Consider the following 44,127-nt stretch of genomic DNA (forward strand, 5'->3'; position numbering starts at 1 on the left):
TATTCAATTGCAGCAGGTTAAAAAGGCGATTTCCGATCGTAAATATGGAAATCGCCTTTTTAGAGAGTTATAGTGTCCGTTAAATAATCCGGAGATTGCTTCACTTTATCGTTTTCCTGAGTTGTCATCCCAAATACTGAACCCCCAACCCCGCCAATCATCCCAACTGAAAATACCCCTGCCAGGAAGCACCCGATTAACTTTTTTTTATTCATTGTATCATCCCCCTTTTATCATATTCGATCCATTCCACTTGTTTAAATCTATTTAGTAAAGGAATTACCTAGTAAAAAATAATCACAAAGTGCCTGTAAATAAAGTTATCACCAACTTTTTTTTCATTCACGTTTCTAAACAGGAAATAGATATTCAGGATTCAATACGAGTGAAGAGGTAATCTATCTGATGTTCTTAATAAAGAATATTAGTGAAACTTTAACGGTTTTTCTCTTAAAATACAACCATTCTCTATCAAGTATTTGATTGATAACTGGAAACATGGCTGCTCGTTGATGCGATATTTTTATTACTAAAAAAGAGGAACTCCGGAAAAAATATACATTTCCTCCAATCAACTACTCTATTGTTCTTAATTAAGAAAAAAACATTCGTTTTATTGTTTTTATTTTCGGAATATTGTAGTATAATTCAATTAAATGAAACGAATTAACTTTCATTTCATTTTTTTTGGCCAAAACGTTCTTTATGAAGAACAAAAAGGAAGGTGTGAGAAGAATAGTGACTAGCAAATTAAAAACGGAGGGAGGAGAATACTTTTACAACAAATTTCTTCACTAAAACAGAAAGATCAGCAGTAAACCATCATTCATTCTTTAACTTTAGAGAATGAAATTGATTTTAATACTTAAGTAAGAAAATAGAATAATAGTGTCCATTATGAAGGACAGAAGAGGAGAAGGGGGAAGTGAATTGAGGAAAAGGAAGTTTACAAAGCTATTTAGTAGTATTCTAGCCTTTATAATGGTGCTCTCGCTAGTATTGCCTGTTTCGGCGACAGCAACTGAAACAACTGACTTAAAAGCATTTAAGAAGCAACAAAGTGAGAGAAATATGCTGCTAAAGGCAGCAATTGCAGAGCAGCTAGAGGCAATTGAAGGTTTACCAAAGCTGCATAAAGATTTAGAGGATAAATCAGGTACTGAAAAGATTCCAGTTATCATTCACCTATCAGAAAAGCCGGTAGCATTAGAAAAAGGAATGGAAGAGCTAAAAGGAAAAATACTATCAAACTCCCAGATCTCACAAATCCGCAGTAAAATAAAAAGACAGCAGGCATCTGTCGATAAAGAAATGAGAGTTAAGGGTATCTCATTTGATAAAGGGTTTGCCTATGATACGGTTCTTAACGGCTTTGCAGCCAAAGTAAAAGCGGATGACCTCAAAAAGCTTCTCGAAGTTTCAGGTATCACATTGGTGGAACCAGATGCAATTGTTCATGTATTAGATGATAAAAAGCCAGCTGATTCATCATCAGACCTTGAAAAGGTTGTAGATTACGAGACAAAGATGAATACTAGTATCTCCTTTTTAGGCATTGAAAAGCTTTGGGATAAAGGGTACAAAGGAAAGGGAGTCAAGGTAGCTGTACTTGATACTGGGATTGATCCAGATCACCCAGAATTCCAAGGAATCTACAAGGGCGGAAAAAACTTTATTCCAAACAGCTCTACCTATACTCGCGAACGGGCAGATGATGATGCTCGTGAAACATCACCGAAAGAGCGCCCGGCTAGCCAGCCAGAATTCAATGCACAGGGACGCGCCTTCTATACGGATCACGGCACACACGTTGCAGGAACAATTGCTGCCATTGGTGCCAATGAATACGGAATTAAAGGAATTGCCCCAGAAATTGATCTATATGCTTACCGCGTACTTGGAGCATATGGAAGCGGATCGACGTCAGGAATTATTGCTGCTATCGAGCATGCGGTTAATGAAAAAATGAATGTTATTAATCTTTCACTTGGTGGAGAGTCAAACTCAGAAACAGATGGAGCATCATTTGCGATTAACAACGCCATGATGGCAGGAGTGATCTCGGTTATTTCATCCGGTAACTCAGGTCCAAATCGTGGAACAGTAACAACTCCTGGAACATCACGACTTGGAATTGTAGTTGGTAACACGACTAATCCAGAAACACAGCATAACGGATTAGTAACAATCAAGGTTGGTGAAGATTACAACTACACGAAACAATTAAAATTTATGGGAACAACTTTTGGACAAGATCTTGCACAGCAGCTGAATGGCGAGTATGAGCTTGTTGCTGTACCAAATGTTGGTGCTGTATCCGACTATGATGGAATTGATGTAGATGGGAAAGTTGCCCTTATCGCACGGGGAAGCCTTGCATTCGTTGATAAAATTGCCAATGCGAAGGCAAACGGTGCTATTGCAGCAATTATCCACAACTTCTCAGGCGGAACAAATGCACCTGATGTATCAAACGTGTTCTTAGGTGATTCATTTGCCTTCATTCCAACGATAGATATGTCAGTAACGGACGGAACAGCAATCCGTAATGCTTTGAAAAATGGACAAGGAACGGTTACATTTGGAAACTATGGCTCGGAAAAGTCGCTAGGTGACGATGTGAATGACTCTAGTTCACGTGGTCCATCTACACCGAACTTCGATATAAAACCAGATGTAACAGCTCCAGGAACAAACATCATGTCCTCTGTGCCAGCTTATAAATGGGACTTCCCTGAAGCAAGCTACGAAGAATCCTATGACCGTTTCACAGGAACATCTATGGCAGCACCTCATATCGCTGGAATTGCCGCACTCGTCAAACAAGCAAATCCAGATTGGAATGCCTTTGATGTAAAGGTTGCGATCTCAAATACAGCTAAACTCCTTAACACTAGTAATTATGATGTCTTCACTCAAGGAGCGGGCCGTGTAGATGCATATGCAGCTGCATTTCCAAGCGTGCTTGCTTATGCTGAAGATGAAGCATTACTTGATTCTTCCGGTGAAATTGTACCGAATATTAAAGGAACTGTTACATTCGGTCCACAAAAACTGGACAAGGACATTTCTGTTACAAAGCAAATTCGTGTGAAAGATCTTAAAGGAGCAGGTGGAAGCTTTAATGTGCAAGTAGACGTAACAAAGTCGTTTGCCGATGCAGCATTATCAATTGACAAGCCATCCTTTACATTAGCTCCAAATGGCGAACAGCTAATAAATGTAACATTAACAGCTTCGAAAAACGCTGCTGCCAAAGCGGGAGATGAAATCCTAGGCTATATTCATATTAATGGTGGCGAAAATCATGTATCCTTGCCATTTGCAGCAGATTTCGGCGGAGAGGCAGCGGTTCAAATCAAGGATATGCGTATCACCGAAACGGATCTTTCTTTCGACGGTGACGGTGTAAAGGACGAAGCAATGCTTTACTTCACTGTGACTGGTGATTTGAAGACAAACTTTATTGAAATTTGGGATTTTGAAAACCCTGAAGGTGGCGTATATGGAGACGGGTATATCGGCTACTTGCATGCAGCTAATTCCTTAGGCGCTGGCTCCTACCAATTACCGATTAAGGGACAATACCGGCCTTGGGAAAATGCCTCACAATTAACAAAAATTCCTGATGGTCTATATACAATTGACCTTACAGCTGAAACAGCATCAGGTAACCCGCCAACTATCGGGGACTATGTTGGTCCTATTGTTGTAAAATCAACAAAGCCTAAAATTGATGGTGAAGTGGCAGAGAACAAATTGAGGGGACAAATAACAGATAAGTACATTGATTACAATGAAACACTAAAGGATTACGGACTTCATTACGACCTCAACACAAAACTTAAGGCTTCTTACGTACTCACAAAAGATGGGAATGCGGGCACGGCAGTACCATTAACACTTAACCAAGACGGTACATTTGAAATCGAATTAACACAAGAAGCAGATACAGTTACAGTACATGTAGATGATGCTGCTGGAAATAAAGGCAAGGCAGATTTTGCTGTAGAAAATGCAGCTGAAACTAGCCTATCAGTCGATCAATCAGATGTAACAATTGAAGAAGGCAAAAATGCAGCGATTAAGGTAACTCAAACAACGAAGGATGGCGACGAAGTGACAGAAGAAGATGTGACAGCTAAAGCCACTTACAGAGTAGCCGATGAAAGTATCGCAACAGTAGAAGCAGGAGTTATTACGGCGAAGGCTGCAGGGAAAACTACTGTTACAATTACTTACGGCAAAAACTCCGTAACGGTAGCTGTGACAGTGGTTAAAGGAGAACCTGAACCAGATAAGGAAATCAGCTTGAAACTAGAAAATGTAGCCTCAAGTGAGATGGGTCCTTATGTAAACATCGAAAAAGGAAAAACACATCATTTAAAGGTTATGGAAGTAACAACAATCGGTGATAATATAACAGAAGAAGATGTAACGAAAAAAGCTACCTACCATGTAGCAAACGAAAGCATTGCGACAGTTCAGAATGGTGTAATCACTGCTAAGAAAGCAGGATTCACAGAAGTGACAGTCACATACGGCGAGAACACTGTGAAGTTAACAGTTATTGTTGCTGACCCTGATGGCGGGGAGAGACCTCCTAGATTACCAAGAATAAATAGCGCCATGCTCTGGTTTTAATAATATTGGTAAAATAATTTAAATAAAAGAAGAAGAGGCTGGGACATAACTAGCTTCAAATAATGAGAAAGGTGAATTTGAGTATGTTCAAATTCACTTTTCTCTATTTTTTAGTGTAAATTCTACTATTATAATAGTTGTTCGCCTTTCGTTGTGATCTGTTGTGTAAAGGATGTCTTGAAAAGATGTAGCAGACAAACTGGAAATACAAATGTTGATTACACGAAATCATCATGTGATTTCTGCATTTTAGAAGAGGGCGGTTACCAAGCACAAGCAGGGCAGCCGATACACGTGGAGTGAAACTTGTCTTAAAAGATACATTCTAATAAACTTTATCTAAATGAGGGGAAGAGATCCTTCTATCTTGTTAATCAGCCTTTATAGACTTTGCTTCCACGCTTTCGTTCGTAGCGGGAAATCACTATCGTTCGCAACTTGAAATAAAGAAGTATCAATAAAGTTGATAGAATATAATAATAGGAAGGTAGGTTATCTAATATGCCAACTGCTTATCGATCGAATACATATGTTCCTGAATTGGTTCAATAGCAAAGAGATTGGCAAAAGAACAACAGTTTAGAACACTTGTAGTTTTAATTTTAAAAAATATCTTTCTAGAAATAATTAACATTTTTTTCCGTTTATTAAATGTATGTTTATATGATATTATTTTTAAAAAAAGATGAGGTTCAGCAGATGAGTTCAACATTCGTACAGACAGAAACAACTAAAACAAAAACCTTAGTCATTAACGCACTATTCATTGCATTAACGCTAGTAGCCACGATGTTCATTAACATAAAGCTCCCAATCATGGGGAACGGGGGGCTGATCCATTTAGGGAATGTACCTCTATTTATTGCAGCTTTAGTTTACGGCAAAAAAACAGGTGCCATTGCAGGTGCCTTCGGAATGGCCTTTTTTGATCTTCTATCTGGTTGGGCAGTATGGGCGCCATTTACATTTATTATTGTTGGTTTAATGGGCTTTTTGGCGGGCTTTATTTCTGAAAAAGCACCTGGTAAGAGAATCCTTGTTAACTCTCTAGCAGTTGCAGTTGCACTTATAATAAAGGTTGTTGGCTATTATTTTGCCGAAGTAATAATTTACGGAAACTGGATCCTGCCGTTTGGCTCTATTCCAGGCAATATTATGCAGGTTGTAATAGCAGGTATTATTGCAGTTCCTCTTGCAGCACGCTTAAAGAAAAGTGCCTGACTGATGACAAAATAAAATTATATGTTTTTTAAAGCTTCATTTTCTACTAGAAATTCCGTTAAAACATTACAATTAATAATCATTATGAAAAAACACCCTCCTGAAGAACTCAATCCGTTTTTCAGGGGGGTGTCTGTTTTTTTATATAAAGTAGTTATTGATATTAATAACCTCTAACAAGTTTATTACGAATTTTATTAGATATTAATTCGACAATTAAGATTAGGATCATTAATCCAATTAAAATAGAACCAACTTCAGACCACTTATAGCCATTCATTGCAAAAATTAATGGAGCCCCGATACCGCCTGCGCCAACTAATCCAAGGATTGCGGCATCACGCAGGTTCATATCATAGCGGTAAATAACAATGGACATAAACATGGCTGATAATTGTGGAATGATTCCGTAGCGAATTTTTTCAAAAGGTGTACAGCCAATGGATTCAAGGGATTCTAAAATATTCACTTCTAAATCTTCAATGACATCCACAAAAAGTTTGGAAAGCATCCCAATCGAAGTTAATGCCATTGTTAAAACACCGGCAAATGGCCCTGGGCCAGTTACACGAATAAACATTAAACCGTATACAATTGCCGGAATGGTTCGCACAAAAATTAAAAATAAACGAACGAGAAAAGCAACTGGCTTGGGCACAATGTTAGATGCAGATAAAAAGGCAAGAGGGATAGCTAAAATAGCCCCAACAATTGTCCCTAAAAAGGCGATTGCCATTGTTTCTACTAATAAATATGGAACACCATTTGTATTGAATGTGAAAAGCAAATCTGTATTTGGTGTGACAATCCCTAGTAAAATGTTTTTAGCGATGTCTAGACCATTGCTAGTAAAATTGGATAAATCAACGGCAGTTAAAGACCACATGATAAATGCAAATAAAATAACAGCGGTGATCACATTTTGCACAATGCGCTTTGGTTCATTTAATAGTTGTTTCTCGATAGAATTCATTGTGATCACCCCCCTACATTAATTTCTTTCTGAAATATTCACTAATGGATTCGATAATGTATACGGTGACCACGAGCAATAGTAGAATCATGCCTACATTGGCATAATTACGCCAGCCTAGGCTTTCGTTTAGCATCAGTCCGATACCACCCGCGCCAACATAACCTAAAATAGCAGCATAGCGGACATTTCCTTCGAAACAAAAGATCGCATTAGAGAGATAGTTTGGTAATATTTGCGGCATAATCGCACAGCGAAATGCCGAGGTGGTTGTGTGTCCCATCGAATGCATTGCTTCAAACGCCTTTAAGTCAGCATTTTCGATTGCCTCATATAAAAGCTTTCCAACATAAGCAACCGTGAAAATGAAAATAGCAACGGTACCTGCCATTGTCCCTATACCAAATACAAAGGTTGCGATTAGTGCCGCAACTAGCGTAGGCAATGTGCGTAATAAGCTTAAAATAAATTTGAATGCTGCTACAACAGGTTTATTTTTAATCATATTAGATGATGCAAGATAAGCAAGCGGTAAAGCAAAAATAGATCCTAAAATAGAACCTAATAATGACATTTTTATTGTGTCAAAAAGCGGCTGCCAAAGTTTGTTAAGATATTTCCAGTTTGGCGGAATCATATCACCAATGATCACCCAAAACTGCCCGATTCTTTTGGCTAATACTTGCAAGTCAAAACCTGTGATTTGAACAGAATAATAGAAGCAAATGAGCAAGACTAAAATAATCCATGGAGCTTTTGAACGTTTAAAAGTTACGGTTTTGCCATTTGGTAACTCAACTGATTTGGCTTTTAAAATGTTCAATTACCACTCAGCTCCTCTTCAAGCTTCCCATTGTATATGTGCTCTAGGATCTGTTCTGTTACTTCACTTGCTGGTCCATCATAGACAATTTCACCACTGCGAATGCCAACGACACGTGTAGCATACTCAAGTGCTAAATCTACGTGATGAATGTTAATAATAATTGTCATATTCATTTCTTCATTTATTCTTTGAAAGTCAGTCATTACTTGTTTTGCTGTAATTGGGTCTAGTGAAGCAACAGGTTCATCGGCTAAAATAATGCTTGGTTTTTGAGCAAGAGTCCGAGCTAATGCTACACGCTGCTGCTGGCCGCCTGATAGCTGGTCAACACGGGTAAAGGCTTTATCCAATATATTCATTCGATCAAGCGCTTCTAATGCTTCAATCTTTTGCTTTTTTGTATATAAACCTAGAACCTTTCGCCATATGGGCATATCAGGAACAAAGGAGACAAGGACATTTTTTAATGAGGAAATGCGATTAACGAGGTTAAACGATTGGAAAATCATTCCGATTCCCCGGCGAAGCTTGCGAATTTCTTTCCCCTTTAATGTAGAAACCTCCACATCATTAACCAATAAAGAGCCAGATGAAATATCATGCATCCGATTAATACAGCGGATCAGTGTAGATTTTCCTGCACCAGATAGCCCAATGACTGCTACATATTCCCCTTGCTCAATGGTTAAATTAATATCCTTTAATGCTTCGTATCCATTGTCATACTTTTTGTTTACATTTTGAAATTTTATCATGCAGAAATCCTACCTTTGCTTAAAAAAAGGGAACACGCAACATGTCCCCTCTTTATTTCATTGTATTTAGTTAGAACTTAGTTCTTGAACTAGCTTTTGCGCTTTGCGCTCATTATCGTAGTCAGAGTCTTTCGCCTCTTGATAGCCATCGTGGCTATATATTGCAATTACCTCTTTCCCTTCATCGGAATTGCCAATATTGATAAATGCTTTTTGTAATGCAGCTTTTAAATCATCATTCATATTCTCTGAGTTTTTGCTAACACTGACTGTATCGTTGTAAATAGCTGGCATTACGCCAATAACATCTGTTTCATCCCAGATTGTTGCGGAACGGCCAAATTCAGAACCCCATTGATCAGCAAAGTCAATGCGTGCATCAGCATAAGTAACTAGTACATCTGTTTGACCTGAAGCTAGGCGTCCGAAGGCACTTCCGTATGAATCAGCCTGAACAACTTTAGAAAGATCAGTAATTGTTTTTCCGAAGTTTTCATCTAACCATAATGCAGGGTAAATATAACCTGCTGGAGAAGAAGAAGACATTACGTTCCAGTTAACGTTGTCTAAGTCTTCGAAAGTAAGCTTTTCACCGTTATTCACTTTTTCAGCTAGTTCTCTACCTTTTTCGGAAGGACCAGCAATTAGTAGTGCACGATAAGAGTTTGTTTGCTTATCGGACTTTTCGGTAGGCTTGTTCTTATTCCAATCAGCTGGATTGTCAGAATCATTGCTTAGTCCAGCACGAGTTGCAGTTAAAATCACTTCTGCACCATCATCATAAAGCACATATGTACCGCCAGGGATTAAACCAATATCTGTTGTACCAGCTGATAATGCTTCACCAACAGCTTCATAGTTTGTTCCAACTGTAATTTCAACTTCGCCAACATCATAGCCTAAACCTTTTAATTCTGTTTTTAACAGATCTTTAAGTGGTTCAGTTGCAGTAATAATTTCATCAGGGTCACGAGATGGAACGAATGCAATTGAAAGCTTGTCTAGTTTCTTTCCGCTTGCATCGTCGCCTCCCTTGTCAGATTTACTTTCGTTTGAGCCACATGCTGCAAGTGAAACGCTCAATAAAAGTACTAGCATTAATGTGAAAAACTTTTTCATGACTTACCTCCTATATATATGCATACTAGACTAGTATAAATTAAATCTGTTAAAATTGGGGAAATAATTATATAAATTTTATATTTTTTTAATGTAAAGTTTGTAAAAAGCATACATACCGAGGTGTACAATGAAAAAGATTTCAATTTTAGTTACTAGTGATGTCCATGGGTATATAATGCCAACTGATTTTTCAGGTGATGTGGATATGCCATTAGGATTAGGGAAGCTGGCAACGGCAATTGAGGAAGAAAGAAAACGCGGGAATGTCTTATTAATAGAAAATGGCGATTTTATTCAAGGAAGTCCATTAACTTACTATGAACAAAGTTTTAAAGCTGATACGAATAATTCAGTTGTACGCTTGGCGAATGCAATGAAATATGATATGGCGGTATTTGGAAACCACGAATTCAATTTCGGGTTACCTGTGTTAAATAAAGTAGTTGAGGAATCCAATTATCCTTGGCTTGCAGCTAACATAAAACGGGAGGATGGAACCTATTTCACGGCGCCATCTACCATTAAGGAAATAGATGGTGTTAACATTGCGATTGTAGGCGTTACAACACAGTTCGTCCCCATTTGGGAAGAGGCTGAGAGGATACAGGGACTTATTTTTGAGGATGCCTTTGAAGCAGCAAAAAGAGAAGTGGAGCAGCTCCGTGCCAATCATCCAATAGATGTGATGATTATTGCCTATCATGGAGGGTTTGAATCTGATTTAGAAACTGGAGAATTACTTGAAAGTTCCCGGGAAAATGTCGGTTATCAAATCTGTAAAGAAATTGAAGGGGTAGATGCTGTGATTACAGGTCATCAGCATCGTGAAATAGCCCAGCATCTATTCGGGAAGGCAGTTGTGCAGCCTGGTACGAAAGGGGTTTGTCTAGGCAAAATTGAACTGACAATAAATGATAGCGGGAAAGTAGAAAAATCCGAACCATCCCTTATTTATATGGATAACATTCCATTAAATGATACAATAAAAAATTTAATCGCTCCGATTTATAATGAAACGGAGAACTGGCTTGACCAAAGCATTGGAAAGATAGAAGGAGATATGCTTATAGATAGCCCTTTTCATGCGAGACTAAATGGGCATCCATATGTTGAATTTATTAATCGCATTCAGAATGAAGTGGCAGACACGTCCATTTCATGCATGGCTATTTTCAGTGATAGCTGCCGCGGGTTTAATCCGAACGTAACGATGCGGGATATCGTTACGAACTATATTTATCCGAACACATTGAAGGTATTAGAGGTAAAGGGTCAACATATTATTGAGGCACTTGAGCAGTCCGCGACGTATTTTAAATTGGCAGATGGGAAACCAGTTGTTTCAGAAGCCTTCCAATCGCCTAAAGAACAGCCTTATAATTATGATCTTTGGAATGGCATTGACTACACAATTGATTTACGTAATCCAGAAGGAAAACGTGTGGTCGAAGTGACTTTCAATGGTGAACCGCTGCAAGCGGAGGGCATATATAAGGTAGTCATGAACAATTACCGAGCTACAGGCGCAGGGAACTTTGATTATTTTAAGGATTGCCCAGTTATAAAAGATATACAAACTGATATGACAGAAATGATTGCTGATTATCTCATTAACCACGGCACCATTCAGGCTAAGCCAATGAATAATATGAAAATCTTATATTAAAAACAACACGTCTTTAAAAATAGTATATTGCAGCACCGCATATAAATAGGAACGGGTCCAAAATAAGCAAGTTAGCGTATGACTTGTCTGTTTTGGGTCCTTTTCTATTTATGACAAACTGCTTCAATCACTCTAATCATCCGTCCGCTAAAATAACTTGACCATTTCCTTTTAAACAGATTTTAGAGTAAACTAAGTTCCATATCTTTTTAGAAAAGAAGGTTTGACTAGTGCCAAGCGAAAATAACAAGTATCAGAATCAATCATTGTTTAGTATTACGTGGCCGCTCTTTATTGAAATTTCCTTGCATATGAGTGTCGGGATTATTGCGACATTAATTTTAAGCGGCTACTCAGATAAGGCTGTTGCGGGTGTTGGGGTAGCTAATCAGATTATTAATATCTTTATCTTGATTTTTAATGTAACTGTCATTGGAGCAATGATTTTAATCGGTCAAAATTTAGGTGCGAACCAACTGAAACGGGCACGTGAGCTTGCACGTTCTGCTTTTGGGATCAATTTATGGGTTGGTATCGTAATGACTGCAGTTGTCGTACTGTTTGGGAATGTATTTTTACGATTCTATGGGCTAAGCGGGGAGATTCATGTCTTTGCTCATATATTTCTAACCATTACAGGATTCTCGCTTGTACTTGAAGCCATTTCCCTCGCATTAAGTGCTGTTCTGCGAAGCTATGGACATACAAAAGAAGCGATGGTTATGACGGTTATAATGAATATGATTTGTGTTGTCGGTTACTTTATTGCGATCAAAGGCTGGTTTGGCCTGCCGGTAACAGGAGTTGCAGGCGTTTCGTATTCTATCATAATTGCTAGGGTATTTCTCGTTCTCGCTTTGCTTTACTTTGTTAATAAAATATTAGCTTTAAAGTTTTCGATAAAAGATGCCTTTTCTATCCATAAAACAGATATAAAGGAAATTTTCCACATTGGAATTCCATCAGCTGGAGAAAACCTTTCCTACCAGCTTTCACAAATTGTGATTACGAGCTTTGTTGCCATGATTGGAGACGATGCATTAGCAGCCCGTGTGTATATTATTAATCTTTCCATGCTCTGTTATTTATTCACAATGGCAATTGCTCAAGGGACCCAGCTGCTGATCGCGCGTTATATTGGAGCGAAGGACTATGACAGAACGCTAAAACGAGGACTTAAAACATTAAAAATCTCGATGGTTGTTTCATTAGTTGTATCGCTTGCGATTGCCCTTACTGGCGAGCCGGTATTAGCCGTGTTTACAGATGAATCCAGTATCATTTCGATCGGACTCCCTGTTCTCTGGGCAATTGTATTTATTGAACCTGGACGTGCGATGAACATAGTACTGATGGGGTCGTTAAAGTCTGTCGGTGACGTTCGTTTTCCTGTTGTTATAGGTATTATTTGCATGTGGGGTGTTGCGGTCGTATTTAGCTACCTTTTCGGAATTATCTTTGGATTAGGGCTACTGGGAATTTGGATTGCTCAAGGGTTTGATGAATGGATTCGAGGAATCTTTGCATTAAGACGCTGGTTATCTAAGCCGTGGTTGAAGAAAAAGGCAGCCAACTATGAAATGGCAGAAAATAGAGGGTAATAGGCTTCTGGCATTAGAGATGTTGGCGGATATAATTGGGCAGACGGCGAATATAGTAGTTTCTTCGTGCGAATGACAACCTAGTTTGCTTTGTGTGACTAAACTACATATTCAAATAACTCGAAATAATGCTATAATGCTAGTTGAGAATATTGCTTGAACAATTGAATCTTTGATAGCTAGTAGGTGCCTTATCATTGGATAAGGTTAAAAGGGAAGCCGGTGTGAATCCGGCGCGGTCCCGCCACTGTTATTCGGGGATAACCTCGCAGTACCACTGTTCCAGATAAGGAATGGGAAGGAGAGGAAGTCACGTTACCCGTAAGCCAGGAAACCTGCCTATTTAGCTTGCCAACGAAATCCTTCGCGGAAAAGGATAGGCTTAATCAGTATAAATTTATTTTATTTGTCTGGTTTTTGCATGCCTTGTTTCCGAATGGAAGCAAGGCTTTTTTTCGTTGTTTAGTAAAAGACTTCAAGTTATCAAGCTCATCTCGAACCATAGATGAAGGGAAGAGGAATGAGTATGAAAAAGTTTTTGGCATTACTATTGACTATGCTGGTAGCGTTGACTATCAGTGCTTGTGGGACAGGAAATGACGGGGCAGAAAAAGACAGCTCTGCACAAAAGGCGTCCTCAGAAGTGGAAAGTAACGGAAGTCCTGAGACCGAAACAAGTGAGAAAGCAACGGTCTATCCGCTTACAGTGAAAGATGCAACAGGATTGGAATTAACTTTTGAAAAAGCACCCGAGCGTATTGTTTCTACTTCCCCGTCAGAGACGGAAATTCTGTTTGCTTTAGGGCTGGGAGATAAAGTTTTCGGTGTATCAGATTTTGATGATTACCCGAAAGAAGCGCAAACGAAGCCGAAGGTGGGAGGCGTAACAAAGCCGAATGAGGAAGCAATTATCGCAGCTAATCCAGACCTAGTAATCGGCGGCATTTCAATGAAAGATGATATTGTCGAGAAATTTCGCGGGTTAGACCTTCCTTTATATAAAACGGAACCGAAAAAAATGGAAGATATTTTAAGCAATATTATCCAGATTGGCGTCATTACAGATACACAGCAAAAAGCAGAAGAGCTTGTGGCGAAAATGAAGGATGATATTAGCACAGTTACAGAAGCGGCAGCAGCTCTTAAAGAAGAAGATAAGAAAAAAGTATATATCGAATTTTCCCCAGGCTGGACGGTAGGCAAGGGGGAATTTATGGATGAGCTGATTACGATGGCTGGTGGCATTAATGTTGCCGCGGATATGGAGGGCTGGAACGCAATTAATGAAGAGAAGATCATTCAGGATAATCCAGATGTGATTCTGTATACCGCTGGTACTGTTGATGATAAGTCTGGGAAACCGCTAGAAGAACTAATAAAATCACGAAATGGCTGGGAGAAGATTACCGCCATTCAAGACAGCAACTTGACGGGAATAGAAGGGAATATTATGTCTAGACCTGGTCCGAGAATAACAGATGCCCTTAAACAAATGGCTGAAGCCATCTATCCGGATTTGTTTAAGAAATGAAGAGAAGATTAGCATTATGGGGGGGAGCGGGAATCGTTCTCCTTCTTCTTTCAGTGATTGTTAGTTTGTCACTTGGGTCTGCTAATTTGCCTCTTTCGCATGTTTGGGGAATTATTCTACACCAGCTTCCATATCTGGAAAATGTAATAGATCCAAATTGGGCAGCATCATCTGAGCAAATCATCTTGAAAGTTCGTTTGCCACGGGTGTTTCTTGCTATCCTTGTTGGAGCGTGCTTATCACTTGCTGGTGCCGGTTTTCAAGGAGTACTACGCAACCCGTTAGCTGATCCGTATACGCTAGGGGTAGCATCTGGTTCAGCAGTAGGTGCGGCATTCATCATTTTATTTGGCTTTCATACGATTTTATTTGGTGCTTGGACGATTCCCTTGGTTGCATTTGTAACAGGGTTAATTAGCTTACTAATTGTGCTCCGTTTAGCCAATGTACAAGGAAAGTATAAATTAGAAACCATCATTTTATCAGGTGTTGTTGTTTCAGCATTTTTAGGGGCTATTGTTTCCTTTATGGTATCCATGTCCGATCAGGTGGTAAATGAGATTGTCTTTTGGCTGATGGGAAGCTTAGCCCTTAGAGGCTGGTCATTTGCCTTTGTGCTCATGCCTTATTTAGCTATTGGGCTTGTCGTGTTGTTGTCGTATGGGCGAACATTGAATTTATTTGCATTAGGAGAGCGGCAGGCAGCACATTTAGGTGTCAATATTAAACGAACACGGCTGGTTGTTTTGATCGTATCTACCTTAATTACTGCTGCTGCCGTATCAATCGTTGGAACGATTGGCTTTGTAGGGCTTGTTGTCCCGCATTTAGTGAGATTACTAGTTGGACCAGATTACCGGCTATTACTGCCTTTGACAGTGATCTTTGGTGCCATATATGTGCTTTGGGCGGATACGATTGCGCGTACATTACTTAGCCCGACAGAAATTCCGCTCGGGGTTGTGACCGCCGTTCTTGGTGCACCATTCTTTGCATACTTGCTTCGCCGAAACAAGCAAATGTCAGGGGGAAATTGATGAATGATTATTCAAGTCGATAGCTTAAGTAAACGGTTTGATAACCAATCAGTGCTTGAGGAGATTAGTTTTTCAGTTAAACGTGGAGAATGCCTAGGAATTATTGGACCGAATGGAAGCGGAAAGTCTACATTACTAAAGCTATTGTCTGGTGTGGAAAGTAAGTCGGCTGGAAAAATTGAAATAAGTGGGAAACAGATTGAACAATATACACGAAAAGAACTGGCCAAATGGCTGGCTGTTTTGCAGCAGGAATCTCTGCCTCCGATTGGATTTACAGTAAGAGAAGTAATCGAAATGGGACGATTTCCTTTTCAAAATTGGCTCGGAGAAGAAACAACAGACATTGAACGGCTTATCGATTCAATTATCGATAAAATGGGGTTGAATGATTTAAGTGATCGCCATCTAGAAAACTTAAGCGGAGGAGAGCGGCAACGAGTAGCTCTTGGCAAGACAATGGCACAGCAGCCAAAGCTTCTGATGCTTGATGAACCAACTACCTATCTCGATATCGGCCATCAAATCCTGCTTATGGATCGCATTCGAGAATGGCAGCTGGAAGATGACTTGACGGTTATTTCAGTTCTGCATGATTTAAATTTAGCAGCACTCTATTGTGATCGGTTGTTGCTTTTACATAACGGGAGAGTTCTGGCGATTGGATCCCCAGAGGATATTATTCGGACTGATTTAATTGAGGAAGTTTATGGTACCTCTCCCATAGTGATGCAGCATCCGGTTTATGGTTTACCACAAATTATTCTTCAGGGAGAAAGTATTGCTCAGCGGTCGGTACCTGCAAATAGGAGAATTGAACAGATGGAAATCTGCCAATAAGATAATACAAGTTGCATGAGGGAGCAGATGGATCTAATTAACATGAGGAGGAATAAGCAATGAGTAAACCAAGTAAGGAACGGGGATTAACACTTGTTTACACAGGAGATGGCAAAGGAAAAACAACGGCAGCGATAGGGCTTGCTGTAAGGGCATATGGCCGGGGGAAAAGAGTGCTAATGATTCAATTTATTAAATCTCCCCAGCGTACATATGGAGAAAAACTTGTTTTTGACAAGCTAGGAATTGAAATGGTCCAAAAAGGGATTGGATTCACTTGGACAAAAACCCCTGAAGAGCATCGTTCTGCACTAAAAGAAGCCTGGACGTATACGAAGGAGCGAGTGATGGCAGGTGAGCATGATCTTGTCATCCTAGATGAAATCAATAACGCACTGGCAATCAATCGTTTTCCTATTGATGATGTGCTGCCGATTCAAGAAGTACTGGATCTCATTTCCCATCGCCCTCAAGGGATGCATCTTGTTCTAACAGGAAGAAATGCGAATTCAAGGATCGTTGAGACGGCAGATCTTGTTTCAGATGTGAATGTGACTAAGCATTATTATGATGAGGGGATACCAGCTGTTATGGGGATAGAGCTCTAAGAAAAGAGAGGGGAAATTGATGAAAATTGTATCGTTGTGTCCAAGTAATACTGAGCTTCTCGGATTTATGGGGCTGACATCAAGCATCGTAGGCGTGGATAACTACTCTGATTGGCCTGTACAGATTAATGATTTGCCTAGATTAGGTTCTGATTTGAATATTGACATGGCAGCTGTTGAAGCGCTGCAGCCAGATTTAGTTCTTGCATCATTATCGGTGCCTGGCATGGAGAAGAACATCGTTCGTTTACAGGAGAGGGGATTACCTTTTATCACGCTTAATCCAAATAGCTTGTCTGATATCGGAGATAATATCCTTGAGGTCGGGAAAGCAACAGGACAAGAAGCGATTGGGAAAGCTGCATACGATAAATATAATGGATTATTGGAGATGTATAAGGAGTTTGGACGGAAGATTGATGAGCGGCCACGATTGTATTGGGAATGGTGGCCAAAGCCAGTATTTACTCCGGGTGGTACAAATTGGTTAACCGAAATTAGCCATATAGCTGGTGGCAGTAATGTATTCGCAGACGATGAGCGGGCCAGTGTGAAAACAGATTGGGAGGACGTAAGAAAGCGTAATCCCGATTATATATTGATGGCATGGGTTGGTGTGAAGGAAAAACAAATGAAGCCGCAATTGCTTAAACAACGGCCTGATTGGCCAGAAATGAGGGCCATTAAGGATAACCGGATAATTGTAATGGAGGAATCCCTTTATTGCAGACCCTCTCCGCGTTTGTTACTCGGTATACAAAAACTTAGTGTTTTGCTTCATCCGAACCTTTTTCCAGCATATGATGAGCAGAAAGCAGAGGAATGGTTATGTCCATCAAACGAATTGTAGTTGCAGGAACCGGGAGTGGTGTTGGAAAGACTACAGTAGCTATTGGTCTAATGGCAGCTTATCAATCGTTAGGATATACCGTGCAAGGATTTAAATGCGGTCCCGATTATATTGATCCAACGTTTCAGACTGCTGTGACTGGAAGGAAATCTCGAAATTTAGATAGCTGGATGTGCAGTTCTTTAGCAGTAAAGGAAATTTTTTTACGTGGTTGCCAAGAAGCAGATGTGGCTATTATCGAAGGAGTAATGGGGTTATTTGATGGAAAGGATCCACTTTCTGATACAGGGAGTGCTGCAGAAATTGCTATGATCACAAACAGTCCTGTTCTGCTTGTGGTTGATTGCGGTGGGATGGCACGAAGCGCAGCTGCAATCGTAAAGGGGTTTCAAAAATTATCTCCTGCCATTCATCTTTGTGGGGTTGTGGCGAACCGTGTGGGAAGTACAGGCCATTACGAGTTAATCCGAAAAGCGGTAGAAAAAGAATGCGGGATCCCTGTAATCGGCTACTTAGCAAAGGATGATCGCCTTTGCATGCCTGAGCGTCATCTTGGACTTATTCCCTCCATTGAACGTGGAGAACTTAAGCCTTTCTTCAACTTACTCTCAGATACGATTCAAAAGAACTTCGATTTAGATCATCTATATCAAATAATGGGGTCAGAAACAATTGAATCTTCAAATATTTTATTTGGAACACAAAAGCAAGTAAGTAAAATAAGAATGGCGGTTGCATGGGATGAGGCTTTTCACTTCTACTACCCAGAAAATTTAGAGTTGTTAGAGCATTGTGGAGCGGAGCTTATCTTTTTTTCCCCACTTAAAGGGGAACAGGTTCCTTCGAATGTACATGGACTATATATAGGTGGTGGATTTCCAGAAGAGTTTGCGTCTGCTTTATCAGTTCAGAAGGACGTCCTCCTATCTGTTCGGGAAGCTATCCAAAGGGGGATGCCTACGGTTGCAGAATGCGGAGGATTCATGTTCTTGTCCGAATCGATTGAAACGGTTGGCGGAGAGGAATATCCGATGGCTGGCTTGATTCCTGGCAAGGTGAAGATGCATACGAGGCTTGCCGCACTTGGTTATCGGGAAGTAACAGGAATGGACAAGAATTACTTAATTGGACCGAATGACCGAGCAAGAGGACATGAGTTTCATTACTCAACTTTTGAGTCTTCTCAGGAGTTTGCATCAGCATATACTACAACTGGGTTAAGAGGGACAAAGCATGAAGGCTTCTTATTAAACAATCTTGTCGCAGGATATACACATATCCATTTTGGTTCTGCACCTGAACTTGCACAGCGCTGGGTGGAACAGTGTGTGATGTTTAAAAATGGTGAATATAAGGTGGTTCACCATTTGAGTTAGTTGATTAATTCTTTCTAACTCCTTTAGAAATATGCTTGTCATAATCAATTGTAGTATGATTAGGGGGCTAGGTTCTGTCCGCTTATGCAAAGATGAAGCAGTAATAAGAAATACTAGACAGAATTTAGTTGAATTGCTTTCGGTGACAGGTGTTATTGAAAAAAGGAGGTTCGATGATGGATAATAATGATATATTAATTCGATTGAGATATGCGTTAGAAATAAAGAATAAAGAAATGGCAGAAATATTTAAACTTGGTGAGATGGAAGTAACTGTACCAGAGGTAGTAAAAATTCTCACTAAGGTCGAAGATGAATTTGAGGGTGAAAACGACAGTCAAATAAAATGCAGCAACAGTATGTTGGATGCATTTTTAAATGGGCTCATTATTTATAAGAGAGGGAAACAAGATCCGAAACCAGGCCAGCCTGATAAACCAGAACCTTCTTTTAGGCGAAGCCCAAATATGAATAATGTCTTATTAAAAAAAGTCAAAATAGCTCTAGCATTAACGACTGAAGATATGCTGGATATCTTTGCTAAAGCAGGATTAAGGGTAACAAAAGGAGAGCTTGGAGCATTATTAAGAAAAGAAGGACATAAGAATTATAAAGAATGCCTGGATAATTTTGCTAGAAACTTCTTAAAAGGTCTAGCTGTTAAATACAGAGGTTAATGAGTTATCGGATTCTATAGGTGATGAGATGAGACATACTTACTTAGGTAATACTTTATATTATGAGATAAAGTACAAAAACCGTACCTCTATAGGAATAATGATAGATGGGTATGGGGATATTGAAGTCCAGGCTCCAAAAGGAACACCTGATGAAAAAGTAATCAAGGTATTAGAGGCAAACTGGGATCTTATTAGGCAAAAAGTAAGAGAAAAGAGGGAAATGCTGAATGGTCCGCAGGAAAAGGTCTATAAGGATGACGAGAGCTTTCTTTTTTTAGGAAACACATATCCGATAAAGATCATCCACCATATAAATATTTCGAATGACCATATTGTGTTTGAAGAAGATAAGCTAAAAATATATGTTAAACAGCTGGATGAAGAGAAAATTAGACAAACATTGAAACGATTTTATTACCAGAAATGTAAGGCACTAGTAGAAAATAGCATCTCATCTTATCAAAAAAACTTTAAAACAAAACCAAGATCAATCCGTATTTCTGATAGTAAAACTACGTGGGGAACCTGTGACTCAGAACTCCGATTAACATTTAATTGGAGACTAGCAATGGCGCCGCCTGAAGTCATTGACTATGTCGTTGTTCATGAAATGTGTCACATGGTTCATCTAAATCATGACCGTTCCTTCTGGCGTCTTGTTGGGAAAATAATGCCCGACTATAAGGAAAAAGAGAACTGGTTGTCATTATCCAACTGGAAAATGACTGTGTAGCAGGACAAGATGTAAGAGAAATCAAGCATAATAGTGACAATGATGAGCTTAGTTTATTACTAAGTTCATTTTTTTGTTCTGGATTCTTATATTTAAGATTATCTAATGGCTGATATTCATTTAGCATTTACAATTTGACGAGAGTAAAAAAATAAAATATAGGACAATTCCCTTTTACTAATTCTTGTCAGCCCATGCTCTCACTTTTTCGGATAGCTCACTTTTTTGCTGCTGGAATTGCCTGATGCGATGTCCGTTAGCTCCAGATGGATGTGGAAAGCCAGTTAAGTAATAATGATTAGGCAGTTTTTGCTCTTCAGCGTATTAAGGACTACGGCGAATATATTAATGATAACGGCTAATATATCGCCGTTGGCGTCCAGTATACCGAAAGTTTGGCGAATATATCGCTTTTTGCAAACACAATGCATGTAATCTGCAAAATCATTCTCTCTTTGCCTGCTCCGTTCTTGCTAATTTCACATATTTCATTAATTCAGCTATCCCATCAAACTGAATCAGTAGCTGACTGTTCAATTTTTCTTTTGCAAGCTGAAAGGATTGTTCGAGTTGTGTATAATTTTTTGTGTCTAGGTTATCTAAAAGTTTTTTCATATGTTCAATATAATAGATAGTTTTTCTTAAACTGCTAATGACTAATATCTTTCTTAATTCATGAATGGTGAATACTCGATAGCCATTTTCTTTATTTCTTTTTGAGTGAATTAATCCTTCCTTTTCCCAATGTCTGATGGAAGATGTATTAATCCCGGCCATTTCTGCAACTTCTCCAATGCTCATTTTATCCGTCAATGTCACATTTATATATTTACGAAAATCCGTGCTTTTTATCATCAAAAGTATGTCGTCCACTCGCTTTTTTTCTGCTTCAATCTTGAATTGCTGGTTATTTATTAACCAGAGCGCTTGCTTAATATCACCAGTTTTAATTTTTCTCATTGCCTCATAAACAACGGGGATCTCATACCCTTTTAATAATGCACGTATTGTAATGAAAGCTTGGAAATGGATAGACAGATAGTATCTATGATTGCTGGGTGTCCTTGGTACATCCGGAATTAGATTTTGTTCTTCATACCGCCTTAGAGTGGTCGTACTGACATTGAGCTGATTAGCAATTTGCGCTGGTTTATATTTCATTTTTTCCTCCTTATGATTAAAGTAAAACCTTCAAGTGCTACGTTAACTAAAAAACTGTAAAACACGAAGATAACAATAGAAACAAAGGAAAAACTGAAAGATTGCATGAAGGTTATATGATATTAGTATAAACACATGAGGAGTGATTGTATTGAATAAAATAGTTAAATTAAACGACGGTTCAGAAATAGAAGTCGGCTTAACGGGGAACTCCAACAATAAAACAATCATGCTGCCGATAGCAAAAAAAACTGTTATCGGTCAAGCTGCGGAAATGTTGAAGTTATGGGGAGTAGATCCTGAGCTTGGGATTAAATTTGTTGAAGGATTATCTGACACGTTTCAAGTATTATTCTTTGATTATGAAGGGCATCGAATGGAGCACCCAAATGGAGATAACCTCACACCTGAGACCATTGTAAAAGACTTTTTGTTGATCGCCAATGAAATGAAAGTCGAGAAGTTTGGGTACTATGGGTATTCTTGGTTGGCTTTGGCTGGATTACAATTGGCTATTAGAACAAATAGACTAGAATGTTTAATTATGGGTGGCTTTCCGCCAATTGAAGGACCGTATAAAGAAATGATGACAGTCACGAATAAAACCTTTGAACAGGCATTAAAGAATCAAGATCATTCTGAAGCTGATCATTCTGAACAAATTCATCCTGAAGGAATAGATTGGGACAATATTCAAGTACAATTACACCCAGAACAGACGAAACAATTTGTGACGATGTATAAAAGCTTAATGAATTTTCATGATAAAAAAATCCAAGATCGTTTGTATTTTCCTAGACTCACATTTGCAGGAGAAGAGGATACCATTATTTATGGTGAAAACTTTGGAAATGTATCTGTTGATGTAGTCGGTTTAATCAAAAAAAACAAACGAGAATTGGAACAATTGGGATGGGATGTCGAAATAGTAGAAGGCGTCGGTATGGACCATACAAAAGCCATGCAGCCCGCTGCGGTTTTACCCTTGATTAAACCATGGTTAAGTAAAAATCTTTTATCATAGTTTATAGGAACTACGAAGGAGAGAATCCCAATGATCCTCTCCTACATTTTTGACTATATAAATTGGGTTAATAGCTGGTTAAACTTGTCACGTTCTTCCCAAAAAGGACCATGACCGCTGTAGTGGAAAGGAACAAGCTGAGAGTTTCTTATTTTTTGATTGAGCACCTGCGCTTGTGAAAACGGAATCACTTTGTCATGAATCCCATGTATAATTAGAGTAGGCTTATCTATTTTTGGAAGATCTGCATCCAGTTTTTCGTCCCTTAATAATTTAATAATCGCCGCAGTCGACCAGCTTGCCGCCTCTAATCCCATTTGGAAAAACCAGTCTGAAAATGATTTCGTTATATATTGGAAGAAGAAGGTGTCTGTTATTCCTTGCATCATTTGGGGACGGTCATTTAATGTTTCCTTTAATAGGTTTTTTGCTGTTTCTTTTGTAAAGCCAGAGGGAGCTGCAGCGTCTATAAGGACAAGTTTGGCAACTCCGTACCCGTTGTACCGGGACATATATCGAATGGCGATTGCTCCCCCAGTAGAGTGACCAACGAGCGCAAAATTGTCTAGTTGAAGTGCGTGAACAATCATTCGTATATCATCTGCCAGTCTGTTGTATGTGTAGCCGCTTATCGGTTTATCTGATTTTCCAAAGCCCCGCCAATCGATGCCAATGCAGCGATAACCCATTGCTGCAAGAATATTAAACTGATATTCAAATTGTTTATGGCTCAGTGGCCAGCCATGTATAAACACGATCGTCTTGCTGCCCTCTTGATTAATATCTTCCACAAATAAATTTACACCTGGTTCTACAGAAACGAAGTATCCCATCACAATTCCCCGTCCTTCATATCATTTTAAGGCTAAGATATTCATAGGAGGAAACATAGGTGAGTACCTATCGTTATTGAGTAAATATATATATTTGGCGATTCCGTTAGAAAGATGTTATTTTTGGATTATTACAGTTATTTGGACGATGATGTATACATATATTAAGAAATCATTAAATAGAGGGAATGGATCGTATGAAAGAGGATATACAAGGAAATGCAAATGCTTGCTATCGGAAAGCGGAGGAGAAAGCAAATCACTATTTTAAAAAACTGCATGAGCAGGTGAAGCAAAAGACATTTATTCCAATTCTCACAAAGGATATACAATCTTGGAAGCACAGCCATATTCATCATCATTCGTTGCTTTCTTTATTTTCTCGGATAAAGGGAAAGTCTAATTATCGAGGATATAAAAGTTATATCCAATGGCTTGATCACACAGGCAAATTAGATAACTATCTAGATCGCAGCATCTCCTATATTTTCATGCGTGATTTGGGGAAAGCGCTTCGCTCACCTAATACACGGACGAGAATAAGAGATATAGTTGACAATTTAAAAAGACAGCTGACTGATTCTGCTAGTAAAACAGATGAGATTTTTACTATGCAGGGTTTGTACCGTAGGGCTCAGAAGGAAGGGATTGAATCGACCGTAATCTGGGTGATTAACAAACTAAAAACAGTTTCTTCCAACATCCCTAGAGGGATGGATGCAACGCACGCTCAGCGGAAGATTATTAAAATTATCGCAGGAGTAGTAATGAACGAAATGGAGGAGATGGGTGATCAGGTGTCACCTAAAGTGCGTGCACAGAAACTTGACCGTGCAATTAGACTCGGGTATTCCTATGGACTGACCTATCCCTTCATTGATGATCTGCTGGATGCCAAGATTTTATCAGAGAGAGAAGAGAAACAATTTACTGAATGGATCCGTACCACTTTGGTGACGGGAATTGTGCCTAAAATAGGAGAGTGGACAGGAAAGAACAGAGAACTGATCTGCTTCATTTATAAGGAGCTTAGGGATGCCTTTGAATATTTGAAGAGGCATCAGGGAAAGGAGACAAAACAGTATTTTTTCGAACAGGCGTTTATCTTCTATCACTCTCAAGAGGTGGATCGTGCAAAGGACTTGTCTAATGAGCATTACACGAATGAAGATCTTTATATACCGGTCATTTTAAAGTCTTCTTCTTCACGATTAATCGTCCGTTCTTTAATTAATGCTGCTGTAGATAAGGATATTGATAACCGAACATTTTATTATGGAATTTATAACCAGCTGGCAGATGATTTTGCAGATATGTTTAATGATATGGAGGACGGGGCGGTAACTCCGTATACATATTATATAAAATATCATGATAAGCGCTCAGATTTGATTAATCCTTTTGAATTATATTGGACGGTTATCTCTACTTTGATTCATCATGTTTATCACTCTGACAAAAAGTCTCGGGAGGTCATACTGGATCGGGCGATCAACGGATTGAAGCGATTTAAAGAACGGTTGGGAACAAAAAAGTACAATGAAATCATGGACTTATTTGCTTCAGGTAATCGGGAATTTAATCAGCTTATTCAAAAAATGGTTCGAAAAGCGGATGATGTGGATTTCTTTGATAAACTGCTTCGAGATCATATGATAATCCATTTGAAAAATGACCGGATGGAGAAGGAAGATTTTTTAAATACGATTGAAAAAGTACGCGCGCAAATTAATAGCATCTTATCCATTCCAAAAAATGAGAAGGATCCTTTAATGAACGATACAATTATTGAGGCCGCCAATTATAGCTTAGAGGGGGATGGAAAACGACTTCGGCCAATCATGACATGGGTCATGGGCGTAAACGAATATGGATTAGATCAAGCGGCAATGGAGCCGCTTCTTAAATCTTTAGAGTATATGCATACAGCATCTTTAATTTTCGATGATCTGCCATCTCAGGATAATGCGTCCATTCGCAGAGGGCGTCCAACCCTTCATGAGGTATATAATATTGCCATTGCAGAATTAACAGGACTCTTTTTAACACAAAAGGCAACGCAAGAGCAAGCATCGCTTGAAGAATTTGATCCAAAAGCAGTACTGAACATGATTCGCTATTCGTCCAAAATAACGGAGGATATGTGTAAAGGACAGGCAATGGACCTTGATTCAAAAGGGAAGCAATTAACCTTGGAGCAATTAAATACAATGTGCTTTTATAAAACAGGAATCGGATTTGAAGCTGCCCTTATTATGCCTGCACTTCTCGCTCAAGCAGAAGAATTAGAGATGGATGCATTGAAAAAATACGCCTATCATGCGGGAATTGCATTTCAAATTAAGGATGATCTGCTGGATGTGGGAGGAGAATTGAATCTACTTGGAAAGCAAATAGGAAAAGATGCTGAAAACAATAATTCGACCTTTGTAACGATTCTTGGCTTTAAAGGAGCTGAGAAAGCCATGTGGGAGCATTACTGTCTCGCAATGGAAGCGTTGGAAGGGGCACCACGCAAGATTTCCTTTTTGAAGCATGTAATGGATTATATTGTGCATCGCGACCGTTAGTGAACGATCACATCAAAAAGGAAGTTCCTTTTTTAATCCATGGTATGACATGGGAAATGTATAGTTGGGTAGAGAGGGAACGGTTTTTTCGTTCCTTTTTCTCTGTATAAATTTAAGTTGGCGGACTGATTTATTGAGCAAGTCTTTATGTATGCAGTGTTAATTGGAAAATTTATCATCTGAATCTTGTCATACGATGTTGTATGGTGGTACGGTGTACATAGGTATAAATTGATTATGATGGATAAAATCAATGGGAAAATTTAAAGGTGGAACAATTGACTCTTTTCAATGAACAGTTATTAAATAAAGAAGTAATAAGCACAGATAAAATTAAAAAGATAAAAGAACAGTTAAACATACAATATCAAACATTAAGTTCGAAAGAAAAAGCTAGAGTACTAGCAAATACCATTCATCAAATGATTGACCAATCCCTGCCTAATTTTTCGAAGGAAACGAAAAGAAGGATTCGGATGGAGTTGATGAATAAGAAGTTGTCTGCCGACTCCTTTTCTATTTCTGCAAATGACATCATGAAGTTCAGCATAGAGCTAGCATCGCGTGAAGAAATAGAAAAAGAACTGCCGCAATGGGTTTTGAAAGCGGATATTGATTTAAACAAGGCAGAAATAAACATAGATGATCTTTTAACTAGCTATCAAAAGATAAAAAGTGAACATACATATTCTGCTGAGCTTCCAGTGCAGCCAGTTACTCAAATGGATGGCAATGAAGGTATTTTAAAAAAAAGCAATAAACAATTAAAGTTTAGACCGCTGTTTATTGGAGCGACAGCAACCATTAGTCTATTATTCGTCTTATCCCTATCTATCGGGAACCAAGAGAAAGATCTTCCTGATAATGCCAAGGGGCAGAGTGCTGATTATAACAGAGCAGCTTCTCATAAAAAAATGCCAAACGATTTGCCGCCATACCTGCAATATGAACAAGTGGATGATGAGAAATTAAAAGAATGGCTGATTGGAAGGAATTCATTATTAGCAGAGGAACCGTATTATTCGGCAATTATTGGAGCAGCCAATGAATTTAATATTCATCCGTTATTGTTATTTGCTATTACGGGCCAGGAGCAAGGGTTTGTATCAAAAGCGCATGTGAATGCTGAAAAAATCGCGAATAATCCTTTTAATGTATATCATAGCTGGGAAGATTTTAATACGAATATTTCAGAATCAAGTCGAATTGCAGCACGCACAATTGTAAATGTGAGTAACGGCCGTCCAGAGGAAGCAGACCCTATTCAGTGGATAAACCAAAAATATGCAGAGGATCCAAACTGGTGGTTGGGTGTATCATCTATTTATAAGCAGCTACAGGATGTTGTTCAGTAGACTGAATCATAAAGTAATTGCAATCACTCAATCCCTTCTTTTTCTTTATGAAAAAATCCTTCTTATCCCTCAAAAGAAGCTTTTCTAAGTCAAAGCTATACAATAAGAATATAAACATTCATCGAATAGGCAATTGACTCAAACCTAATTCATTCAGTATGCATAATTTGGTGTATAAATAGAAAAGGAGGGGCTTTTATGCATGTTGAAAATGAAATGAATGATTTAAGAAGACCTTTTGGATTTCGCCCTGGTTTTGGATTTGGTAGACCATTTGGATTTGGATTCGGCAGACCGTTTGGATTTGGATTTGGTAGCCCTTTTTTAGGCGGATTCGTAGGAGGACTTGCAACTGGTGCTTTGTTGAGTCCGTATGCTTATCCTAGACCATATCCATTCTATCCACCATATTACCCGTATTATCCATATTATCCATATTACCCATATTACTAATTGATTGGTGATGTTAATATTAATTTAATTTCTAGACAATAAAGAAAGATCAATATTGATTTTAACGAAGATTTATCTTTCCTGTGCCTTGCCATCTTTATGGTAAGTTTTTTTTTGCCTAGGTAGGCCATTCTTGAACAGGTATAGGAGAATATTTAAAATAAGTGTTTGCAAATGAATATTCAAAGTTGATTAATTAAGCTTGAGGTGATTTGGATGGTTCGATTAATAATTTTGGGGATAAATGAAATTGCCAGGCTTCAATTTGAAAATATGTTTGCTCACTACCAATTGCAGGTTGATTTTCTCGAAAAGTTAATTGTTCAACTGGATAAAATGGGTGACCAGCCATCAGATACTCTCTCTGAAGGGTTTCAAAAGTATTTTGAGTAGAATAATATTGATTTGAATTTTGAAAGAGGCTCTTATGTATATGGCATAGAGCCTTTTTGTTTTTCACACAAAATTTAGCTATTAAATCGTTTAATCTACCATGTATAATTTGTTATATGGAACAAATAGGTAATTAAGAAAGGATAGAAACAGATGGAGAATGAGGATTATTTAAAAAGAATAGATAGAGTGATTCAATTTATTGATAAAAATAACTTTCAACCTATTAATCTTGAAGAATTAGCTCGTATCTCTAATTTTTCGAAATACCATTTCTCTCGAATATTTACTTCTATCGTTGGCCTTACTCCAATTGCATTCGTAAACCAAAAACGGCTTCAAAAAGCAGTATATTTCCTATTGGAAACGAATAAAACAATTCTTGAAATTTCTAGTTTATGTGGGTTTGAGTCGATCTCTAACTTTAATGCTGTCTTTAAAAGGCATTTTAATAAAACACCAAGTGAAGTAAGAAAGAAGTTTAGAGAAAATAGCAATTTCTCATTACAAGTTAGCAAAATACAGGAAGAGTTATCCGATCCTCTTAACTACTATAGAAGTAATAAAGATCATTTTCTAAGGAGGATTTGGAATATGAATATTTCAATAAAGGAGCTTCCGGAATATGAAGTTGCTTATATTAGGCATATTGGCAGTTATTTAGATACGCATTACGCCTGGAGTAAATTAGGAAAGTGGGCAGGAGAAAACCACCTTTTTCCAGCTGAACAGTACTTTATCGGTATTTCTTTAGATGATCCAACTATGGTCGATGAATACGCTTGCCGCTACGATGCTTGTGTAACGCTTCCAAGTGATTTCAATAAAGAAGATCAAAGTGAGGTTCAATTTAAACAACTATCTGGCGGGCTTTATGCGTTATATACGTTCTACGATACAATAGATAAGTTTGCGATTGCCTATCAAAGTCTATTTGGGCAGTGGCTGCCAAATAGTGAGTATGATGCAGATGATCGTCCATGTTTAGAATTTTGCATGAATAACCCAATGGATGATCCAGAAGGAAAATGCAAAGTAGATTTATACATTCCAATTAAATCGAAAGCGGTGAAATAAGATGATGAATTCGGCAGCGATTTTTAATGAGTTTCCTGTTTTGAAATCTGACCGGCTTATTATGAAAAAAATAGAAGAGCAAGATATTGAAGGCGTATTTGCTATTTACAGTAATGAAAGCGTATTTGAATATTGTGGGATTATACCTAAGCACAATAAGGATACTGTGAAAAAAATGATTCATCATTTTGAACGTGATTACATAAAAAGAACGAGAATAAAGTGGGGCATTTTTTTTAATGACGAATTAACAGGAATTATCGAAGCTTTTGATTTTAACCAAAAGGTAAATATGTGTACAATTGGCTATTTTTTAGCGGAATCCTATTGGCGGAAGGGAATTGCTACAGAAGCCGTACGCGTTTTGCTGAAATTTCTATTGCAAGAGGCAAATGTGAATAGAATACAAGCCGAAGTCATGCCGCAAAATGAGATGTCAAAGAAGGTCTTGCTGAAAAATGGTTTCGCGTACGAAGGAACATTGCGGCAAGCGACATTATGGTCTGGGAAAGGAGTTGTCGATTTAGATATATACAGTTTGTTAAGTGAGGAATATATGCAATAAGCAGTGTTGTGTAGGAATGATTTCAGCCGCTTGTGCAGATACTATTTTGGAATGTTGATAAAAGGAGCGATTCATATGGCAAAAGCAAAACAATACGTGGATCAAGGGATTTCATCTGTACAAGAAACGGTTCATACATTGCAGCAAGCGCTTAACCATGCAGAGAAGCAGGACAATAAAAATAAAATTCAAGATGCAATCCATTCGCTACATTCTGCACAGCAGCAGCTAACTGGGTATCAGGACTAGAAAGCTATCCGAAATAAATGAACGCCCCTTTTCATTCTAAGTGATGGAAGGGGGTGAATCATTTATTTTTTTCTTTTTAAACGATTTTAGAAAAATCAAAAAAATATATTGAAATAAACTGAGTAGTCGGTTTATTATGTTAATAATCTATTTTAATTCAATGTAAGCTAATTCGTATGGAGGAGATTATTTGCCGCCAATTGTATCTGAAGATTACAAGCAAAAAAGGAAAAAGGAAATTTTAGAAAGTGCATTGGATTGTTTTGCAAAAAAGGGATTTCAAGTGGCAACGATTGATGACATTGTTAAACATTCAGGAATAAGTAAAGGAGCGATATACAATTACTTTAAAAGTAAAGATGAAATTTATTTGGAATTGATGCGTGAACAGACGGAATTAAGCAATGCAAAATTGGTAGAGAAATTAAGTAATTTTAGAACAGCAAAAGATAAACTAAACTGTCTTTTTGAGGTATATAAAAGAATGGATCCTTATGTAGAAGAAAGAAGAAAAATTATTATCGTACATTTGGAATTCACCTTATATTCGTCAAGAAGTGAAGAGATGAATAAGATTCTCAAAGAGAGAGGCCATAAATTCTTTATTCAATTAATAATGGAAATAATTGAAGAGGGTCAGAGATTAGGGGAGTTCAGAAAAAACGTTGAACTTCAGATAATCGCAAATATGTTTTGGGCATTAGTGGACGGGGCTATGCTGCATACGATAATCAATAAAGAATACCCTTATACGGACATATTAGAAAACTATCAAAAGATGATTTTAAGTTTTTTAGAATGTTAACCATTTATCTAGATGTGCTGCTTTTTAAAATAAACCAACTAGTCAGTTTTATGGTCATTTATAGCTGAATATTTATATTACATGATTTTGAGGTGATAAGTGATGGAAAGTTACATTAGAAAGCTGGAAAAGGATGAGATTTCGAGCTTTGTTGAAATTGTCATTAACGCCTATCCAGGAACAACGAGAAATACCGCGGAATTTAAGCAACAATACATAGAAAGTCTAGTATCCATACAAGAGAAAATAAATACGGTTCATTTTTATGGATTATTTCGTAAGGGGAAATTAGTGGGTGGGATGAGAATTCATCATTTTACAATGAATGTACATGGCAATCTAGTTGAAGCCGGTGGAGTGGGTCTTGTCGCAGTTGATTTGCTTCACAAAAAGGAAAAGGCTGCGAAAAATCTTATTGATTATTTCATTTCCTACTTTAAAGAAAAAGGAACCTCAATCGTCATGCTGTATCCATTTAGACCAGACTTTTATAAGAAAATGGGTTTTGGCTATGGGACAAAGATGAATCAATACCAAATTGAACCGGCTAGTTTTCCAATGGCTGACACAAAAGAAGGATTAGTATATTTAGACTCAACATATAAAGAACAAATAAAAAAATGTGCAAATCGATATGCTTGTTTGACACACGGGATGATTCTGAAGACAGATTATGAGCTGGAAGTGATGTTCAAAAACCCAGATCATAAACTTGTTGGATTTATGGAAGATGGGGAATTGAATGGTTATATTGTCTTTACTTTTAAAAATGTAAATAATGATAACTTTTTAATGAATAATTTGATCATCAAAGAGTTTATCTATGAGACACCAAGAGCACTTACTCGGTTAAGCTCGTTTTTAAGCACACAGGCTGACCAAGTGAACCGAGTCATTTTAAACACGCAAGATGATGATATTGAATTTTTAATTAGTGAGTCGAGAAACGGAAGTCATCACTTGATTCCAAGTGTTTATCATGAAACGAAGACATCTGGTATCGGACTAATGTATAAAATAATTGACGTTCCGAAATTTCTATTACAACTTCCAACCGAACATTTCTCAGAAAAAACTTGTCAATTGGGGTTAATTGTAAAAGACTCGTTCCATTCAGATGAACCACAAAAGTGGCTAATTTCTTATCGAAAAGGAATGCTAACGGTGGATGAATATGTGCTAAATCGTACGGATATTGAACTAGAGGTTGATATATCTGATTTATCTTCTATGGCTATGGGGGCAGTTAGTGTAGACAAATTGTATCAGTATGGGCGATTAAACATAAATAAACCAGAAGATTTAGCTGGGATCAAGCGATTATTCGCACATTCACAAAAACCAATTTGTACAACAGCATTTTGATTAAATGAATGTGACAGGAGGGATGAGCAATGATCGAAATTAAGAGATTAAAAGATTGTACGATTGATGAAGGTGTAGAGGCTTGGAATACAGGCTTTGAAGGGTATTATTTCGATGCGACTACGACTGCGGATAAATTCTTAAATAGATTAGTGAATGAGGGACTATCTCCTTATTTATCTATTGTAGCTTTCATGGATAAAAAACCAATAGGCATCGTCAAAAACGGAATTCGTGAGTTTAATGGCAAAAAATTAGCCTGGAATGGTGGCACTGGCGTTGCCAAAGATTTAAGAAAAAAAGGAATCGGGAAAATGTTAATGGAAGCAACCTTATCGATTCTTACAGAAGAGAAGGCTGATTATGCTTCATTAGAGGCGATAAGTGATAATGCTAAAGCCATTTCATTATATAAAATGATGGGTTATGAGATCATTGACCACTTAGAATATTTAGGGTTAAATGGGCAAATCGATAATGGGTATACTACTATTTCTTTAGATAAATACAAAGTAGAAAGAGCTATTCCACAGCAAATAGGGTCTATACCATTCTATAAAGGAATGAATCCATGGCAGACACAGTGGCAAAGCGCAAAAGATGGAGAAGCAATCATTGTAAAAGACCCGGATGGAAATCCAATAGGATATGTTTATTTTCGGCGAACATTTAATTCTGAAGGCAAGCATATAAATACGGTTTTATTTCAATGCGAGGCAGAGCCTGAACATAAGGATCGGGAGGAAATTACTAGATACTTAATTAACGAAGTATTCAACTCGTTTTCCGATGATATCAATCGCATGATTCCAAATGTGCCTGTAGGAAAAAGCAAATTAACCCATTCTATTCTTAAGGAAATTGGCTTTCAATTAAAGACGGAGCAAGTGTATATGATGAAAGAAATGTAAAGATAAAAGCTTAATTGATCATACTGGACTCTAGGTACTTTTAGCTGATGAAACAATTTGTGGGAAAATGGCGATATTTCTGAGACGCTATCTTTTAAATAGGAATGAATCAACCCCTTTGAGCAGATACTATTGTTGATTGATATTAAAAGGAGAAATCGCCACCACTTATTGTTCAATATTCCCAGCATGTAGACCGCTAAGTTGAATTCAAATAATTCACTCATTATATTGTTGCGCTAGTATTCATTTAGTGGTACTATTTAATTTGTAAATTGATATTGGTCACATGTTACTGATACGGTCAGGCATGGTGGTAAATTAGGAAGGGCTATACGCTTTTTCATTTACCTCCATGTCTTTTTTTGTTATATCAGGTCAATCCACATTGGAGTTAGAGAATTGTCTAGCGCAAGCGTCCTATCGCCTATCAAACTTCTGGCCCCCTCCGCAACGATTGCGTCAACATCGGTCCGCTCTCGCTCACCGTGTTTCCTCTATCTCAGTCGGAGACCTTCTGCGTTTGTACGGCGATGCCCAAGGCACTTCCGCTTTTCTTACTATTAGTTAGATATATAAAGGAGATAATTAATATGCTATCAAGATTATTCAATAAACGTAAATTACAAATATTCGCTCCTATTAAAGGGGATATGCTTTCATTAGAACAGGTTCCAGACCCAGTTTTTAGTGAAAAAATGATGGGTGATGGGGTTGCGATTATGCCAGAGGATGGCGGGGTTCACTCACCAGTTGAAGGGCAAGTCATTCTTATAGCAGATACGAAGCATGCAATCGGTATTCGAGCGAATGACGGGACAGAGGTTCTTATTCACATTGGTTTGGAAACGGTATCATTACAGGGGAAAGGGTTCGAAACGTTAGTTGAAGTGGGAGGCTCTGTTTCAATAGGTCAGCCTCTGATCGAAGTTGATTGGAACTTTGTCAAAGAAAATGCTGCCAGCATGATAACACCCATTATCATTACAAATAGTTCAGAGAAGCAAATTAAGCATGAATCTATACAAAAATGCACCCCAGGTGAGACTGTATTAATGACGGTTAGCCCTAAGTAATAGATAGTCCAGTTTGATCGAGAAGGGAGGGATTCAACATTAAAATTAAAAAGGTTCTTAATAATAATGCGGTTCTCGTACTTGATGATGGGAAAGAAAAAGTTGCAGTAGGGGCTGGAATTGCTTTTGATAAAAAACGAAATGATATTGTAAATGTAAATAAAATAGAAAAGATTTTTGTCATGCGGGAGAATGATAAGCTTGAACAATTATTAAGCCGAATTCCTGAAGAACATTTTACGATATCGGAAGAAATTATTACGTATGCTGAAAGACATATGGGTACCAAATTAAATGAGCATATCCATATTGTTCTAACAGATCATCTTTCATTTGCTATTGAGAGGGCTCTAGATGGCATTGAAATAAATAACAAGCTATTGCATGAAATAAAGATACTCTATCAAAAAGAATTCGAAATTGGTCTTTGGGCATTAAAACATATAAAGGAAGTTTGTCAAGTAGACATGCCTATCGATGAAGCTGCTTTTATCGCTCTTCATCTGCATACGATGAAACCGCATGGAGGTGATCTGCATCAGACGGTTCGGCAAACAGCGATTATAAGAGACATGGTTCAATCGATAAAAAATCATTTATCTATTGATGTTGAAGAAGATGATATTTCTTATCATCGCCTTATTACACATCTGCGCTTTACATTAACAAGGCTGAGTCAATATGCACCTCATTCGATGGATGAAGAAATGATTGTTATGATTCAAAAGAAGTTTCCGATTTCATACAATTGTGCAAAAGAAATTGCAAAAGATTTACTAAAGCTACATGGAATTAACCTTCCTGACCAAGAGCTAGGATATATCACACTTCATATTGAACGGTTGAGGAAGCGATAAAGTAACTTGGGAAGCAATTATATATTTTTTATTAAACTAAAAAAGAATAGGGGTTAAATCTATATGAAGAAATATCTGCAAAGGCTAGGGGGCTCATTAATGCTTCCTGTAGCAGTTTTGCCAGCAGCTGCCATCTTGATGGGGATCGGCTATTATATTGACCCAACTGGCTGGGGGTCAGGAAATGTATTGGCAGCTTTTTTAATCAAAGCAGGTGGTGCCATTCTTGATAATATTCCGATTTTATTTGCAGTTGGAGCAGCGTTAGGATTGGCAAAGGAAAAAGATGGATCTGCCGGACTAAGTGGTTTGGTCGCCTTTTTAGTGGTGACGACTATGCTATCAACGAATACAGTTGCCTTATTAACAGGGGCAGAAGTGGATAGCGTAGATCCGGCTTTTGGAAAAATAAATAATGCGTTTATTGGGATCTTGTCAGGTATGATTGCGGCAGCGATGTATAATCGTTTTAGCCATGTGAAGCTGCCAGACTTTTTAGCTTTCTTTAGTGGGAAACGTCTCGTACCGATTATGTCCTCTGTGTCAATGTTAGTGATTTCTGCATTGTTATTTTTTATTTGGCCAATTGTTTATGGAGGATTAGTTTCATTTGGTGAAGGAATCAGCGGATTAGGTGCTGCAGGTGCAGGGCTCTATGGATTTTTTAATCGCTTGTTAATCCCAACTGGCTTACACCATGCTTTAAATGCCGTATTTTGGTTTGATACTGTTGGAATTAATGATATCGGAAACTTCTGGAGCAGTTCTGGTGAAAAAGGAGTCACGGGGATGTATCAGGCTGGATTTTTCCCAATAATGATGTTTGGGTTACCAGCTGCAGCATTAGCAATGTATCACACAGCTAAAACAAAAAGGAAAAAACAAGCTGCTTCATTAATGCTGGCAGCAGGATTTGCATCCTTTTTCACAGGTGTAACAGAACCGCTTGAATTTTCATTCATGTTCTTAGCACCTGCGCTTTATGTTGTTCATGCATTGTTAACAGGCCTGTCATTGTTTATTGCTGCTCTATTCCATTGGACAGCAGGATTCGGGTTTAGTGCAGGGCTTCTTGATTTCTTATTAAGTTTACGTATTCCAATTGCTAATATGCCTTTAATGCTGCTCCTCCAAGGGCTAGTATTTGCTGTTATTTATTATGTGTTATTCCGTTTCTTAATTACAAAATTCAGTCTGAAAACTCCGGGCAGAGAAGATGAAATCGAAGAGGAAACAAAAGAAGGAATGGAGAATACAACAGAAAATAAATTCAGTGCAATGGCTACAAGAATATATGATGGCTTAGGTGGAGACGACAACGTTGTTTCCGTTGACAATTGTGCAACACGCTTACGTGTTGAGGTGAAAAATATGGATGAAGTAGACCAAAATAAAATTAAATCAACAGGGGTACATGGAATTAAAGTGACAGGTTCACAAAGTATTCAAGTTATCGTAGGTACAAATGTTCAATTTGTTGCTGACGAAGTAAATAGAATCCGCAAAAAGTAGATAAATAACACACAAGGATAGAAAGTCTATAAACATATAAAAACTGTTTAATAAGGATCATATCTATATTAAACAGTTTTTATATGGACTTCGTTATCTTCATTACAGACAAAATGCTTGGAGGCTATATCAATGGAAAAATCATTTAAAATTACGGCATCTGAAGGAATTCACGCTCGACCAGCTACATTATTAGTATCTTCGGTTACACCTTATCAAGCGGATGTTCAATTAATCTATAACAATAAGTCGGTAAATTTAAAATCTATTATGGGCGTAATGGCTCAAGGGATACCTGCTGGAGCAGTTGTAACGATTTCTGCAGAAGGTTCAGATGAGGCTGAATTACTTAATAAAGTGGAAGAAGTCATTATAAAGCAAGGGCTTGGCGAAAAATGTTAGAGATTAAAGGAGTTGCTGCTTCAAATGGGATTGCCCTGGCTAATGCCTATTGTCTAGTTGAACCCGATTTGTCTTTTGAAAAAATTGAAATTACGAATATAGAAGCTGAATTGGATCGTTTACAAGCTGCAATTAGTAAAACAAAGCTTGAATTAGAGGATATTCGTGATTCGGCCATGCTTAAGTTCGGAGAAGAAAGAGCAGCTATCTTTTCTGCTCATTTATTAATACTTGAAGATCCTGAAATTTTTTCAGCGCTGGAAGCAAAAATAAATGAAAAGGTGAATGCAGAATTTGCGCTCGATGAGATAGCTGGCATGTATGCCCAAATGTTCGAATCGATGGAAAATGAGTATATGAAGGAACGGGCTGCAGATATTCGGGATGTGTCCAAGCGATTACTAGCTCACTTATTACATATAGAGTTACCAGATTATAGCCGCATATCTTCGGAAGTTATTATTGTTGCCGAGGATTTAACGCCATCTATAACGGCACAGCTTGATAAACAATATGTAAAAGGCTTTGTTACAGATATTGGAGGGAAGACCTCACACTCAGCTATTCTTGCAAGAGCAATGGAAATTCCAGCAATTGTTGGCACAAAGGAAGCGACGAAGACCATAAGCCATGGTTCTCCAATTATTATTGATGGATTGGACGGAAAAGTGGTTGTTCATCCAACAGATGAAATATATAAGTCTTATCGTCTATTAGAAAAGAAACAGACAGAAGAAAAAGAGTTGCTCAAAAAGTACATAAAGCTTCCTAGTATGAGTGCAGATGGTCATACTGTTGAAATTGCTGGTAATATTGGGAAGCCAGAAGATGTTGATGCTGTTTTGGAAAATGGCGGAGAGGGTGTTGGCCTATTCCGTACGGAGTTTTTGTATATGGACCGCGATGAATTACCGTCAGAAGAGGAGCAATTTAATGCCTATAAAATGGTACTAGCAAAGATGGAGGGAAGACCTGCTGTTGTTCGGACACTAGATATTGGCGGTGATAAGGAGCTTCCTTATTTAAATCTCCCACCTGAAATGAATCCTTTTCTAGGCTATCGCGCGATTCGATTATGTTTAGAACAAACTGAAATTTTCCGCACGCAATTGCGAGCCCTTTTACGGGCAAGTGTCTACGGAAACTTAAAAATTATGTTTCCGATGATTGCAACCTTAGATGAGTTTAAAGCCGCAAAGGCTTTATTACTGGAAGAAAAACAGAAGCTAGTGGATGAACAGGTAGCTGTTTCTGAGCAAATCGAAATAGGGATGATGGTTGAAATTCCATCAGCGGCCGTGATTGCCGATTTATTTGCGCAAGAAGCAGATTTTCTTTCTATTGGAACCAATGATTTAATTCAATATACATTAGCAGCAGACCGAATGAATGAAAGAGTTTCTTATTTGTATCAGCCATACCATCCTGCGGTATTAAGATTGATAAAAATGGTAATCGATGCTGCCCATAATAATGGCAAATGGGTAGGCATGTGCGGGGAAATGGCTGGAGATGAAATAGCGGTTCCTATCCTGTTGGGTCTAGGTTTAGATGAATTCTCCATGAGCAGCTCATCCATATTAAAAACACGGAGCTTACTATCCAAACTATCTAAGGAAAAATTAGCTGAACAAGTGAAACATGTATTAATGTTAAAAACTTCTTCAGAAGTAGAGCAGTATGTGAAGAATCTTCAAAATTAAAAGCTGGATCATGCGATGAGGGATAGAGAGATAGTGAAATTTCCCTATCAATAAGAGAGGCTATCGTGGTTGATCATTCATCACGATAGCTTCTTCAATAAATGAGAAATATTTGTTTGATCATATTTAACGTGCACTTCTTAAAAATATGAGGTGAATATTAATGATTTTAGAAGCGTGTGTAGAGAATTTTAATAAGGTCCCTGAAGTAATAAAGAGGGGGGCTCATCGAATTGAACTGTGCGATAATCTTTCTGTCGGGGGTACGACTGTTAGTCATGGCGTAGCTGTTAGAACGATTAAATATTGCAAAAGCAACTATGTTAAGGTTATGGCGATGATTAGACCGAGAGGCGGAGACTTTATATACTCTCCAGAAGAAATCGAGATTATGCAAAATGATATTTATCATTTAAAAGGGTTAGGGATCGATGGAGTCGTGTTCGGATGTTTGACTGATTCAGACTGGATTGACGAGCGTGCGATGTCTAGATTACTAGACTGTTCGAAGGGCTTGGAAGTGGTCTTTCACATGGCTTTTGACCAGATTAACACCAACTATCAATGGAAAGCGATTGACTGGTTGGCTAACCAAGGTGTAAAGCGAATCTTAACTCATGGAGGACCTAGCTCTACACCAATAGAAAATAACATTACTCGATTAAAAGAATATTTGGAATATGCTTCAGATAGAATAACGATCATGCCAGGTGGGGGAATAACAAATCATAACCTGGATTATATTAAAAGTAACTTAGAGATTAATGAAGTTCATGGGACAAAAATTGTGGGTTAAGTATCAGGACTATTGTGCTGGCAGACGCATTCTTGTACTCATTACTATAGTAAGGAAGAGAAAAATGAATAGCCAAGAACAGAAAAAACTTATTCTGAAAAATATTGAGATTTATACAGAAACAGGTGTAATCAAGAATGGATTTATTAAAATAGATGCTGGAAAAATCGCAGAAATTGGCAGCATGTCGGAATGGACTGAGATTGAAGACTATCATGAGATCGCAATACCTGATCCATATGCTGTTATTCCGGGTCTAATTGATGTTCATATCCATGGCGTAGACGGTTCTGATGTTATGGATGGTACAAAAGAAGCTCTTAAAAGAATGGCAGCTGCACTTCCAAAAGAAGGAACTACAAGCTTTCTTGCTACAACGATGACACAATCAGAGGAAGCCATTCAACATGCACTCATTAATGTGGCGGAATACATGGAGAACCAGGTATTAGCAAATAAGGCGGAAATTTTGGGTATTCATCTAGAGGGTCCATTTGTTAATAAAAAGATGGCAGGAGCGCAGCCGATTCAATATATAATTAAGCCAAATATAGATTTATTTAAAAAATGGCAGGAGCTATCAAATGGGAATATAAAGCTTGTTACACTTGCTCCTGAAATCGATGGCTGTCTTGAACTCATTCATTATTTAAGAGATACAGAGGTAATCGCCTCGATTGGTCATTCACTATCGACTTATGAAGAGACCATGGAGGCGATTAATGCTGGAGTCACACATGCTACCCATCTGTTCAATCAAATGAGTGGCCTCCATCATCGGGAGCCGGGCATAGTTGGAGCGGTTTTTCTTCAGGATGAATTAAAAGCAGAGCTTATAGCAGATGGCATACATAGTAGACCTGAAATAATAAAATTGGCATATAAAATAATCGGTCACGATCGTCTAATCTTAATTACTGACTCAATGAGGGCAAAATGCTTGAAAAATGGCACGTATGATTTAGGTGGTCAAGACGTGACTGTTCAAAATGGAAAAGCAGTGTTAAGTGATGGGACTTTGGCGGGAAGTATTTTAAAAATGAGTGGGGCATTGAAAAATATGATTTCATATACAGGATGCACACTTTCAGATGTTGTTCAAATGGGGTCGGTAAATCCAGCCAGGCAGTTAAATATTTTTGATAGAAAAGGAAGCATTGCTGTAGGAAAGGATGCAGATTTAGTCATTTTGGATAAAAATTACGAAGTGAAGATGACATTGTGCAAGGGTTTCATTGCTTATGATAAGGAAGGGTTACATACGAATGAAAATCATTAGAGTGAAAGATTACGAAGAATTAAGCAAACACGCTGCCAACTATATAATTGAAAAGGTGAGAAAAAAACCGAATATGGTACTCGGCCTTGCAACTGGAGGAACATCTGAAGGAACGTATCAAAATATGATAAATGATTACAAGGAAAACCATACTTCTTACAAGGAGATAACAACCTTCAATTTAGATGAGTACATAGGACTTGACGGCATTAATAAAAATAGTTACCGATTCTTTATGGATACTCATTTATTTAATCATCTTGATATCGATCAAACAAAAACCTTTGTTCCCCGTGGCAATGCGAAGGATCCTATGGCAGAATGCAATACATATGAATTATTAATAAAAGAGCATGGAGGAATTGAGCTTCAATTGCTTGGCATAGGCGGAAATGGCCATATTGGCTTTAATGAACCAGGCTCGTCATTTCAATCAAGAACCCATCTGGTTGAACTGACTGATTCGACACGACGAGCCAATGCCCGCTTTTTTGAAAAGCTTGAGGATGTTCCTACACTTGCCATAACGATGGGCATTGCGACCATTATGGAAAGCAAAGAAATATTGCTGCTAGCATCAGGAGAAGCGAAAAGAGAGGCGATAAAAAGGTTACTGGAAGGTAAGGTAAGCGAGGATTTTCCTGCCTCGATATTAAACAAGCATTCAAATGTGACCATTATTGCTGATGAAGCAGCACTATCAGGCTTAAGCTAGCAGCATTTATCTGGATTAGAGCGAAGAAGAAACATCCCTATTCCCTGTGTAAAGCGAGGAATAGGGATGTTTTATAAGTCAAAACTCAACTCGTATTGTTTCCCCTTTATTTACCAGTTCATCCTTACTATTGAACACATCACTTGTCATAATTTTAACGGAATCAATATTTGATTGTTCCATAATGAAACCAAGATTTCCTTTTTTTGTGCTTTTTGCAGGAATTTCCCCGTTTAGTTCTTCTAAATAAATATCATCTTCCCATGTTTTCAGTTCGTCCGTGTTCGTATTCATTTTGGCAATGGGTGCAAATTTTAGCGGTTGATTTGATGTGTTCTTTATTTCTACAAATAGTTTTACGAAATCGAATTCTTGGTCATGTGTGTAGGTATGATAGAAATCAATTAAGCTATAATCAGGTTTAAAATGAAGAACCTTTGCTTCCCTGATTGTTAATTCGATTGAGTCGCCAATTTTATAAGTATGGCTGTCATGCTCGGCTGCCTTAACCGTTAGCTCGCCGCGATGATCACGGAAAAACTGCCCGACTTCTTGAAGCAGCCTGTCATCTGATACTTGTGGATTTAGAATGTAATCCTCATAGTAGCTTGGAATCGTATTGTCTGCACTCGTTTTTGCCGCAGCAGACTTTTCATCGTTAAAGGAACAGCCGGTTAATGTGATTAACAATAGACATAGGTAAATAACTCGTTTCATGGCAGAACCCCCATCCATTTTACAAAGAGTTCCCGTTGGTATAAGAATTCAACGGGAACTTTTTTTGACCAAATTTATTTATCATTAATTTCAACTTTTGCCTGGAGCAGATCAAAAATAATTTTCGCATGGTCCGTGTTGTCTAGCTGGCCAGCAAATTTATTGCTCGCTGGTCCAAAAGCATAAACCGGTACATCTTCGCCTGTATGTCCGCCAGTTGTCCAGCCAGTATAGGAACGCTTATTAAAAATATTTTCAATTGCATTATCGATTTCCGTAAATTCATTCTTTTTAGCAGCATCTTTAACAGATTGAACTTCTTCAGCCTTTAATTCTAAATCGATGTACTTCTTTAAGGTTTCTTCCACATTCGCACCCTTGGCAATCAGGTCTGCCATAAAATCAGGTGTGCGTTTTGCTGCTTTAATTGGCTCAGGGAACCAGTTATAGATTCCATCTGCTCCAATTGAAAATCCGCCGGTCGAATGGTCAGCTGTCGCAACAACTAGTGTATTTTTGTCCTTTTTGGCAAAATCAATAGCAGCTTGGAAGGCTTTTTCGAAATCCTCCATCTCGCTCATTGCCCCTACGATATCATTGTCATGTCCAGCCCAATCAATTTGACTGCCCTCAATCATAAGGAAGAATCCATCTTTATCTTGCTTTAATCGGTCGATCGCCGATTTTGTCATTTCCTCTAATGAAGGGACATCTTTATCACGGTCAATCATTTTTGGCATGCCCGCTGGAGCAAACAATCCAATTACCTGTTCGTCGTTTGACTTCAGTAATTCATCCCGATTCGTTACATAGCGAAAGCCATCTTTTTGGAATTCCTTTATGAGGTTGCGGTCTTTTCTAATAAAAAGATCTGTTCCTCCGCCTAAAAGCACGTCAATTTTATGCTTTCCGTTAATAAGCTCGTCATAATAATCATCCGCAATGGCATTCATATTTTTCCGGCTGACATCATGTGCACCGAATGATGCTGGGGTCGCATGAGTAATTTCTGAAGTAGCAACAAGACCTGTTGCTTTTCCTTTTTCTTTCGCCGCTTCTAAAACTGTTTTAACTTCTGATCCATCATTATCTACAGCAATTCCATTATTATATGTTTTGATTCCAGCTGCCATAGCGGTTGCAGCCGAAGCAGAATCTGTAATGTTTTGAGCAGGATCCTCCGGATAAGTCATTTGCTGACCAACTAAATAAGGATCAAATGCCGTTTCTTCAGCAAATTTTGTTTTAGGATCATCTATGTAGGAGCGGTATGCAGAAGTATAGGATACGCCCATCCCATCTCCAATTAGGAAAATTACATTTTTTACTTTCCCATTGCTTTGGCCATTTTCTTTTGCTTCAACAGTAGAAAATGATCCGGAAAAATTAAGACTAGCAAGTGCAACTGAAGATACAACTGCAAAAGGTACTAGCTTTCTAGTAAATTTTTTAATAGACATTTTTTCCCCTCCCAATTTTGATTACGAGATAAGTATATATTGGGATTATTAAGGGGAAGTGAAGGGAGGGTTTTAGTATTGTAAAGATTTTGTGGTGGAGTGGGGATCTTATGAAACTATTGGTCATTCATTGAAGTTATGAAGGCCCCAAATAGAGCAGAAAATGAGGGAAACGTCGTTCATCGAAGTCATGAAAGCCCCAACAAGCTTAGAAAATAAGGAAAGGGTCGTTCATCGAGCTTATGAAGGCCCCAACAAGCTTAGAAAATGAGGAAAGGGTCGTTCATTGAAGTTATGAAAGCCCCAATAAGCTTAGAAAAAAAGGAAACGGTCGCTCATCGGGATAATGAAAGCCTCAACAAGCGCAGAAAATGAAGGAACGGTCG

At 38.1% G+C, this 44,127-nt stretch carries 40 protein-coding genes and 1 riboswitch; of the genes, 31 read left to right on the top strand and 9 right to left on the bottom strand.

Going from position 1 to position 44,127, the window contains the following annotated elements; genetic code table 11:
• Positions 1-59 precede the first annotated feature (59 nt).
• A complete protein-coding gene (locus tag RUH74_RS18570; RefSeq protein ID WP_313802700.1) occupies positions 60-215 on the bottom strand; it encodes a hypothetical protein in 156 nt (51 codons plus the stop codon).
• Between the two features lie 715 nt (positions 216-930).
• Between RUH74_RS18570 and RUH74_RS18575 the strand changes: the two genes are divergently transcribed.
• On the top strand, positions 931-4,644 hold the full coding sequence (locus RUH74_RS18575; protein ID WP_313802702.1) for a S8 family serine peptidase: 3,714 nt from the start codon (positions 931-933) through the stop codon (positions 4,642-4,644).
• A 699-nt stretch (positions 4,645-5,343) separates the two neighbouring features.
• The gene (locus RUH74_RS18580; protein ID WP_313802704.1) at positions 5,344-5,865 is read left to right on the top strand and encodes an ECF transporter S component; all 522 of its coding nucleotides are present in this window, start codon (positions 5,344-5,346) and stop codon (positions 5,863-5,865) included.
• 163 nt (positions 5,866-6,028) lie between these two features.
• Here the strand turns inward: RUH74_RS18580 and phnE (RUH74_RS18585) are convergent, their stop codons facing one another.
• From phnE (RUH74_RS18585) to RUH74_RS18600, 4 genes are all read right to left on the bottom strand, one after another.
• The gene (gene phnE, locus RUH74_RS18585; protein ID WP_313802706.1) at positions 6,029-6,838 is read right to left on the bottom strand and encodes a phosphonate ABC transporter, permease protein PhnE; all 810 of its coding nucleotides are present in this window, start codon (positions 6,836-6,838) and stop codon (positions 6,029-6,031) included.
• Positions 6,839-6,851: 13 nt separating this feature from the next.
• Positions 6,852-7,661, bottom strand: coding sequence for a phosphonate ABC transporter, permease protein PhnE (phnE, locus tag RUH74_RS18590; RefSeq protein WP_396230100.1), 810 nt, complete (start codon positions 7,659-7,661; stop codon positions 6,852-6,854).
• Positions 7,658-8,419, bottom strand: coding sequence for a phosphonate ABC transporter ATP-binding protein (gene phnC / locus RUH74_RS18595; RefSeq protein WP_313802708.1), 762 nt, complete (start codon positions 8,417-8,419; stop codon positions 7,658-7,660). Before phnC ends, phnE (RUH74_RS18590) begins: the two co-directional genes overlap by 4 nt.
• A gap of 66 nt (positions 8,420-8,485) precedes the next feature.
• Positions 8,486-9,538 carry a phosphate/phosphite/phosphonate ABC transporter substrate-binding protein gene (locus RUH74_RS18600; protein ID WP_313802710.1) on the bottom strand — a complete coding sequence of 351 codons (1,053 nt, stop codon included), beginning with the start codon at positions 9,536-9,538 and terminating at the stop codon, positions 8,486-8,488.
• Positions 9,539-9,668: 130 nt separating this feature from the next.
• On the opposite strand from RUH74_RS18600, the gene RUH74_RS18605 reads away from it, so the two are divergent.
• From RUH74_RS18605 to RUH74_RS18650, 10 genes are all read left to right on the top strand, one after another.
• Positions 9,669-11,207 (top strand): bifunctional metallophosphatase/5'-nucleotidase, encoded by a 1,539-nt coding sequence (locus RUH74_RS18605; protein WP_313802712.1) that lies wholly within the window; start codon positions 9,669-9,671, stop codon positions 11,205-11,207.
• A 230-nt stretch (positions 11,208-11,437) separates the two neighbouring features.
• Positions 11,438-12,808 carry an MATE family efflux transporter gene (locus RUH74_RS18610; protein ID WP_313802714.1) on the top strand — a complete coding sequence of 457 codons (1,371 nt, stop codon included), beginning with the start codon at positions 11,438-11,440 and terminating at the stop codon, positions 12,806-12,808.
• A 167-nt stretch (positions 12,809-12,975) separates the two neighbouring features.
• Positions 12,976-13,165: riboswitch (cobalamin riboswitch) on the top strand.
• Positions 13,166-13,334: 169 nt separating this feature from the next.
• The gene (locus tag RUH74_RS18615) at positions 13,335-14,339 is read left to right on the top strand and encodes an ABC transporter substrate-binding protein (protein WP_313802716.1); all 1,005 of its coding nucleotides are present in this window, start codon (positions 13,335-13,337) and stop codon (positions 14,337-14,339) included.
• The gene (locus RUH74_RS18620; RefSeq protein WP_313802718.1) at positions 14,336-15,376 is read left to right on the top strand and encodes a FecCD family ABC transporter permease; all 1,041 of its coding nucleotides are present in this window, start codon (positions 14,336-14,338) and stop codon (positions 15,374-15,376) included. The genes RUH74_RS18615 and RUH74_RS18620 overlap by 4 nt, the downstream gene beginning before the upstream one ends.
• A gap of 6 nt (positions 15,377-15,382) precedes the next feature.
• Positions 15,383-16,216: an ABC transporter ATP-binding protein gene (locus RUH74_RS18625; RefSeq protein ID WP_313802768.1), complete on the top strand. Its 834-nt coding sequence runs from the start codon at positions 15,383-15,385 to the stop codon at positions 16,214-16,216.
• Positions 16,217-16,275: 59 nt separating this feature from the next.
• Positions 16,276-16,824, top strand: a complete 549-nt coding sequence (locus RUH74_RS18630) for a cob(I)yrinic acid a,c-diamide adenosyltransferase (protein ID WP_313802720.1) — start codon at positions 16,276-16,278, stop codon at positions 16,822-16,824.
• A gap of 19 nt (positions 16,825-16,843) precedes the next feature.
• Positions 16,844-17,674: a cobalamin-binding protein gene (locus RUH74_RS18635; protein ID WP_313802721.1), complete on the top strand. Its 831-nt coding sequence runs from the start codon at positions 16,844-16,846 to the stop codon at positions 17,672-17,674.
• Entirely contained in the window at positions 17,653-19,050 is a 1,398-nt protein-coding gene (locus RUH74_RS18640) for a cobyrinic acid a,c-diamide synthase CobB (protein ID WP_313802722.1), read from the top strand. The genes RUH74_RS18635 and RUH74_RS18640 overlap by 22 nt, the downstream gene beginning before the upstream one ends.
• A gap of 176 nt (positions 19,051-19,226) precedes the next feature.
• The gene (locus tag RUH74_RS18645) at positions 19,227-19,727 is read left to right on the top strand and encodes a YehS family protein (RefSeq protein ID WP_313802770.1); all 501 of its coding nucleotides are present in this window, start codon (positions 19,227-19,229) and stop codon (positions 19,725-19,727) included.
• A gap of 28 nt (positions 19,728-19,755) precedes the next feature.
• Positions 19,756-20,463, top strand: coding sequence for a M48 family metallopeptidase (locus RUH74_RS18650; RefSeq protein ID WP_313802724.1), 708 nt, complete (start codon positions 19,756-19,758; stop codon positions 20,461-20,463).
• Between the two features lie 444 nt (positions 20,464-20,907).
• Here the strand turns inward: RUH74_RS18650 and RUH74_RS18655 are convergent, their stop codons facing one another.
• Positions 20,908-21,624 (bottom strand): MerR family DNA-binding transcriptional regulator, encoded by a 717-nt coding sequence (locus RUH74_RS18655; protein ID WP_313802726.1) that lies wholly within the window; start codon positions 21,622-21,624, stop codon positions 20,908-20,910.
• 151 nt (positions 21,625-21,775) lie between these two features.
• On the opposite strand from RUH74_RS18655, the gene RUH74_RS18660 reads away from it, so the two are divergent.
• On the top strand, positions 21,776-22,648 hold the full coding sequence (locus tag RUH74_RS18660) for an alpha/beta fold hydrolase (protein ID WP_313802728.1): 873 nt from the start codon (positions 21,776-21,778) through the stop codon (positions 22,646-22,648).
• A 53-nt stretch (positions 22,649-22,701) separates the two neighbouring features.
• Here the strand turns inward: RUH74_RS18660 and RUH74_RS18665 are convergent, their stop codons facing one another.
• A complete protein-coding gene (locus RUH74_RS18665; protein ID WP_313802730.1) occupies positions 22,702-23,481 on the bottom strand; it encodes an alpha/beta fold hydrolase in 780 nt (259 codons plus the stop codon).
• 197 nt (positions 23,482-23,678) lie between these two features.
• Between RUH74_RS18665 and RUH74_RS18670 the strand changes: the two genes are divergently transcribed.
• From RUH74_RS18670 to nagB, 18 genes are all read left to right on the top strand, one after another.
• Positions 23,679-26,051: a polyprenyl synthetase family protein gene (locus RUH74_RS18670; protein WP_313802772.1), complete on the top strand. Its 2,373-nt coding sequence runs from the start codon at positions 23,679-23,681 to the stop codon at positions 26,049-26,051.
• Positions 26,052-26,329: 278 nt separating this feature from the next.
• Positions 26,330-27,406: a hypothetical protein gene (locus RUH74_RS18675; protein ID WP_313802732.1), complete on the top strand. Its 1,077-nt coding sequence runs from the start codon at positions 26,330-26,332 to the stop codon at positions 27,404-27,406.
• 198 nt (positions 27,407-27,604) lie between these two features.
• Positions 27,605-27,859, top strand: a complete 255-nt coding sequence (locus RUH74_RS18680; RefSeq protein WP_313802734.1) for a hypothetical protein — start codon at positions 27,605-27,607, stop codon at positions 27,857-27,859.
• 216 nt (positions 27,860-28,075) lie between these two features.
• Complete coding sequence (locus RUH74_RS18685; RefSeq protein ID WP_313802736.1) at positions 28,076-28,252, top strand: hypothetical protein; 177 nt, start codon at positions 28,076-28,078, stop codon at positions 28,250-28,252.
• Positions 28,253-28,405: 153 nt separating this feature from the next.
• A complete protein-coding gene (locus RUH74_RS18690) occupies positions 28,406-29,329 on the top strand; it encodes an AraC family transcriptional regulator (RefSeq protein ID WP_313802738.1) in 924 nt (307 codons plus the stop codon).
• Positions 29,330-29,333: 4 nt separating this feature from the next.
• Positions 29,334-29,894 (top strand): GNAT family N-acetyltransferase, encoded by a 561-nt coding sequence (locus RUH74_RS18695; protein WP_313802774.1) that lies wholly within the window; start codon positions 29,334-29,336, stop codon positions 29,892-29,894.
• Between the two features lie 75 nt (positions 29,895-29,969).
• Positions 29,970-30,143 carry a hypothetical protein gene (locus tag RUH74_RS18700; protein ID WP_313802740.1) on the top strand — a complete coding sequence of 58 codons (174 nt, stop codon included), beginning with the start codon at positions 29,970-29,972 and terminating at the stop codon, positions 30,141-30,143.
• Positions 30,144-30,333: 190 nt separating this feature from the next.
• Positions 30,334-30,948, top strand: a complete 615-nt coding sequence (locus RUH74_RS18705; RefSeq protein WP_313802742.1) for a TetR/AcrR family transcriptional regulator — start codon at positions 30,334-30,336, stop codon at positions 30,946-30,948.
• Between the two features lie 102 nt (positions 30,949-31,050).
• A complete protein-coding gene (locus tag RUH74_RS18710; RefSeq protein ID WP_313802744.1) occupies positions 31,051-32,313 on the top strand; it encodes a GNAT family N-acetyltransferase in 1,263 nt (420 codons plus the stop codon).
• Positions 32,314-32,342: 29 nt separating this feature from the next.
• The gene (locus RUH74_RS18715; protein ID WP_313802746.1) at positions 32,343-33,224 is read left to right on the top strand and encodes a GNAT family N-acetyltransferase; all 882 of its coding nucleotides are present in this window, start codon (positions 32,343-32,345) and stop codon (positions 33,222-33,224) included.
• A gap of 593 nt (positions 33,225-33,817) precedes the next feature.
• Complete coding sequence (locus RUH74_RS18720) at positions 33,818-34,300, top strand: PTS sugar transporter subunit IIA (protein WP_313802748.1); 483 nt, start codon at positions 33,818-33,820, stop codon at positions 34,298-34,300.
• Between the two features lie 38 nt (positions 34,301-34,338).
• Positions 34,339-35,157: a PRD domain-containing protein gene (locus tag RUH74_RS18725; RefSeq protein ID WP_313802776.1), complete on the top strand. Its 819-nt coding sequence runs from the start codon at positions 34,339-34,341 to the stop codon at positions 35,155-35,157.
• Between the two features lie 63 nt (positions 35,158-35,220).
• Complete coding sequence (nagE, locus tag RUH74_RS18730) at positions 35,221-36,669, top strand: N-acetylglucosamine-specific PTS transporter subunit IIBC (RefSeq protein ID WP_313802750.1); 1,449 nt, start codon at positions 35,221-35,223, stop codon at positions 36,667-36,669.
• 132 nt (positions 36,670-36,801) lie between these two features.
• Positions 36,802-37,071, top strand: a complete 270-nt coding sequence (locus RUH74_RS18735) for a phosphocarrier protein HPr (protein WP_313802752.1) — start codon at positions 36,802-36,804, stop codon at positions 37,069-37,071.
• Positions 37,065-38,774: a phosphoenolpyruvate--protein phosphotransferase gene (ptsP, locus tag RUH74_RS18740; protein WP_313802754.1), complete on the top strand. Its 1,710-nt coding sequence runs from the start codon at positions 37,065-37,067 to the stop codon at positions 38,772-38,774. Before RUH74_RS18735 ends, ptsP begins: the two co-directional genes overlap by 7 nt.
• Positions 38,775-38,937: 163 nt before the next feature.
• Positions 38,938-39,570, top strand: coding sequence for a copper homeostasis protein CutC (locus tag RUH74_RS18745; RefSeq protein WP_313802756.1), 633 nt, complete (start codon positions 38,938-38,940; stop codon positions 39,568-39,570).
• Positions 39,571-39,634: 64 nt separating this feature from the next.
• On the top strand, positions 39,635-40,849 hold the full coding sequence (nagA, locus tag RUH74_RS18750) for an N-acetylglucosamine-6-phosphate deacetylase (protein ID WP_313802758.1): 1,215 nt from the start codon (positions 39,635-39,637) through the stop codon (positions 40,847-40,849).
• Entirely contained in the window at positions 40,836-41,564 is a 729-nt protein-coding gene (gene nagB, locus RUH74_RS18755; RefSeq protein WP_313802760.1) for a glucosamine-6-phosphate deaminase, read from the top strand. The genes nagA and nagB overlap by 14 nt, the downstream gene beginning before the upstream one ends.
• Before the next feature lie 78 nt (positions 41,565-41,642).
• Here the strand turns inward: nagB and RUH74_RS18760 are convergent, their stop codons facing one another.
• Positions 41,643-42,281: a hypothetical protein gene (locus tag RUH74_RS18760; RefSeq protein ID WP_313802762.1), complete on the bottom strand. Its 639-nt coding sequence runs from the start codon at positions 42,279-42,281 to the stop codon at positions 41,643-41,645.
• 74 nt (positions 42,282-42,355) lie between these two features.
• Positions 42,356-43,741 carry an alkaline phosphatase gene (locus RUH74_RS18765; RefSeq protein ID WP_313802764.1) on the bottom strand — a complete coding sequence of 462 codons (1,386 nt, stop codon included), beginning with the start codon at positions 43,739-43,741 and terminating at the stop codon, positions 42,356-42,358.
• Positions 43,742-44,127 lie beyond the last annotated feature (386 nt).

The organism is Cytobacillus sp. (genome assembly GCF_032154635.1).
Classification (GTDB): domain Bacteria; phylum Bacillota; class Bacilli; order Bacillales; family Cytobacillaceae; genus Cytobacillus.

Coding starts and splice junctions, on each gene's coding strand:
- RUH74_RS18570 (WP_313802700.1), bottom strand. CDS start 215: ATGAATAAAAAAAAGTTAATCGGGTGCTTCCTGGCAGGGGTATTTTCA.
- RUH74_RS18580 (WP_313802704.1), top strand. CDS start 5,344: ATGAGTTCAACATTCGTACAGACAGAAACAACTAAAACAAAAACCTTA.
- phnE (WP_313802706.1), bottom strand. CDS start 6,838: ATGAATTCTATCGAGAAACAACTATTAAATGAACCAAAGCGCATTGTG.
- phnC (WP_313802708.1), bottom strand. CDS start 8,419: ATGATAAAATTTCAAAATGTAAACAAAAAGTATGACAATGGATACGAA.
- RUH74_RS18600 (WP_313802710.1), bottom strand. CDS start 9,538: ATGAAAAAGTTTTTCACATTAATGCTAGTACTTTTATTGAGCGTTTCA.
- RUH74_RS18605 (WP_313802712.1), top strand. CDS start 9,669: ATGAAAAAGATTTCAATTTTAGTTACTAGTGATGTCCATGGGTATATA.
- RUH74_RS18615 (WP_313802716.1), top strand. CDS start 13,335: ATGAAAAAGTTTTTGGCATTACTATTGACTATGCTGGTAGCGTTGACT.
- RUH74_RS18620 (WP_313802718.1), top strand. CDS start 14,336: ATGAAGAGAAGATTAGCATTATGGGGGGGAGCGGGAATCGTTCTCCTT.
- RUH74_RS18630 (WP_313802720.1), top strand. CDS start 16,276: ATGAGTAAACCAAGTAAGGAACGGGGATTAACACTTGTTTACACAGGA.
- RUH74_RS18635 (WP_313802721.1), top strand. CDS start 16,844: ATGAAAATTGTATCGTTGTGTCCAAGTAATACTGAGCTTCTCGGATTT.
- RUH74_RS18640 (WP_313802722.1), top strand. CDS start 17,653: ATGTCCATCAAACGAATTGTAGTTGCAGGAACCGGGAGTGGTGTTGGA.
- RUH74_RS18645 (WP_313802770.1), top strand. CDS start 19,227: ATGGATAATAATGATATATTAATTCGATTGAGATATGCGTTAGAAATA.
- RUH74_RS18650 (WP_313802724.1), top strand. CDS start 19,756: ATGAGACATACTTACTTAGGTAATACTTTATATTATGAGATAAAGTAC.
- RUH74_RS18655 (WP_313802726.1), bottom strand. CDS start 21,624: ATGAAATATAAACCAGCGCAAATTGCTAATCAGCTCAATGTCAGTACG.
- RUH74_RS18665 (WP_313802730.1), bottom strand. CDS start 23,481: ATGGGATACTTCGTTTCTGTAGAACCAGGTGTAAATTTATTTGTGGAA.
- RUH74_RS18670 (WP_313802772.1), top strand. CDS start 23,679: ATGAAAGAGGATATACAAGGAAATGCAAATGCTTGCTATCGGAAAGCG.
- RUH74_RS18680 (WP_313802734.1), top strand. CDS start 27,605: ATGCATGTTGAAAATGAAATGAATGATTTAAGAAGACCTTTTGGATTT.
- RUH74_RS18685 (WP_313802736.1), top strand. CDS start 28,076: ATGGTTCGATTAATAATTTTGGGGATAAATGAAATTGCCAGGCTTCAA.
- RUH74_RS18690 (WP_313802738.1), top strand. CDS start 28,406: ATGGAGAATGAGGATTATTTAAAAAGAATAGATAGAGTGATTCAATTT.
- RUH74_RS18695 (WP_313802774.1), top strand. CDS start 29,334: ATGAATTCGGCAGCGATTTTTAATGAGTTTCCTGTTTTGAAATCTGAC.
- RUH74_RS18700 (WP_313802740.1), top strand. CDS start 29,970: ATGGCAAAAGCAAAACAATACGTGGATCAAGGGATTTCATCTGTACAA.
- RUH74_RS18710 (WP_313802744.1), top strand. CDS start 31,051: ATGGAAAGTTACATTAGAAAGCTGGAAAAGGATGAGATTTCGAGCTTT.
- RUH74_RS18715 (WP_313802746.1), top strand. CDS start 32,343: ATGATCGAAATTAAGAGATTAAAAGATTGTACGATTGATGAAGGTGTA.
- RUH74_RS18720 (WP_313802748.1), top strand. CDS start 33,818: ATGCTATCAAGATTATTCAATAAACGTAAATTACAAATATTCGCTCCT.
- nagE (WP_313802750.1), top strand. CDS start 35,221: ATGAAGAAATATCTGCAAAGGCTAGGGGGCTCATTAATGCTTCCTGTA.
- RUH74_RS18735 (WP_313802752.1), top strand. CDS start 36,802: ATGGAAAAATCATTTAAAATTACGGCATCTGAAGGAATTCACGCTCGA.
- ptsP (WP_313802754.1), top strand. CDS start 37,065: ATGTTAGAGATTAAAGGAGTTGCTGCTTCAAATGGGATTGCCCTGGCT.
- RUH74_RS18745 (WP_313802756.1), top strand. CDS start 38,938: ATGATTTTAGAAGCGTGTGTAGAGAATTTTAATAAGGTCCCTGAAGTA.
- nagA (WP_313802758.1), top strand. CDS start 39,635: ATGAATAGCCAAGAACAGAAAAAACTTATTCTGAAAAATATTGAGATT.
- nagB (WP_313802760.1), top strand. CDS start 40,836: ATGAAAATCATTAGAGTGAAAGATTACGAAGAATTAAGCAAACACGCT.
- RUH74_RS18760 (WP_313802762.1), bottom strand. CDS start 42,281: ATGAAACGAGTTATTTACCTATGTCTATTGTTAATCACATTAACCGGC.
- RUH74_RS18765 (WP_313802764.1), bottom strand. CDS start 43,741: ATGTCTATTAAAAAATTTACTAGAAAGCTAGTACCTTTTGCAGTTGTA.